General features: G+C 70.1%; 52 protein-coding genes and 1 pseudogene (2 of these 53 running past the window's edge). 22 read left to right on the top strand and 31 right to left on the bottom strand.

The window, feature by feature from the left end; genetic code table 11:
- The 3 genes in view from ACZ6Z4_RS07680 to ACZ6Z4_RS07670 are tightly spaced (each overlapping or abutting the next) and all read right to left on the bottom strand, a layout consistent with a single transcriptional unit that may run on beyond the window.
- Positions 1 to 1882, bottom strand: the 5' portion of a protein-coding gene (locus ACZ6Z4_RS07680) for a beta-galactosidase (RefSeq protein WP_465559388.1). It extends 41 nt beyond the left edge of the window; 1882 of the gene's 1923 nt are visible here — the first part of the coding sequence; its start codon is at positions 1880 to 1882; its stop codon lies beyond the left edge, outside the window.
- Positions 1875 to 4079 (bottom strand): alpha-xylosidase, encoded by a 2205-nt coding sequence (gene yicI / locus ACZ6Z4_RS07675; protein WP_465559382.1) that lies wholly within the window; start codon positions 4077 to 4079, stop codon positions 1875 to 1877. Before yicI ends, ACZ6Z4_RS07680 begins: the two co-directional genes overlap by 8 nt.
- A complete protein-coding gene (locus ACZ6Z4_RS07670; RefSeq protein ID WP_465559379.1) occupies positions 4076 to 5314 on the bottom strand; it encodes a D-arabinono-1,4-lactone oxidase in 1239 nt (412 codons plus the stop codon). The genes yicI and ACZ6Z4_RS07670 overlap by 4 nt, the downstream gene beginning before the upstream one ends.
- Positions 5315 to 5465: 151 nt before the next feature.
- On the opposite strand from ACZ6Z4_RS07670, the gene ACZ6Z4_RS07665 reads away from it, so the two are divergent.
- From ACZ6Z4_RS07665 to ACZ6Z4_RS07655, 3 genes are read left to right on the top strand one after another with little or no spacing between them, the layout of a single operon-like run.
- A complete protein-coding gene (locus tag ACZ6Z4_RS07665; protein ID WP_465559377.1) occupies positions 5466 to 6320 on the top strand; it encodes a phosphatase PAP2 family protein in 855 nt (284 codons plus the stop codon).
- Positions 6320 to 7318, top strand: a complete 999-nt coding sequence (locus tag ACZ6Z4_RS07660; RefSeq protein WP_465559375.1) for a YdcF family protein — start codon at positions 6320 to 6322, stop codon at positions 7316 to 7318. Before ACZ6Z4_RS07665 ends, ACZ6Z4_RS07660 begins: the two co-directional genes overlap by 1 nt.
- An 18-nt stretch (positions 7319 to 7336) precedes the next feature.
- The gene (locus tag ACZ6Z4_RS07655) at positions 7337 to 8098 is read left to right on the top strand and encodes a hypothetical protein (protein ID WP_465559372.1); all 762 of its coding nucleotides are present in this window, start codon (positions 7337 to 7339) and stop codon (positions 8096 to 8098) included.
- Here ACZ6Z4_RS07655 and ACZ6Z4_RS07650 read toward each other — a convergent pair.
- Together ACZ6Z4_RS07650 and ACZ6Z4_RS07645 are read right to left on the bottom strand one after the other, a co-directional pair.
- On the bottom strand, positions 8091 to 8852 hold the full coding sequence (locus tag ACZ6Z4_RS07650; protein WP_465559369.1) for a sulfite exporter TauE/SafE family protein: 762 nt from the start codon (positions 8850 to 8852) through the stop codon (positions 8091 to 8093). The two genes, ACZ6Z4_RS07655 and ACZ6Z4_RS07650, sit on opposite strands and share 8 nt — an antisense overlap.
- Complete coding sequence (locus tag ACZ6Z4_RS07645) at positions 8849 to 9553, bottom strand: FadR/GntR family transcriptional regulator (protein WP_465559366.1); 705 nt, start codon at positions 9551 to 9553, stop codon at positions 8849 to 8851. Before ACZ6Z4_RS07645 ends, ACZ6Z4_RS07650 begins: the two co-directional genes overlap by 4 nt.
- Before the next feature lie 93 nt (positions 9554 to 9646).
- On the opposite strand from ACZ6Z4_RS07645, the gene ACZ6Z4_RS07640 reads away from it, so the two are divergent.
- Genes ACZ6Z4_RS07640 through ACZ6Z4_RS07630 form a run of 3 tightly spaced genes read left to right on the top strand, consistent with a single transcriptional unit; the run spans position 9647 to position 13570 of the window.
- Positions 9647 to 10966 (top strand): SLC13 family permease, encoded by a 1320-nt coding sequence (locus ACZ6Z4_RS07640; RefSeq protein WP_465559364.1) that lies wholly within the window; start codon positions 9647 to 9649, stop codon positions 10964 to 10966.
- A 4-nt stretch (positions 10967 to 10970) separates the two neighbouring features.
- Positions 10971 to 12116 carry a CaiB/BaiF CoA transferase family protein gene (locus ACZ6Z4_RS07635; protein ID WP_465559362.1) on the top strand — a complete coding sequence of 382 codons (1146 nt, stop codon included), beginning with the start codon at positions 10971 to 10973 and terminating at the stop codon, positions 12114 to 12116.
- On the top strand, positions 12113 to 13570 hold the full coding sequence (locus ACZ6Z4_RS07630) for a carboxyl transferase domain-containing protein (protein ID WP_465559360.1): 1458 nt from the start codon (positions 12113 to 12115) through the stop codon (positions 13568 to 13570). The genes ACZ6Z4_RS07635 and ACZ6Z4_RS07630 overlap by 4 nt, the downstream gene beginning before the upstream one ends.
- A 15-nt stretch (positions 13571 to 13585) precedes the next feature.
- Here the strand turns inward: ACZ6Z4_RS07630 and ACZ6Z4_RS07625 are convergent, their stop codons facing one another.
- Positions 13586 to 14389, bottom strand: coding sequence for a helix-turn-helix transcriptional regulator (locus ACZ6Z4_RS07625; protein ID WP_465559357.1), 804 nt, complete (start codon positions 14387 to 14389; stop codon positions 13586 to 13588).
- A gap of 102 nt (positions 14390 to 14491) precedes the next feature.
- Between ACZ6Z4_RS07625 and ACZ6Z4_RS07620 the strand changes: the two genes are divergently transcribed.
- On the top strand, positions 14492 to 15061 hold the full coding sequence (locus tag ACZ6Z4_RS07620) for a CGNR zinc finger domain-containing protein (protein WP_465559354.1): 570 nt from the start codon (positions 14492 to 14494) through the stop codon (positions 15059 to 15061).
- On the opposite strand, the gene ACZ6Z4_RS07615 is transcribed toward ACZ6Z4_RS07620, so the two are convergent.
- The 4 genes from ACZ6Z4_RS07615 to ACZ6Z4_RS07600 all read right to left on the bottom strand — a co-directional run bounded on the left by ACZ6Z4_RS07615 (position 15058) and on the right by ACZ6Z4_RS07600 (position 19257).
- Positions 15058 to 16983, bottom strand: a complete 1926-nt coding sequence (locus tag ACZ6Z4_RS07615) for a protein-arginine deiminase family protein (RefSeq protein ID WP_465559351.1) — start codon at positions 16981 to 16983, stop codon at positions 15058 to 15060. The genes ACZ6Z4_RS07620 and ACZ6Z4_RS07615 overlap by 4 nt on opposite strands.
- 77 nt (positions 16984 to 17060) lie before the next feature.
- Positions 17061 to 18008, bottom strand: a complete 948-nt coding sequence (locus ACZ6Z4_RS07610; protein WP_465559348.1) for a ring-cleaving dioxygenase — start codon at positions 18006 to 18008, stop codon at positions 17061 to 17063.
- 14 nt (positions 18009 to 18022) lie between these two features.
- Complete coding sequence (locus ACZ6Z4_RS07605) at positions 18023 to 18520, bottom strand: copper resistance CopC family protein (RefSeq protein WP_465559345.1); 498 nt, start codon at positions 18518 to 18520, stop codon at positions 18023 to 18025.
- The gene (locus ACZ6Z4_RS07600; protein WP_465559342.1) at positions 18517 to 19257 is read right to left on the bottom strand and encodes an SDR family oxidoreductase; all 741 of its coding nucleotides are present in this window, start codon (positions 19255 to 19257) and stop codon (positions 18517 to 18519) included. The genes ACZ6Z4_RS07605 and ACZ6Z4_RS07600 overlap by 4 nt, the downstream gene beginning before the upstream one ends.
- 130 nt (positions 19258 to 19387) lie before the next feature.
- Here ACZ6Z4_RS07600 and ACZ6Z4_RS07595 point away from each other — a divergent pair, with 130 nt between their 5' ends.
- Entirely contained in the window at positions 19388 to 19861 is a 474-nt protein-coding gene (locus tag ACZ6Z4_RS07595; RefSeq protein ID WP_363673039.1) for a hypothetical protein, read from the top strand.
- Positions 19815 to 20390 (top strand): nicotinamidase, encoded by a 576-nt coding sequence (locus tag ACZ6Z4_RS07590; protein ID WP_465559339.1) that lies wholly within the window; start codon positions 19815 to 19817, stop codon positions 20388 to 20390. Before ACZ6Z4_RS07595 ends, ACZ6Z4_RS07590 begins: the two co-directional genes overlap by 47 nt.
- On the opposite strand, the gene ACZ6Z4_RS07585 is transcribed toward ACZ6Z4_RS07590, so the two are convergent.
- The 6 genes from ACZ6Z4_RS07585 to ACZ6Z4_RS07560 form a co-directional block, all read right to left on the bottom strand.
- Positions 20383 to 21918, bottom strand: a complete 1536-nt coding sequence (locus tag ACZ6Z4_RS07585) for an AbgT family transporter (protein ID WP_465559336.1) — start codon at positions 21916 to 21918, stop codon at positions 20383 to 20385. The genes ACZ6Z4_RS07590 and ACZ6Z4_RS07585 overlap by 8 nt on opposite strands.
- Position 21919: 1 nt before the next feature.
- Complete coding sequence (locus ACZ6Z4_RS07580; RefSeq protein ID WP_465559333.1) at positions 21920 to 22891, bottom strand: CE1 family esterase; 972 nt, start codon at positions 22889 to 22891, stop codon at positions 21920 to 21922.
- 125 nt (positions 22892 to 23016) lie between these two features.
- On the bottom strand, positions 23017 to 23781 hold the full coding sequence (locus ACZ6Z4_RS07575; protein WP_465559329.1) for a creatininase family protein: 765 nt from the start codon (positions 23779 to 23781) through the stop codon (positions 23017 to 23019).
- Positions 23778 to 24470, bottom strand: a complete 693-nt coding sequence (locus ACZ6Z4_RS07570) for a FadR/GntR family transcriptional regulator (protein ID WP_465559326.1) — start codon at positions 24468 to 24470, stop codon at positions 23778 to 23780. The genes ACZ6Z4_RS07575 and ACZ6Z4_RS07570 overlap by 4 nt, the downstream gene beginning before the upstream one ends.
- 52 nt (positions 24471 to 24522) lie before the next feature.
- On the bottom strand, positions 24523 to 25050 hold the full coding sequence (locus ACZ6Z4_RS07565) for a hypothetical protein (RefSeq protein ID WP_465559323.1): 528 nt from the start codon (positions 25048 to 25050) through the stop codon (positions 24523 to 24525).
- On the bottom strand, positions 25047 to 25544 hold the full coding sequence (locus ACZ6Z4_RS07560; protein WP_465559320.1) for a SigE family RNA polymerase sigma factor: 498 nt from the start codon (positions 25542 to 25544) through the stop codon (positions 25047 to 25049). Before ACZ6Z4_RS07560 ends, ACZ6Z4_RS07565 begins: the two co-directional genes overlap by 4 nt.
- A 154-nt stretch (positions 25545 to 25698) precedes the next feature.
- Between ACZ6Z4_RS07560 and ACZ6Z4_RS07555 the strand changes: the two genes are divergently transcribed.
- Complete coding sequence (locus ACZ6Z4_RS07555; RefSeq protein WP_465559317.1) at positions 25699 to 27192, top strand: M1 family metallopeptidase; 1494 nt, start codon at positions 25699 to 25701, stop codon at positions 27190 to 27192.
- Positions 27189 to 27416 (top strand): PLD nuclease N-terminal domain-containing protein, encoded by a 228-nt coding sequence (locus ACZ6Z4_RS07550; protein WP_465559314.1) that lies wholly within the window; start codon positions 27189 to 27191, stop codon positions 27414 to 27416. The genes ACZ6Z4_RS07555 and ACZ6Z4_RS07550 overlap by 4 nt, the downstream gene beginning before the upstream one ends.
- On the opposite strand, the gene ACZ6Z4_RS07545 is transcribed toward ACZ6Z4_RS07550, so the two are convergent.
- Entirely contained in the window at positions 27407 to 29263 is a 1857-nt protein-coding gene (locus ACZ6Z4_RS07545; RefSeq protein ID WP_465559311.1) for a bifunctional metallophosphatase/5'-nucleotidase, read from the bottom strand. The two genes, ACZ6Z4_RS07550 and ACZ6Z4_RS07545, sit on opposite strands and share 10 nt — an antisense overlap.
- Positions 29264 to 29366: 103 nt before the next feature.
- On the opposite strand from ACZ6Z4_RS07545, the gene ACZ6Z4_RS07540 reads away from it, so the two are divergent.
- Positions 29367 to 30146: a polysaccharide deacetylase family protein gene (locus ACZ6Z4_RS07540; RefSeq protein ID WP_465559306.1), complete on the top strand. Its 780-nt coding sequence runs from the start codon at positions 29367 to 29369 to the stop codon at positions 30144 to 30146.
- 4 nt (positions 30147 to 30150) lie between these two features.
- Here ACZ6Z4_RS07540 and ACZ6Z4_RS07535 read toward each other — a convergent pair whose 3' ends face one another.
- Positions 30151 to 30777 carry a hypothetical protein gene (locus ACZ6Z4_RS07535; protein WP_465559303.1) on the bottom strand — a complete coding sequence of 209 codons (627 nt, stop codon included), beginning with the start codon at positions 30775 to 30777 and terminating at the stop codon, positions 30151 to 30153.
- 126 nt (positions 30778 to 30903) lie between these two features.
- Between ACZ6Z4_RS07535 and ACZ6Z4_RS07530 the strand changes: the two genes are divergently transcribed.
- Positions 30904 to 31398 (top strand): SigE family RNA polymerase sigma factor, encoded by a 495-nt coding sequence (locus ACZ6Z4_RS07530; RefSeq protein ID WP_465559300.1) that lies wholly within the window; start codon positions 30904 to 30906, stop codon positions 31396 to 31398.
- Positions 31395 to 32222, top strand: coding sequence for a hypothetical protein (locus ACZ6Z4_RS07525; RefSeq protein ID WP_465559298.1), 828 nt, complete (start codon positions 31395 to 31397; stop codon positions 32220 to 32222). The genes ACZ6Z4_RS07530 and ACZ6Z4_RS07525 overlap by 4 nt, the downstream gene beginning before the upstream one ends.
- A 360-nt stretch (positions 32223 to 32582) precedes the next feature.
- Here the strand turns inward: ACZ6Z4_RS07525 and ACZ6Z4_RS07520 are convergent, their stop codons facing one another.
- Positions 32583 to 33773 (bottom strand): homogentisate 1,2-dioxygenase, encoded by a 1191-nt coding sequence (locus tag ACZ6Z4_RS07520; protein WP_465560609.1) that lies wholly within the window; start codon positions 33771 to 33773, stop codon positions 32583 to 32585.
- A 73-nt stretch (positions 33774 to 33846) separates the two neighbouring features.
- On the opposite strand from ACZ6Z4_RS07520, the gene ACZ6Z4_RS07515 reads away from it, so the two are divergent.
- The 3 genes from ACZ6Z4_RS07515 (at position 33847) to ACZ6Z4_RS07505 (ending at position 39779) form a co-directional block, all read left to right on the top strand.
- Complete coding sequence (locus ACZ6Z4_RS07515; RefSeq protein ID WP_465559295.1) at positions 33847 to 34704, top strand: hypothetical protein; 858 nt, start codon at positions 33847 to 33849, stop codon at positions 34702 to 34704.
- Positions 34701 to 35906, top strand: coding sequence for a fumarylacetoacetase (gene fahA, locus ACZ6Z4_RS07510; RefSeq protein ID WP_465559292.1), 1206 nt, complete (start codon positions 34701 to 34703; stop codon positions 35904 to 35906). The genes ACZ6Z4_RS07515 and fahA overlap by 4 nt, the downstream gene beginning before the upstream one ends.
- Positions 35907 to 36002: 96 nt before the next feature.
- Positions 36003 to 39779, top strand: a complete 3777-nt coding sequence (locus tag ACZ6Z4_RS07505) for an endo-alpha-N-acetylgalactosaminidase family protein (RefSeq protein WP_465559289.1) — start codon at positions 36003 to 36005, stop codon at positions 39777 to 39779.
- Between the two features lie 54 nt (positions 39780 to 39833).
- On the opposite strand, the gene ACZ6Z4_RS07500 is transcribed toward ACZ6Z4_RS07505, so the two are convergent.
- The 7 genes from ACZ6Z4_RS07500 to hppD form a co-directional block, all read right to left on the bottom strand.
- Positions 39834 to 40256, bottom strand: a complete 423-nt coding sequence (locus tag ACZ6Z4_RS07500) for a hypothetical protein (RefSeq protein ID WP_465559286.1) — start codon at positions 40254 to 40256, stop codon at positions 39834 to 39836.
- A gap of 83 nt (positions 40257 to 40339) precedes the next feature.
- A complete protein-coding gene (locus tag ACZ6Z4_RS07495) occupies positions 40340 to 41608 on the bottom strand; it encodes a HAMP domain-containing sensor histidine kinase (protein ID WP_363673083.1) in 1269 nt (422 codons plus the stop codon).
- Between the two features lie 37 nt (positions 41609 to 41645).
- Positions 41646 to 42344: a two-component system response regulator CseB gene (gene cseB, locus ACZ6Z4_RS07490; protein ID WP_363673085.1), complete on the bottom strand. Its 699-nt coding sequence runs from the start codon at positions 42342 to 42344 to the stop codon at positions 41646 to 41648.
- Positions 42345 to 42349: 5 nt separating this feature from the next.
- Positions 42350 to 42961, bottom strand: a complete 612-nt coding sequence (locus ACZ6Z4_RS07485; RefSeq protein ID WP_465559281.1) for a hypothetical protein — start codon at positions 42959 to 42961, stop codon at positions 42350 to 42352.
- Positions 42962 to 43115: 154 nt separating this feature from the next.
- Complete coding sequence (locus ACZ6Z4_RS07480; protein ID WP_465559278.1) at positions 43116 to 44492, bottom strand: FAD-binding oxidoreductase; 1377 nt, start codon at positions 44490 to 44492, stop codon at positions 43116 to 43118.
- Positions 44493 to 44553: 61 nt separating this feature from the next.
- The gene (locus ACZ6Z4_RS07475; RefSeq protein WP_363673091.1) at positions 44554 to 45024 is read right to left on the bottom strand and encodes a hypothetical protein; all 471 of its coding nucleotides are present in this window, start codon (positions 45022 to 45024) and stop codon (positions 44554 to 44556) included.
- A 179-nt stretch (positions 45025 to 45203) separates the two neighbouring features.
- Entirely contained in the window at positions 45204 to 46406 is a 1203-nt protein-coding gene (hppD, locus tag ACZ6Z4_RS07470) for a 4-hydroxyphenylpyruvate dioxygenase (RefSeq protein ID WP_465559274.1), read from the bottom strand.
- A gap of 155 nt (positions 46407 to 46561) precedes the next feature.
- On the opposite strand from hppD, the gene ACZ6Z4_RS07465 reads away from it, so the two are divergent.
- Positions 46562 to 47032, top strand: a complete 471-nt coding sequence (locus tag ACZ6Z4_RS07465) for an Lrp/AsnC family transcriptional regulator (RefSeq protein WP_363673095.1) — start codon at positions 46562 to 46564, stop codon at positions 47030 to 47032.
- Between the two features lie 69 nt (positions 47033 to 47101).
- On the opposite strand, the gene ACZ6Z4_RS07460 is transcribed toward ACZ6Z4_RS07465, so the two are convergent.
- Positions 47102 to 47746 (bottom strand): IclR family transcriptional regulator, encoded by a 645-nt coding sequence (locus ACZ6Z4_RS07460; protein WP_133977902.1) that lies wholly within the window; start codon positions 47744 to 47746, stop codon positions 47102 to 47104.
- Positions 47747 to 47801: 55 nt separating this feature from the next.
- On the opposite strand from ACZ6Z4_RS07460, the gene ACZ6Z4_RS07455 reads away from it, so the two are divergent.
- Positions 47802 to 48551: a hypothetical protein gene (locus ACZ6Z4_RS07455; RefSeq protein WP_465559269.1), complete on the top strand. Its 750-nt coding sequence runs from the start codon at positions 47802 to 47804 to the stop codon at positions 48549 to 48551.
- On the opposite strand, the gene ACZ6Z4_RS07450 is transcribed toward ACZ6Z4_RS07455, so the two are convergent.
- Entirely contained in the window at positions 48552 to 49787 is a 1236-nt protein-coding gene (locus ACZ6Z4_RS07450; RefSeq protein WP_465559266.1) for an MFS transporter, read from the bottom strand.
- 93 nt (positions 49788 to 49880) lie between these two features.
- Between ACZ6Z4_RS07450 and ACZ6Z4_RS07445 the strand changes: the two genes are divergently transcribed.
- Positions 49881 to 50069: a hypothetical protein gene (locus ACZ6Z4_RS07445; RefSeq protein WP_465559262.1), complete on the top strand. Its 189-nt coding sequence runs from the start codon at positions 49881 to 49883 to the stop codon at positions 50067 to 50069.
- A 105-nt stretch (positions 50070 to 50174) separates the two neighbouring features.
- Here the strand turns inward: ACZ6Z4_RS07445 and ACZ6Z4_RS07440 are convergent, their stop codons facing one another.
- Positions 50175 to 50903, bottom strand: a complete 729-nt coding sequence (locus ACZ6Z4_RS07440) for an SDR family NAD(P)-dependent oxidoreductase (RefSeq protein ID WP_465559259.1) — start codon at positions 50901 to 50903, stop codon at positions 50175 to 50177.
- A 1281-nt stretch (positions 50904 to 52184) separates the two neighbouring features.
- Here ACZ6Z4_RS07440 and ACZ6Z4_RS07435 point away from each other — a divergent pair.
- Positions 52185 to 52589, top strand: a pseudogene (locus ACZ6Z4_RS07435) (helix-turn-helix domain-containing protein); the annotation flags it as partial.
- A 75-nt stretch (positions 52590 to 52664) separates the two neighbouring features.
- On the top strand, positions 52665 to 53195 hold the full coding sequence (locus ACZ6Z4_RS07430) for an MmyB family transcriptional regulator (protein ID WP_465560607.1): 531 nt from the start codon (positions 52665 to 52667) through the stop codon (positions 53193 to 53195).
- 363 nt (positions 53196 to 53558) lie between these two features.
- On the opposite strand, the gene ACZ6Z4_RS07425 is transcribed toward ACZ6Z4_RS07430, so the two are convergent.
- Positions 53559 to 55361, bottom strand: a complete 1803-nt coding sequence (locus ACZ6Z4_RS07425; RefSeq protein ID WP_465559256.1) for a DEAD/DEAH box helicase — start codon at positions 55359 to 55361, stop codon at positions 53559 to 53561.
- 51 nt (positions 55362 to 55412) lie between these two features.
- Positions 55413 to 55728 carry the 3' portion of a Uma2 family endonuclease gene (locus ACZ6Z4_RS07420; RefSeq protein ID WP_465559253.1) on the bottom strand. The gene runs 269 nt beyond the window's last position, so 316 of the gene's 585 nt are visible here — the last part of the coding sequence; its start codon lies beyond the right edge, outside the window; its stop codon occupies positions 55413 to 55415.

Here is a 55728-nt window from a genome sequence, read left to right as displayed (position 1 = left end):
TGCTCCCGGCAACTTCCTGACCGGTGACCAGATCGAACCCGTCAGCCGGTACGGCGACCTCGGTGTCGCCGTGGTTGATCAGGAACGTGAAGGCCGCCGAGGGTGTGCTGCGGGCAGTGCGCACGAGCTCGACGCCCTCGGGCAGGTCCGGCCGCTGGACCCCGGCCTCGCGCAGCGGCTCGGTCAGGTAGTCGTCGAGCGGCGTCGAGACGTACCAGGCGATCCCGGCGCCGTACTGGTTCCGGGTGACGGCAGGAGAACCGGCGAGGACACCGCTGGCGTAGTGGTCGACAGCCTCGGCGCCGGCCAACTCCAGGTGTTCGCTCCACGCCCGGCCGCGGCGGCCCGACTCGAGCAGCACCTCGTCGACCGGGTGGAACTCTTCCACCCGGATCCCGAGCAGGTCGCGAAACGCCCCCGGATACCCGCCGAGCCGTACCTGCGCGTTCTCGTCGACAATCCCGCTCAAGCACGTCACGACGACATGCCCACCGGCCTCGACGTACCGGATGATCGGCGAGGGATCAGCCACCAGGTACAGGCTCGGCACGACGACCAGCTTGTACTGCGAGAGATCCGCGTCAGGTCCCGGCAGGTCCACCGCGCCCGTCCACAGCTGCCGGTGCGCCGCCTGCACCGCGGCGAGGTAGTCGACCTCCGACGACGGCAGATGCGTCGCCTGCATCGCCCACCACGACTCGACGTCCCACAGGATCGCGACCTCGGCCGTGACCGCGCTCCCGGACACTTCCTCCAGCCGAGGCAACAGTGCTCCCAGCGATGCCACCTCCCGGAAGCGCCGAGTCTCAGGCCCCGCATGCGGCACCAGCGCCGAGTGCCACATCTCCGAGCCACCCCGCGAAGCCCGCCACTGGAAGAACAACGCCCCCACCGACCCCCGCGCCACATGCGAGAGACTGTGCCGCGTCATCCGCCCCGGCTCCTTCGTGTGCCAGCGCTTGCCCTCGTTCAGCCCGCCGCCCGCCTGCTCCATCAGCAGCCACGGCTTCCCGGCCGCCCACGACCGCGCCAGATCCGCGCCGAGCGCCGTCTGCTCCTCCGCGCCGATCCCCGCCACCGTCGGATAGTGGTCGATGGCAACCAAGTCCACCTCCGCAGCCCAGCGCGCGTGATCGACCGGCACCCAGGCCCCGAAGACGAAATTCGTTGTCACCGGCAACGTCGACGACTCGCGCAGCAGGTCGCGCTGCTCGCAGTACGCCGCCAGCAGCTCGTCCGACCAGAACCGCCGGAAGTCCAGCGCCTGCGTCGGGTTCACCAGGTACTGCGTCGCCCGCGGCGGCTCGATCTCCTCCCAGCTCCCGTACCCCTGCCCCCAGAACGCCGTCGTCCACGCCGCGTTCAGCGCGTCGAGGTCGCCGTAGCGCTCGCGCAACCACCGGCGAAACGCCGCCGCCGCATGAGAGCAGTAGCAAACCGTCCCGTACTCGTTGTGCACGTGCCACATCGCCAGCGCCGGGTGCCCGGCGTACCGCTCCCCCAGCGCCCGCGCGATGCCCGCCGCAGCCTCCCGGTACGCCGGTGCGCAGGCGCAGTACGTGTCGCGACTCCCGTGCGTCAGCCGTACGCCGTCCGCCCGGACCGGCAGCGCGTCCGGGTGCGCGAGGCTGAACCATGGCGGCGGCGAGGCCGTCGGCGTCGCCAGGTCGACCTGGATCCCGTTGCTGTGCAGGAGATCCAGCACCTCGTCCAGCCAGCCGAACTCGTACCGCCCCGGCGACGGCTCCAGGCTCGACCAGGCGAACACGCCGACCGTCACCAGGTTGACCCCGGCCTCGCGCATCAGCGCGACGTCCTCGGCCCACACCTCGCGCGGCCACTGCTCGGGGTTGTAGTCGCCGCCGTACCAGAGCTCAGGCACGAACGACCTCGAAGCGCTCGCAGACTCCCTCGACGACCCGACCGGAAGCCACCCCGTCGGCGAAGCCCAGCTCGATCACCGCACCTCCCGGCAGCCGAACAGTCGCCACCTGCCCGTCACCAGGCGCGAACCAGCGCAGGGTCACGTCCTCGGACCAGTCGTACTCCGGCCGGTCGTCGAAAGCCCCGAACGGCACCACCGCGCCGCCGCGCACGAACAGCGGCAACGCATCGAACCCGTACGTCCTGGTCACCCACCGCGGCCCTTCTACCCGCTCCCCGTCGAGCAAGCTGGTCCAAGACCCTTCAGGCAGGTAGAACCGCACCTCACCCGCGGCGCTCATCACCGGCGCGACCAGCAGATCGGGCCCGAGCATGTACTGCCGCTCGAGGTACGCGACCGCCGGATCGTCCGGGAACTCCAGCAGCATCGGCCGCATCATCGGCGTACCGGCGGTGTGCGCTTCCTCGGCCGCGTTCATCAGGTACGGCATCAGCGACAGCTTCAGCTTCGTGAAGCGACGCAACACCTCGACCGCCTCCTCGTCGAACGCCCACGGCACCCGGTACGAGCCCGAGCCGTGCAGGCGCGAGTGCGACGACAGCAGCCCGAACGGCAACCAGCGCTTGAACACCGCCGGGTCCGGCGTCCCCTCGAAACCGCCGATGTCGTGACTCCAGTAGCCGAAACCGGACGCGGCCAGCGACAGCCCACCGCGCAGCGACTCCGCCATCGCCTCGAACGTCGACTCGCAGTCGCCACCCCAGTGCACCGGGAACTGCTGCCCGCCCGCGGTCGCCGACCGCGCGAACAGGACGGCGTCGCCCTCGCCGCGCTCGTCCCGCAGCAGCTCGAAGACCGCCGCGTTGTAGAGCTGCGGGTAGTAGTTGTGCATCCGCGCCGGGTCCGAGCCGTCGGACCAGACCACGTCGTCGACCGGGATCCGCTCGCCGAAGTCGGTCTTGAAGCAGTCCACGCCGACGTCGAGCAGCGCCTGCAGCTTGCTCCGGAACCAGGCCGTCGCGTCCGGGTTGGTGAAGTCGACGATGCCCATCCCGGCCTGCCACAGGTCGGTCTGCCAGACCGAGCCGTCGGTGCGCTTCAGCAGGTACCCGAGCTCGCGGCCCTCGTCGAACAGCACCGAGCGCTGCGCGATGTACGGGTTGATCCACAGGCTGATCCGCAGCCCGCGCGCCTTCAGCCGGGCCAGCATCCCGGCCGGGTCGGGGAACGCCGCCGGGTCCCAGACGAAGTCGCACCAGTGGAACTGGCGCATCCAGAAGCAGTCGAAGTGGAACACGCTCAGCGGGAGATCGCGCTCGGCCATCCCGTCGACGAAGCTCGTCACGGTCGGTTCGTCGTACGACGTGGTGAAGGAGGTCGACAACCACAGCCCCATCGACCAGGCCGGCACCTGCGCGGGCCGACCGGTCAGCGCGGTGTAGCGGTCGAGCACGGCCTTCGGCGTCGGCCCGTCCACGACGTAGTAGTTCAGCTCCTGGCCGGCCACGCTGAACTGGTTGCGCGAGACGACCTCGGAGCCGATCTCGAACGACACCTCCGCCGGGGTGTCCACCAGTACGCCGTACCCGGCGCTGCTCAGGTAGAACGGCACGTTCTTGTACGCCTGCTCGCTGGACGTACCGCCGTCGGCGTTCCAGATGTCGACGCTCTGCCCGTTCTTCACCAGCGGCCCGAACCGCTCGCCCAGCCCGTACACGGTCTCGCCGACGCCGAGCAGCAGCTGCTCGTGCACGAAGCTGCGGCCGTCGGCGTCGGTGATCAGCGCGAGGCCGGCCTCGGAGGAGGTGACCAGCTTCCCGTCGCGCTCGAACCGCGCGCTCCACGGCCCTTGCAGCGCGACCACGGCGGTCAGCCCGCCGCTGCTGAACCGCGCGGTCTCGGTGTCGACCTCGACCTTCACCGCGTGCTCGTCGCCCCGGTTCAGCTGGTACGCCGGACGCGCGGCGACCCCGCCGCGGTGATGGCTGACGTGCACCCCGATCACGCCCGGCGCAGGCGAGTCGAAGGTGATCGTGAAGACCGGCTGGTTCAGCGTGTCGCCGCGCCGCTCGATCCGCTTCGCCGGGGCGAAGACGGTCAGCGACCGGTCGCCCGCCTCGACACTCTCGACCTCCGCCGGGCGCAGCCGGCTGAATCCTGGGCGCAGCTGCCAGTGCCCGTCGGTGAACTTCATCCGCGGGCGCCCGGCAGGTAGGTGTTCAGGTAGTCGTTGCGGAACTTGCCGCCCGCGTCGTACCGAGCGGCGAGCTCGATGAAGTCCGGGACCTTGGGGTAGCAGGTGCGCAGCGTCGCGGCGTCGGCTGCGAACACCTTGCCCCAGTGCGGGCGCGCGCCGAGCGGCAGCAGCGCCGCCTCCAGCGCCTCGACGACCGGGCGGACCGCGGCCTCGTCCTGGACCCAGGTGAAGTGGAAGGCGACCGTGTCCCGGCCCTGGCTCGGGCTCAGCCAGAGCGTGTCGGCCGCGATCGTCCGGACCTCGGAGACCTGGATGACCGCCGCCATGTCGTTGCCCAGGGCCCGCAACTGCTCGATCGCGGCGGGTGCCTGGGAGCGCTCGACGAAGTACTCCGACTGCAGCTCCTCGCCGTTCGACGGCGTGAACTCGAGCCGGAAGTGCGGCAGCCGCGTGTTCCACGGCCCCGGTACGCCGCCCTGCTCGGTCGCGAACCCGGCCGGCATCGTCTTGATCGGGTGCCGCGCGCCGTCCGCGAGCCGCGCGCCCAGCCACTCCGGGTCGAGCGCGATCTGCTTCGCCTTGCGCCAGACCATCACCTCGGGGTCCACCCAGTCGGTGAACGCGCTGACGCTGTACGCGCTGCCGAACACCTCGTCGAACGACGTCCCGAGCCGGTCGACCGGCAGCCCGTCGTACACGACCTGGCTCAACTCGTACGACGGCTCGACGGCGAGCGTGAGATGCGTCGTCACGCCGAGCGCCCCGAGCGCGATCACCGCGCCCTCGAAGTCGGCGTCGCCCCGGTCAAGCGCCACCAGCGAGCCGTCGGCGCTGACGAACTCGATCCGGGTCACGGCCGACGCGAGCGTCCCGTTGGTGTCGCCCGACCCGTGCGTCCCGGTCGAGCATGCGCCGGCGACCGAGATGTGCGGCAGCGACCCGAGGTTGTGCAGGGCGAGCCCGTCGGCCTGCAGCGCGGCCGTCACCTCGCCGTACCGGAGACCGCCGGCGACGCGGACACTCTGCCGGTCGGCCGCGATCTCGACCGTCTTCGGCAGCTCCAGGACCGAGACCAGCGTGTCCGCGGTGTCCGCGATCCGGTTGAACGAGTGGCCGGTGCCGAGCACCCGCACCCGCTCGCTGCCGCCGACCAGGTCCTGCAGCTCCGGCACCGATCCCGGCTGCCGCAACCGCTCGGCCGCGAAGGTGACGTTGCCTGCCCAGTTCTTCATCCGGTTCCTCTCGCCGCGATCCACCCCGAGCCTTCCACACCGTTTCCTGGCAAGTTTCGGCCACCTGCGGCGAGCCAGCACCCGGAGACCCGGACCGTCCATGGTTTGATACGACCGCTCGCATCCCCCGGTGATCAAGGAGACACGAAGCGTGGCACCGTCTCGGCGCTGGCTGCTGATCGCGGGGGCCTCAGCGGTGACCCTGGTCGCGACGTACGTGCTCGCGGTCCGGACGAAAGCCGGGCAGGAGCTGGAGAACGCGGTACTGCGCGGCGCCGACGACAGCGCCAACCGGACCGAGTTCGTTGCCGCGAACAACGCGCTGGACGAGATCACCGTGTACTCGCTGCTCGGTGCCTGTCTGGTGATCGGGCTGGTCGGGCTGCTGCGCCGCCGGACCGACCTCGCGGTCGCCGCGGTCGGCGTGATCGTCGCCGGGCAGGTGGTCACCCAGGGGCTGAAGCGGTTCCTGCTGGTCCGCCCCGAGCTGGTCGACGTCACCGGCGACTTCAAGGGCAACAGCCTGCCGAGCGGGCACACCACGATCGCGATGACCGTGCTGTTCGCGGCGCTGCTGGTGATCCCGTACCGGTGGCGCGGGGTCGCGATGTTCCTGACGCTGAGCTGGGCGACCGGCATCGGCGCCTACACCTTGGCTGCGAAGTGGCACCGGCTGTCGGACACGATCGCCGCCGACGCGATCGCGCTCGGGCTCGCGTGCCTGGCGTCGTGGTGGCTCGCGCGCCGGGGCGCTGTCCATCCGTACGAGGGCAAGCGGTACGTCGGACGAGTGGTGTTCGTCGTGGTCATCTGCCTCTACACCGCCGGCTGGCTCGCGCTCGGCGGGATCCTGTGGGGCGTGCCGCTGGTCGGCGAGGGCTTGCAGCAGGCGATCCACGAGAGCGAGTGGCCGCTGTACCTGGGCGCGACTGTCCTGGCGTCGGCCGCGTCTGCGGCTAGTGCTCTGATCTTCTGGGCAAGCTGGCGCCGGTTGGAAGTCCGCTGATGATCTTCGGCTTCGGCATCGCGGCGTTCTGGTTCGTGCTGTTCGTGATCAGCTTCCTGCGCGACCGGCGGGTGCTGCGCAACGGGATCTACCTGGTGATGACAGTCTTCTTCGCCGGCATCGGGACCGTCTTCGCGCTCGAGTCGGTGAACGAGACCGCCGCGCGCTGGCTGGTCCTGCTGGTGCTGGTGATGATCCCGCTGACGATCTTCGTGCTCGCCGTCGCGCTGATCGGCAACGGCGTCGTGATGCTCCGCCGCGAAGGCCGCCGCCCGGCGAACCTCCTGTCTCTGGCCGCGGGCGTCGGCTTCTTCGCCTTCCTCGGCTTCAGCCTCGTCGTCGCCAAGACCGGCTCCCCGTTCCTCGCCGCCCTCCGCGACGGAGTCGGCGGGATTCTCGGCTACGTCTCGTTCCTTTTCGTCTGCTTCCTGGCCTACGCGTTCGTCTACGCACGGATCCGCTTCTTCCGCCGCCCGGACTTCATCGTCGTCCTCGGCTCCGGCCTCCGCGGCCGCCGCGTCCCGCCGCTGCTCGCCAGCCGCCTCGACAAGGCCCAAACCGTCTGGCAGAAGGAACGCGACCGCGGCCGAGCACCGCTCCTGATCACCTCCGGCGGCCAAGGCCCCGGCGAGGACGTCGCGGAGGCCGTCGCGATGGCCGACTACCTGATCGACCACGGCGTACCAGCAGACGCCGTACTCCGCGAGGACCGCTCCACCACGACGTACCAGAACCTCACCTTCAGCGCCGTGATCATGACGGACCTGAAGCCGAAGTACCGCTGCCTGATCGTCACCAACAACTTCCACGCCCTCCGCGCCGCCTTCACCGCCCGCAAGGCCAAGGTCAACGGCCAGGTCCTCGGCTCCCCCACCGCCCTCTACTTCTGGCCCAGCGCGACGATCCGCGAGTTCATCGCCGTCCTGGTCGACCACAAGATCGCCAACGGCATCATCATCGGCCTGATCCTCCTGAGCGCCTTCGCCCGACTGATCTGAGTTGGCTAGGGTGAACGGGTGAGTCTTACCGCTGGTGGTCCGCGTCGTGACGACTTCTTCAAGGTGCCGGGGAAGGGGGCCGGGGCGCCGGTCAAGCCTGGGGAGAAGGCGCCGGTGGATCGGACGGCCGCGTTGTCCGTGGGGGCGTTTCAGCCGGTGGTGGCGGCGGTGCCGATGCCGAAGCGGTTGTTCGTGCACGAGGGTGAGCGGGTGGCGGCGCTGGCGGCTGGGGGTGATGGGGAGCGGGAGCTGAAGAACGTCGTCGCGGATCTGGATGTTGCGTTGACGACCGCGGTGTTGTTGTTGCGTGGGGTTGAGCATGCGAAGGCTCGCGAGCGCGTTGTCGAGGCGGTGCCGTTGCTGGCTTCCGCGGAGGCCTATCAGCCGTTGGAGGCTGCGGCGGAGTTTCTGGATCTCGACGACGAGGATGTCGCAGAGATTCTCGACGGGTTGACCGAGCGAGGGTTTGCGGGGCCGACCGAGGCGGCGATCGCGGCAGCTGAGGGGCTGCGGGAGCGGGTTCGGCAGGTCGGGCACGAGGAGCTCGACGGGGTGCTGGCTTCGGTACTGCGGGTGGTGGCGCTGGTGTCGGTCGCGGGGGCGGCTGCGCCGCTCGGGGCGTTGGGCGAGGGGGATCCGAAGCTCGCTGAGGTGGCCAAGGCCGGGGTCGTCGGGCTGGCGGCGGTTGCGTTGGAGGAGCTGGCGAACAGCCAGTACGAGCCGGTCGACCTGGCGGAGACCGAGGAACTGCAGAAGAAGCTGACGCCGCCGGTCAGGTGAGCATTGTGACGGCCGCGATGATGCCGGCCAGCACGATCAGGATCCTCAGCAGCGTGGGCGGCAGCACGCGCCCGATGTGCGCGCCCGTGTAGCCGCCGACGATCGAGCCGATCGCCAGCAAACCGACCGCCGTGTAGTCGAGATCCGCGACGAACACGAAGATCAGCCCGGCGACGATGTTCGCCGCCAGCACCGCCAACGTCTTCAGCGCGTTGACGATCCGCAGCTCCAGGTCGAGCCCGAGGCCGAGCACCGCCATCATCATCACGCCCGAGCCGGCCCCGAAGTACCCGCCGTACACGCCGGTCAGCGCCGCGAAGAACGTGGTCAGCGGCGACATCTTCGTGCGCGGCGCCACCTCGTCGGGCTGGCGGGAGCGCAGCCACTTGGAGATCGTCGGCGTCGCCCCGACGATCAGGCAGGTGAACAGGATCAGCCACGGCACGATCGCCTCGAACACCCCCGGCGGCAGCGCCAGCAGCAGCACCGCGCCGCCGATCGACCCGATCGCACACGTCGCGACGACCAGCCAGGTGACCGCAGGCTGCTCCTTCAGCTCCCGCCGATAGCCCAGCGAACCACCAAGCCCAGCAGGGATCAGCCCGACGGTGTTCGAAGCGTTCGCGACCACCGGAGGGATGCCAAGGGCAACCAGCACGGGGAAGCTGACCAGTGACGCCACACCGACGGTCGAGGTCAGCAGACCTGCTCCGAGTCCAGCGGCGATGACAATGAGGTGCTCGGCCCCCGTCACGACTGCTCGCGGATGAGCGCCACGTCGCTGACCAGCATCACGTGCTCGTGCATCGCGGCCGCCGCGGCCAGCGGGTCGCCCGCGATGATCGCGTCGGCGACCTTCCGGTGCCCGGCCAGCGAGTCCTTCGGGCGGCCCGGTTGGGACAGCGACTCGATCCGGGTCTCCCGGATCAGGTCGTGGATCGCCGCCATCATCTGCGCAAGCAGCTCCGACCGCGCCGCCGCGGTGACCGCGCCGTGGAACTGCTCGTCCCCGTCGACCCCGCGCCCGCCGGTCGCGATGTCGCGTTCCATCTCGGTCAGCGCGGCCAGGATCGCGCCCACGTCGGCATCAGTACGCCGTACGGCGGCCAGCGCCGCGAGCTTCGACTCCAGCGCGTCCCGCGCCTCGATGATCTCCGGCAACCGGTCGGCGTGCGCCCGGATCGCCTCGATCACCGGCGCGGTCCGGGCCCGATCGGTCAGCACCGTCCCGTCGCCGTGCCGGACGACGACCACCCCGATCACCTCGAGCGCGACCAGCGCCTGGCTCAGCGTCGCCCGGCTGACCCCCAGCCGGACGGCGAGCTCCCGCTCGGGTGGCAGCCGGTCGCCGGCCTTCAGCCCGTTCTCCGCGATCCACCCGGTGATCTGCTCGGCGACCTGCTCGTAGAGGCGGGTCCGCAGCACGGGACGGGGGAAGCGCGGCGAGTCGTCCATGGGTACCAATGTATTGACAACTGGGTCATTGAGCTATTGGCTAGGCCACTGATCCAACGTGGTGTCCCCCACAAACCTTCTGGAGGCCCGGTCATGGGACCTGAATGGGTGGCAATCCTGGCGCTGGTCGCCTTGTTCGTGATCGGCACCCTGCTGCCGATCAACATGGGTGCGCTCGCCTACGTCGCGGCGTGGCTGGTCGGCATGTTCTCCCTCGACCTGAGCGAGAAGGAGATCCTCGGCGGCGTCAGCGGCGACCTGATCCTGACCCTGATCGGCGTCACCTACCTGTTCGCGATCGCCAAGAACAACGGCACCGTCGACCTGATCGTGCGATCGGCGGTGCGCGCGGTCGGTGGCCGCGTGGCGCTGATCCCGTGGGTGATGTTCGCGGTGACCGCTCTGCTGACCGCGATCGGGGCCGCCAGCCCGGCGGCCTGCGCGATCATCGGCCCGATCGCGCTCGGCTTCGCCGGCAAGTACAAGATCAACCCGCTGATGATGGGCATGTTCGTCGTGCACGGCGCCCAGGGCGGCGGGTTCTCCCCGATCAGCATCTACGGCACCATCACGAACTCGGTGATGGAGGACAACAACCTGCCCTCCAGCGAGATGACGGTCTTCCTGGCCAGCCTCGCGGTCAACCTGGTGATGGCCGCGATCCTGTTCGCGCTGTTCGGCGGCCGCAAGCTGATGGCGCAGCGCGTCGACCCCGACGACGAGGACACCCTGACCGAGGATCTGCATCGCGGCGGCGCGACCGTCCCCGCGCGCGGCCAGGGCACGTCGGCTCCGACCGGTACGCAGGCTCTCGGCGTACGCCGGGACCAGGTGCTGACGCTGGTCGCGTTCGTCGGCGTCGCCGTGGTCGCGCTGGTCTTCGACAAGAACATCGGCTTCGTCGCGATCACCGCCGCGGTGATCCTGGCGATGCTGGCGCCGAAGGAGCACAAGGACGCGGTCAAGCAGATCGCCTGGCCGACCGTCCTGCTGGTCGCCGGGGTCAGCACGTACGCCGCGATCCTGACCGAGGCCGGTTCGCCGGAGTTCGTCGGGAACTGGGCGGCCGGGCTGGGCGCGGTCGCGATCGGCGCGCTGGTGCTCTGCTACGTCGGTGGGGTCGTCTCGGCGTTCGCGTCGTCGACCGCGCTGCTGCCGGTGATCATCCCGATCGCGGTCCCGCTGATCGCGGACGGCGGGATCAACGCGGGCCTGTTCGTGGCCGCGCTCGCGGTCGCGTCGACGATCGTCGACGTCAGCCCGTTCTCCACCAACGGCGCGCTGATGCTGGCGAACAAGCCGGACACGATCACCGAACCCGTGTACTACAAGCAGATCCTGACCTACAGCATGATCGTCGTGCTCGTCGGTCCGCTGCTGGTCTGGGCCGCGCTGGTCCTGCCGGGATGGTGACGTGATGACCGGACCACTGGACGGCGTACTGGTCGTCGACCTGTCGCGGGCTCTCGCCGGTCCGCACGCGACGATGATGCTCGGCGACCTCGGCGCGCGGGTGATCAAGGTCGAGGCGCCCGGCCGCGGCGACGACACCCGCGGCTGGGGACCGCCGTTCGCCGGCGACGAGTCGACGTACTTCCTGTCGGCCAACCGGAACAAGGAGTCGATCGCGCTCGACCTCAAGGACCCGGCCGACCGCGAGGTGCTGCTGCGGCTGATCGACCGGGCCGATGTGCTGGTCGAAAACTTCCGGACCGGGGTGCTGGAGCGGCTCGGGCTGGGGCTGGAGTCCTTGCAGGCCAGGAATCCGCGGCTGGTCGCACTGTCCATCACCGGCTTCGGGCACGATGGGCCGGAGGGCGGTCGGGCGGGGTACGACCAGATCGCGCAGGGCGAGGCCGGGTTGATGTCGCTGACCGGTTCGGGGCCGGAGGATCCACAGCGGGTCGGGGTGCCGATCGGGGATCTGCTGGCCGGGATGTACGGCGCGTACGGCGTACTGGCTGCGTTGCGGGAGCGGGACGTGACCGGCGTCGGGCAGGTCGTACGGACGTCGTTGCTGGCGGCGGTGGTGGGGGTGCATGCGTTCCAGGGGACGCGGTACACGGTCGCCGGGGAGGTTGGAGTTGCTCAGGGCAACCATCATCCGTCGATCGCGCCGTACGGGTTGTTCCACTGCCAGGACGGGTCGGTGCAGATCGCGGTCGGGAGCGAGGGGTTGTGGCAGCGGCTGGTCGCGGCGTTCGGGCTGGACGAGAGCGGGCTGGAGACGAACGCTGCGCGGGTCGCTGATCGCGGGCGGGTGATCGAGGTGGTCGAGGCCGCGTTCGCCGAGTGGCCGGCTGAGCGGTTGCTGGCTCGGTTGGACGAGGTGGGCGTGCCGGCGGGGAAGGTGCGCGGGCTCGACGAGGTGTACGAGTGGGAGCAGACGGTCAGTCAGGGGTTGCTGATCGATGTGGAGCATTCGACGCTCGGGGCGGTGCGGTTGCCGGGGCCGCCGCTGCGGTTCTTCGGGGCGGATGGTGAGGAGAAGACCCGGCAGGACCACGCGGCGCCGCCGACGCTCGATCAGCACGGCGAGGCGATCCGGGGTTGGGTTTCATGAGCGCTCGAGAGCTGATCGACGTCGTGCTGGACTCCGGCTCCTTCGAATCCTGGGACGAGCCGGCTGATCTCAGCGGACATTCCGAGGACTATCGGCAACAGCTTGCGAAGGCGGCTGAGCGGTCTGGTGCCGATGAGTCGGTGCTCACCGGGCGCGGGCTGATGCGGGGACGGCCGGTCGCCGTACTGGTGAGTGAGTTCGCCTTTCTCGCCGGGTCGATCGGCCGGGCCGCGGCTTCCCGGATCACAGCGGCCGTACGGCGGGCGACCGCTGAGGGGTTGCCGATCCTCGCGTCGACGTCCTCGGGTGGGACGCGGATGCAGGAGGGCGCGCCGGCGTTCTTCGAGATGGTGCGGATCTCGCACGCGCTGATGGAGCACAAGAAGGCGGGGCTGCCGTACCTCGTGCACCTGCGGCACCCGACGACCGGCGGGGTGTTCGCGTCCTGGGGCTCGCTCGGTCATGTCACCGTTGCTGAGCCGGGCGCACTGGTCGGCTTCCTCGGGCCGAAGGTCTTCCAGGCCTTGTACGACGAGCCGTTCCCCGCGGACGTGCAGACGGCGGAGAACCTGACCGAGCACGGGGTGATCGACGGTGTGGTGGCATCGGTGGACCTGCCGGTACTGCTGGATCGGACTCTCGGAATCCTTGTCGACCCCGCGACCCCGGCCACCCTCGTCCGTCGGACCTCCGGCTCGGCGCCCTCAGCCAGGGCGGAGGCGGGCGGATGCGGACCCGCTTCGGGCACCGCGAGCCGCGGCGAAGCTGGTCGCACGTGGGAGCCGGGTGCGACCGGGTGGGATGCGGTGCTTGCCACCCGCCAAGCCGATCGCCCCGGCGTACGCGAGTTCCTGCGGTTCGCCTGCAGCGGGACTGTTCGGCTGACCTCGGCGGATGCGAGCGTGCTCGTCGCGTTGACCCGCGTAGACGGACGCCCCTGCGTGCTCGTCGGCCAGGACCGCGAGTCCCACCGGCCCCTCGGCCCAGCGGCCCTCAGATCCGCCCGGCGCGGGATGCGGCTGGCCGAGGAGCTCGGGCTGCCGCTCGTCACGCTGATCGACACCGCGGGTGCCGAGCTCTCGCAAGCCGCCGAGGAAGGCGGGCTGGCCGGCGAGATCGCTCAGTGCATCGCGACGATGAGCACGCTGACCGTCCCGACCGTCTCCGTGCTACTCGGTCAAGGGACCGGCGGCGGCGCGCTGGCGTTGCTGCCGGCAACGACCGTGATCGCCGCCGGCCACGCCTGGCTGGCGCCGCTGCCGCCCGAGGGCGCCAGCGCGATCATGTACGGCGACACGACGCACGCGCCCGACCTCGCCACCGCACAACGCATCGCCGCGACCGACTTGCAGGAGCAGGGCATCGTCCACCACGTCGTCCCCGAACTACCCGGTGACACCCCCGAGACCCTCACCACAGCACTCGCTGCCGAGATCGCCGCCCACCTCCGCTGAGCCGCAGCCGCCGGGCTACTCGTCCGACTTCGTCCGCGCCCACCGCACCCCCGCCGCGAACCTCGTCCTCACCTGCAACGCCTCCAGCAACCGCGCCACCTCGTACCGCACCGACCGCACGCTCAACCCGATCCGCTCCGCGATCTGATCGTCCGTGCACCCCTCGCACAACAGCTCCGCGATCACCTGCTGACGACTCGTCAGCTCCGCCTCAGGCTCGGACAACTCACTCGCCCGCACCGCCGTCTCCCGCACCGCCCGCAGGTACTGCCCGGCGGCGTTGACCGCCTCCAACCCACCGATCAGCATCAAACTCCGCTGCCCGTCCACGATCGGCCCTTCGACCACCACCCGCTCGCCGTCGAAGACCTTCAGCTGGATGGGCCCGTAGGCCAGGTGGTACGGCATCTCTTCGGCCGCGATCAGGAACTCCGTCATCGCGTCCGACCCGCCGGTGGTGTCGAAGAAGCTCGTCATCCGGACGCCGCGCTCGACCAGCGTCTGGTTCAGCTTGTGGCTCGGGGCGAAGCTCTCGACGGTCTGGCACTGCGTCGACGTCACCGCGGTCAGCTCGGAGCACTCCCAGCACAGGTCGTGCAGCCAGTCCCGCAGCCCGAGGTGGTCCGGGCCGAAGACCCGGACCTCGGCGTCCCGCCGCCGCCCGGCCAGCCACTCGTCGCAGTACCGCGCCCGGACCACCTGCAGCCGCAGTGACGCGTCCCACACCTGCTGCCGTACCGGAAAATGCGCGAGCGCACGAACCACAATCCCCACCCCCGTGGCGAGACCGACCTCGACGACCGGCATCCTGTCACGCACCCCGCTCACCCGCCGCCCGCCGAGTGTCGCGGTCCCCCGGCGAACGCCCGCTTGAACACGGCCGCCATTGCATCGTTGCACGTCACCTGCCAGACTGGTGACGTGGAGCATGCCTTTCCCTGCGGGAACACCGCCCTCGACTTCGTCGGCACGCTGAAGGCGCGCCGGAACGCCGTACCGCTGGAGACGCTGACCGCGGCCTCCAGCCTGGCCTCGTGGTACCGCGAGGCCGGTGTCGTCGCGGGCAGCGAGGTGAGCTGCGCGGCCGCCGACATCCCGCAGGCGGTCACCGTCCGCGAGGCGATCTACACCCTCGTCTTCGCCCGCCTCAACGACCTCCCGTACGACGAGCACGCGGCCGCGGTCCTGAACGCGGCCGCGCGCGTACCCGCCGCGGTCCCCCAGCTGGTCGTCGACGGACACCGGATCGAGGCGACCGCCGAGCAGGCTCTGTCCGCCGTCGCGCGGGACGCGATCGCGATTCTCGGCGGCTCCGACGCGGAGCTGCTCAAGGAGTGCGGGCGGCCCGAGTGCACCCAGGTGTACCTGGACCGCTCCCGGGGCGGCCGCCGCGAGTGGTGCGCGATGGAGACCTGCGGCAACAAGATGAAGGCCAAGGCCTACCGGGCGCGCAAGAAGGACCAGACGCGCCCGGTCTCCGTGCGTCCTTAGTTCCACCACCGCGTGCTGAGCGAGTCCCGCAGGGTGTTCGTCGCGCAGTGGATCTCGCCCTCGGAGATGTGCTCGGACTTGAGGTCGTCGGCGTACGTGACCTGGTAGCCGATCCCGGCCAGCGCCTTGCTGATCGCCGACGCGAACACGTCCTTGCCGCCCACGACCGGCCCGTACGGCTTCGGCGCGATGTACTTGCCGGCGTTCAGCATCAGCCCGTTCACCGCCCCCGGGATCTCCGCGACCGCGTCCCGCATCGCGTGCAGCTTGGCGACCGCCGCGTCCTTCTCCGGCCCGTCCTGCATCTGACTGATCTCGGTCTCGAGCATCCCGTAGTCCATCGACTTGGCGGTGAACAGCGACGGCACCCGGACCAGATCCGCGTCGGTCAGCCCGGCCTCGCGCTTCAGCACCTCGACGTTGGCCTGGATCTTCGCCGCCGCCCGCTCGTTCGTCTCCACGAACTGCTTGTCGGCCAGGAACTCGTCAGTGCTCCGCTGGTCGATCCGCAGGTCGTACGGCCACTCCAGCTCCGGCAGCCGGCCGTGCATGATGTCGCCGCCGTGCCCACCAGCCCGTACGCCGCGCAGCAGCTGCAGCCCGGCGGCCGGGTCCGCGATCAGCGCCTTCCATCCGAGCCGGCTCCCCGGCACCGGCACGAACTGCAGGAACTCGTCGACATGCCCGACGGTCAGCCAGGACGTATCGAGCCCGAGCGGGTTCTGCATCCCCTGCGACTTCAGCAGCGTCATCATCTCGCTGGCCGGTCCGGTCTTGCCGTGCTCGAACCCGTCGCCCCCGATCACGATCCGCCCGACGGGGTGCTGCGGCGTCGCGGGGATGGTTTCCAGGTTCCCCATCGAGTCGTAGCTGTCGTTCTCCTCCGGCACCGGCACGTGCTCGACGTGCACGGCCGCGACGTCGGCGCCGGCCAGCTCGGTGAAGATCACCCGCGACCCGACCCGGCGCGAGTCGTTGACCGACCCGAGCAGCACCTTCATCCCCTGCGGCTTCCCACCCGGCCCCGGGATCGACATGTACGCCGGCTCGAACAGGTCCTGCGTCCAGCTGTCACCGCTCTGGTCCAGCCGCTGCAGCCCGGACGGTACGCCGCTCTGCTTCACCACCTTGTCGACCTGATTCCGCCAGGCGGCCCCGACCTTGTCGCCGTCGCCCGCCGTACCGGCGAACACGCGCTGCAGCCGCTGCGTGTTCAGCTGGGTCAGCACCGGCGCCTCCTTCAGCGCGACGGTCGCGCTCGACGAAGACCCGTTGCCCGAGACAACGAGCTTCAGCACCGCCGTGCCGTCCCAGACGGCCCCGTCGCGGACGATGTCGCGCCCCTCGATCCCGAGCTCGACCCCGCGCCGGACCTCGTCGGTGGTCAGGGAATCGGCGATCTCCCAGCCCTTGGCGCGCTTCACGAACACCCGCACCCGGTCGGTCGACACCGTGACCTTGCCCGAGGCACCGGCCGGCGCGCCCGCCCAGGCCGTCGTCCGCACCCGCGCCAGGTCCTTCGCGTCCTGCGCACCGTTCACCACGTCGTCGGCCGCGTCGTTGCAGGCGGCCATCGTCCGGTCCGCCGCGTTCTTCTGCCGCTGGTAGGTCTTCACGAGCTCCTGGTACTCGCGCTCCGCCTTCTCCTTGTCCGGCTCCTTCTCCAGCTCCGCCTTGGCCTTGTAGAAGGCGTCGTCGTACGCCGCCTCCTGCTCGACGGCGGCCTTGGCGACCGTGCGCGCCTTCTCCTGGCAGCGGCCGGCATCGTCGTCCAGGTTGGCGAGGAAGAGCACCGGGCCGGAGGCGCCGGTCTGGTGGAGCCCGGCCAGCGGCTGGCCGGCGGCGGTCGCGGGGAGGACGCTCCCGACCAGGCCGGTGCTCACCGCACCGGCCAGCAGGAGACTGCGACGCAGACGTGACATGCTTCGGATCCTTTGCTCGACGAAGGGTCGACCAAAGGCTCGCGAAGACTTTTCCGGATCCTGTCAGGATCCGGTCCTCAGGCGGTCGGCAGTTCGATCCGGGGCAGGGTGTTCTCGATCTGCTCGCGGTTCGGCTCCAGCCACGGCGGCAACTTCAGCTTGCGGCCGAGCTCGAGCAGCGGCTCGTCGACGGTGAACCCCGGCTGGTCGGTCGCGATCTCGAACAGCACCCCGCCCGGCTCGCGGAAGTAGATCGAGGTGAAGTACTGCCGGTCCAGGATCTCGGTCACCTCGTGCCCGGACTCGACCAGCAGCTCACGCCAGTGCGCCTGCGTCTCGCGATCCGGCGCCCGGAACGCAACGTGGTGCACCGTGCCACCCGCCTGCACGCCCTTGTCACCGGACCCCGCGGCGACGTCGACGACCGTGCCGGGGTTGTCGCCGGTCATCGTGAACCGGGCCCGGCCCCCGCTCTCGTCACCGAGCGTCATCCCGAGCATCCCGCCGAGCAGCTCGGCCGTCGGCTCCAACTCGGCCTCACTGACCGTGATCGCGTGCAGACCGCGGACCGCGTGCTCGGCCGGGATCCCGGCGGCGCCGTCCCAGCCCGACCGGGCATCGCCCTCGGCCGCGACCAGCTCGATCACCAGCCCGTCGGGGTCACGGAACGCGATCACCTCTTCGTCGGTACGCCGTACCGGCGCGTCCGCGTCGACCTTCAGGCCGGCCAGGTGCTGCTGCCACCAGCCGAGGCTCTCCGGCGGGATGCTGAACGCCGTGGCCGTCGCCAGTCCGGTGCCCTGCTTCCCGTCCGGCGCCTCCGGCCAGGGGAAGAACGTCAGCAGCGTCGACGGCAGCCCGGCCTCGTCGCCGTAGTACAGGTGGTAGAGCTCGGGACGGTCGAAGTTGACCGTCTGCTTGACCAGCCGCAGGCCCAGCACCGTGGTGTAGAAGTCGATGTTGCGCTGCGGATCGGTCGCGACCGCCGTGACGTGGTGCAGGCCGTGCGGCTTGATCTCGTTCATGGCCCCAGCATCCCTCACCGGCCGACGCGCCGGTAGGTTCCGGCCAGCGCGGCGGCTGTGATCAGCGTCAACAGCCCGACACCGACGACCGCGGCGTTGCGGAGCTGGACGATCCCGTGCGGGGTGATCACGTCGTCGAACGGGTTGCCGTCGTCCGGCACCACCCCGACGCTGAACCGCAGCACGCCGTCCAGCGGCGTCCCGTCGTCGGTCAGCGCGGTCCAGCGGGCGGCGTACTCGCCGTCCGGCAGCTCCGCGCCGACCTCGCGTTCCAGCAGCACGCCCTCGACGCGGGCCGCGCCGGCCGACCAGTCCTTGCCTGCGGCATCTTCCAGGACGACGGACCCGCGCTCGATCACCGTGCTGAACTCGATCCGGACCGTGGCCGGCGACTCGGCCAGCCGCGATCCAGCTCCCGGCGTCGACCCGGCGACCGCGCCGTGCGCCGACGCCGCCAGAGGGCAGCCCAGCAGCACCGCGACCAGTCCGAGCATCGCCACCCACCTGCTCATCGGTACTTCTTCGCCAGGTACTCCGCGAACGTCTGCTTCCCGAACGACGACGCCGGCGCGAGGTGGACGCCCGCGGTGAACCCCGCCGACATCTTGCCCGGCATCCGGAAAATCACCGCCGGCCGGCGGCTCCCGGTCGCCTCCTTCCACTCCGCGTGCAGCTCCCGGACGGACTCGACCTGCGGCCCACCGATGTCCTCGGCGCGCACCTGCGGCGCCCCCATCGCCAGCTCGGCCATCCGCGCCCCGACCTCCTCGGGCGCGATCGGCTGGAAGCTCCAGGCCGGCGCGAAGATCGCCGGGGAGAACTTCTGCACGCTGAACACCTGGTCGACCAGCGTGTGGAACTGGGTCGCCCGCTGGATCGTCAGCGGTACGCCGGACGCCAGCGCGATCCCCTCCAGCTCCACCTTCTGCCGGTAGAACGCCAGCGGCACCAGGTCGCAGCCGACGATCGAGATCATCACCAGGTGCCCGACCCCGGCCGCCTTCGCCGCCGCGGTCAGGTTGCGCAGCATCGGCAGGTCGCGCTTGTCGTTGCCCGCGGCAAGGTGCACGACGGTGTCGATCCCGGTCAGCGCCCTGGTCAGGCCCTCGCCGGTGACCAGGTCCGCGGCCACCGCCTCGGGACCACCGCTGCGGGTCAGCCCGACCACGTCCGCCCCGCCCGCGCGCAGCGCCGCCGCGGCCGGTCCGCCGACCTGTCCGGTCGATCCCGTCACCAGGAACTTCGTCATCGCGATCCTCTCCTCGCCACCAGTACTGGCGACAAGGACCGGACAGCCCGGCGATTCGTGACACCACCGGTTGTCACGAATCGCGGCGCTGCCCGGTCGTACCCGTACTACTGCCCCCAAAGGAGAGACGATGACCCTCGCCATCCGGCTGCTGGTCGCCTTGCTGTTCCTGGAGGCCCTGGTGGTCGGCGTCTGGAACACGCTGGCGCCGCGGAGCTTCTACACCGACTTCCCGACCGTCGACATCAACCCGCCGTTCAGCGAGCACTTCTCCCGCGACCTGGGCGCGGTGATGCTCGGGCTGGCGATCGTGCTCGGGTTCGCGCTGGTCCGGCCGGTGGCCCATCACCTGATCCCGGCCGCGCTCGCCTACACCGCCTTCGCGATCCCGCACTTCTTCTTCCACGTGACCAACATGGAGAACGCCACGGTCGGCCAGGCGATCCTGCTGACCAGCGGGAACGCGCTGTTCGCCGTACTCGGGCTGCTCGTGCTCCTCCTCACCGCGATCCGCGACCGCGGCTTGTACGGTGGGAGCAGGAGAGAGGAGTCCCGCGATGACACGGGCGCTGATCGTGGTCGACGTGCAGAACGACTTCTGTGAGGGCGGCAGCCTGGCTGTCGCCGGCGGCGCGGACGTCGCGTTCCGGATCGGGCAGCTGCTGCACACGTGGCACGAGGCCGAGCCCCGGGACCGGACCTACGGGTACGTGGTGGCCACCCGCGACCACCACATCGAGCCCGGGGACCACTTCTCCGACCAGCCCGACTTCGTGCACTCCTGGCCCAAGCACTGCGTGGCCGGCACCGACGGCGTCGGCTTCCACCCGAACCTGGACCCGCAGCCGTTCGACGCGATCTTCGACAAGGGCGAGTACGCCGCGGCGTACTCCGGGTTCGAGGGCAAGTCGCACGACGGCGACGGCCTGGCCGCCTGGCTGCGGGACAAGGGCGTCACCGAGGTCGACGTCTGCGGGATCGCCACCGACTACTGCGTCCGCGCGACCGCGCTGGACGCGCACCGCGAGGGCTTCACGACGACGGTGCTGACCGGTCTCACCGCAGGGGTGGCACCGGCCAGCACCGAACACACTCTCGTCGAGCTGCGCGAGGCAGGGATCGCGCTTACCTGACGGGAGCCCCCGGGCCGAGCGGGATGCCGAGCGCCCACCAGGCCAGGAAGAGCAACGTCCAGGCGATCGTCATCGCGACCGCCAGCGGCACCGTGTACGACGCCAGCGTGCCGACCCCGGCGTCCTTGCGGTAGCGCTGCAGGAAGCCGAGCGCCATCACGAAGTACGGGCTCATCGGCGTGATCGCCGTGGATCCGGAGTCCGCGATCCGGAACAGCGCCTGGGTGGTCTCGGCCGGGACGTTCAGCAGCAGCATCATCGGCACCAGGATCGGCGCGGTCAGCGACCACATCGCCGAACCGCTGGTGACCAGGATGTTGATCAGCGTCAGCAGCACCAGGATGCCGAGGAAGATCACCACCGTCGGGGCGCCGATGTCGCCCAGCCAGCGCGCCGACTCCGCGGACAGCAGGTCACCGATCTTGCTCCAGCTGAAGTAGGCCAGGAACTGGGCGATCGCGAAGAACAGCACCAGCACCGGTGCCATCTGCTTGATCCCCTCGGCCATCAGCTTCGGCACGTCACCGGCCTGCTTGATCGCGCCCACCGTGACGCCGTACGCAATGCCGACCAGGCCGAACAGGACCGCGACCACCATCGCGATGCCGTCCAGGAACGGCGACTCCACGATGCTGCCGTTCTCCCCACGCAGCGGTGAGCTGTGCGGCGCGAGCGCAGCGACGATCGCGACGACGGCCAGCCCGAACACGATCCCGGCCCGGCGCAGGCCGGTCCGCTCGCGGTCCGACAGGGTCAGCGCGTCGGGGTCGTCGCCCGGTGCGTCCGGGTCGGCGTCCAGGTCGTTGCGCTTGCTCAGCACCAGCCGGACCACCAGCGTGATCACCAGCGAGAGCAGCACCGAGGAGGCGATGTTGAAGAACCAGTTCGACAGCGGGGAGATCGAGGCGTCCGGGTCGACCGTCTTGGCCGCCGCCTCGGTGATGCCGGCGAAGATCGCGTCGTTCGGGGTCGGGATCGGACTGGCGTCGTACCCGGAGGCGATCGCGGTGTAGGCCACCACGATGCCGAGGATCGGCGACCGGCCGACGGCCCGGAAGGCCAGCCCGCCGAGCGGGACCAGGATGATGTACGCCGCCGCCGAGGCGACGTGCGCCATGGTGCCGGCGAAGGCCACCGCGAACACCACCATCGAGGTCGGCACCCGCGACACGCTGACCTTCATCAGCGACTGCAGGAAGCCGGTCCGCTCGGCCAGCGCCACGCCCATGATGACCACCACGATGGTCGCCATCGGCGGGAACTCGGCGAAGTTCGAGATCGCCGTCGAGACCGCCATCTGCAGGCCGTCGCCGGACAGCAGGTTCTGCACCGCGACGGTCTTGCCGTCCTTCGGCGAGACCACCGACACGTCCAGCATCGACAGGATCCAGCTCACCACCGCGAGGATCGCGGACAGGATCCAGAACAGCCAGAACGGGTGCGGCAGCGCGTTGCCTGCCTTCTCGATCACCGCCATCGCCCGCACCAGGCGGGGCAGCTCCTTGGTCTGGTCGGTCGCCGTGCTCATCTCAGCTCCTCAGCTTGTGCGCGCGGAAGAACGAACCGATCAGCTCGTGCGCCTCGAAGGTCTGGCTGACGTAGCCCGGACCGGACGCGGCGTCCGAACCCGGCCAGCTGTGCCCGCCGTCGGTCACGGCGACGTGCACGACGTCGGCGTCGCAGCGCTTGTACGTCGCGGTCAGGACGTCGTCGCCCTTGGTGCTCAGCTGCGGCTCCGGGTCGCAGCCGTTGCGGACCGCCCAGTCGCGGGTCCAGGTCTGCACGCTCGGCAGGTCGCGGGAGCCGTCGCCGCCGTACGGGATGGTGGTGTCGCCGGTGCCGTGGATGTCCAGGACCGGGATCGGGCGGCTCGGGTGGCAGCGCTTGCCCTCGATGTAGAAGGCTCCGGCCACCGGCGCGATCGCCGCGAACCGGTCGGCCATCTGGCAGGCCAGGATCCCGGTGAACCCGGCGCCGTTGGACTTGCCGGTCGCGTAGACCGCGTCCTTGTCCACGCAGTACGTCGCCTCCAGGCTGTCCAGCAGGTCGGCGGTGAACTTCACGTCGTCGACGCCGGCCTTGGAGTACGGCGCGCCCTGCCAGGCCTGCTTGTCCTCGTCACCGAGCACACCGTTGGGGTAGGCAACGATCGCGTCGAGCTTGGACAGGTCGGAGAAGGCTTCGGTGAACTCACCGGTCTTGCCGCGGCCGTGGTAGACCACGATCAGCTGCTGCGCCTTCCGCGCGTCGTACTTGGCGGGCAGGTGCAGCCGGTAGGTGCGCTCGATGCCGCCGCTGACCAGCGTGTAGTCGGCGCCGGTACCGGGCTGCTGCGTCGTTTGCTTGAAGCAACCAGTACTGCGGTCGGCGGTGGCGTCCTGCTGGCGGTTGCTGCTTTCGGCCGCCGGGGCGGCAGTGGCCGAGAGGAGCGGCGAACTGGCCGCGGCGGTCACCAGGCCGGCCGTGACCAGGCCGGCGAGGGCAAGGCGATGGAGTTTCATCAGGGGTTGCCTCCTTGGGCAGGTGGCCTGCGGGCGGGCAGGCTCACGCCTGGAACGCATCGGGCGTACCAGTGAGGTGTGGACTTGCTGGGCCGGTCGCAGCAGGGTCTGGACCGGAGCGGGGGTCAGGCCGAGAGGAGCTCGTCGGCGAAGGCGGCGATCCGGTCGGCGGCCGTCTCGACGAGGAGCCGGCCTTGCTCAGCGGTGGCGCGCCGGGGGTCTCCCAGGACGCCGCGCTTGTGGTACACGTCGAACCCGACCGACATCCGTGGTCCCTGCTTGGTCCGGGACAGGCGGGCCGGGGTGCTCAGTTCGTCGAAGGTCAGCGCGCCGGGCTCGAGCTGCTCGGCGTGCACCAGGTCGGGTGCCAGATAGAGCATCTGCGCGGTCTCCGCCTCACCGGCGTGACCGTGCACCTCGCTGACGTCGGTGATCAGGTCGGACACGATCTCGGTCAGCGGCGTCCAGGCGAAGGTCAGGTCGCTGCGCACGTACTCCTGGGCCAGCACCGACAGCGCGGCGTTGTTGCCGCCGTGCCCGGTGACCACCAGGAACCGCCGCCAGCCGTGCTGGTAGAGGCTGTCCACCAACTCCCGGACGACGGCCGCGAAGGTTGCCGGGGACAACGTCATGGTCCCGGCGAAGGCCATGTGGTGCGGCGAGACGCCGTACGTCAACGGAGGTGCGACCACAGCGCGCCCAGCCAGCCGCTCGGCGACCAGATCGGCCACGCCGACCGCGCGCACGGTGTCGGTCGACATCGCCATCCCGCCACCGTGCTGCTCCTGCGCACCGACCGGGATGATCACCAGCGGCGCGGTCCGGACAGCGTCCTTGGCGGCGTCGGTGGTCATCTCGGCGAGACGGAAGATCCCTGTGGGCCAGTTCATGAGATCTCCGGGAAGTCGGCGGCGGTGACCGCTCGGCGAATGTTGTCGAGGTGCTCGCGGGTGAGCCGTTCGGCTTCGGCGGCGTCCTGGGCGCGGACGGCGTCCAGGATCGCGCGGTGCTCCTCGTGGTCTCGGTTGCGGTTGTCGTACAGCTGCCGGATCTGCTGCTGCTCGCGGACCCGGACCTTGAGCAGCGAGCCGACGACCTCCTCGAGCAGCGGGTTGCCGGAGGCGGCGGCCAGCTCTACGTGGAAGTTCAGCGCGAACGCCGGACCACCGGGGGGGACCAGGGCATTGGTCACCGCGGCTTCCAGGCGTTTGAGGTTCTCCTCGCCGCGGGACAGCGCGGACTGGTGGGCGACGGCCGGCTCGATCACCAGGCGGGCGCCGATCAGCTGCAGCACGGACTGCTTGGTGATCGGCGGCCGGTGCGGGTTGGCCAGGACGACGTTGTTGATCGTCGGGCCGACGTACGTCCCGGAACCGTGCCGGAACTCGACCGCACCGGTCGCCTCCAGCTTGCGCAGCGCCTCCCGGATGGTCGGCGTGGTCAGCTCGAACCGCTTCGCCAGCTCCCGGGCGGACGGGATCGCGTCCCCGGGCCCGAGGTCCTGGTCCCGGATGATGCCCAGGATCGCCTCGGTCAGGCGATCGGACAGGCTCGGGGTCTCCGCGGCTGAGTAAGTCACAAAGTGACTAAATCACTTAGCCTTTCGACCCGTCAAGAGGTCGTGCGCGGTTTCAGCGCGGGGTGTCGGTGGGCGTCACGTAGGGCTCGCTCATCGAGGGCCTGGTCGGTGTCGCGTCGGGGTCGCTCATCGGCGGCCTGGTCGGCGTCGCATCCGGGTCACTCATCGGCGGCCTGGTGGGCGTCGCATCCGGGTCACTCATCGGCGGCCTGGTGGGCGTCGCGTCGGGGTCGCTCATCGGTGGCCTGGTCGGGGTGGCGAGCGGCTCGTTCATCGGGAGCCTGGTCGGGGTCGCCGGGGGTGGGTAGGACGGGGTGTTGGTCGGTGTCGGCTTCACCTTCACCTGGTCCGACACAGGCGGGGTCGCGCCGCCGGTGGCGGCGGTGACCACCGACACGGTTGCCCCGGTCGCCGCCACGGCGCAGACCACACCGCCCAGGACCCGGCGTACCGTCCTCCGCCGGAGCCGGCGGCTTCCTCCTTCGACCACCGCGTCCAGCGGCAGTTGTCTGGGCGTGTCGCCCTGTTCACGGCGAAACAGTGATCGCATCTGGTCCTCGAGCTCCTTCTCGTCGGTCATTCGGTCACTCCCACACAGTGAAGATCCATCGATCGCCGCAGCGCCTTGATCCCGGCCGCGGTGTGCGCCTTGACGGTTCCTTGCGCGCACCCCATCACCGCCGCCGTCTCGGCGACGCTCAGGTCCTCCGCGAAGCGCAGGATCAGCGCCGCCCGCTGGCGCCGCGGCAGCGCAGCCAGCGCCCGGACCAGATCGATCCGGTCGTCGAGCGGCGCACCGCCCGGTTGCACCACGGCCGGCGCGACGTCCTCGCTGGTCCGTTCCCGGCGCCGCCAGGCCCGCCGGGTCTCGCTGAGGTAGACGTTGAGAATCATCTTGCGGACGTAGGCGTCCGGCGCCCCGACGCCGGCCACCTTCGGCCACACGACGTACAGCTTCTCCAGGCTCTGCTGGACGATGTCCTCGGCGAACTGCCGATCACCGCTCAGCAGGTGGGCGGTGCGTAACCACTGACTCTGCCGGGCCACGACGAACTCGGCGAAGTCCTCACGCATCTTGTGGGGCATACCTGGATAGACGCCCGCGGCCGCCGGTTCGGTTTAGTCGCGGACCGCGACCATCGACCTCGACCGGCTACGACTTCCGTAGGGGATCGTTCCACCCGCGCGGATGACGCGGAGCCGACGCTCCGGCTGACAGAGTGAACTCATGTTCACCCCTCACCGCATCACGGCGTTGCTGGCGGCAACCATCGGGCTGAGCCTGACGGCCACGACAGCAGTCGCCGCCTCTCCCGAAGCCCACGGCGCTCCGGGCGCCCACAGCATCGGCGACCGGCTCTTCCCCACCCTCGGCAACGGCGGCTACGACGTCCAGGACTACGACCTGAGCCTGCGCTACCAGCCCGACCGGACCACGATGGCCGCCTCCGTGACCATCCGCGCTCGCGCGACCCAGGCCCTCTCGTCGTTCAGCCTCGACTCCGTCGCCCAGCAGATCAAGGCGGTCCGCGTCGACGGCCGCACGGTCGCGTTCCGCCTCGACCCCGTGAACGAGAAGCTGATCATCACCGCCGCCGTCCCACGCGGCGCGTACTTCGCGGTGAAGATCGACTACGTCGCCGACCGCTCGAAGAACCCGGCACCGCCCGGCACCAATCTCCCGCCCGGCGTCGACTGGCCGATCGAGGCCTGGGTGAACACCCCCGACGGCTTCGCGACGATGGGTCAGCCGAACCGCGCCCACCAGTTCTTCCCGTCGAACGACCACCCGAGCGACAAGGCCCGCTACACCGTCCGCCTGACCACGCCGAGCGATCGGACCGCGCTGTCGGCGGGCCGCCTGCTGGCGTCGTACCAGCACGGCGGCGAGACCACCTGGGTCTACCGGACCGACCACCCGATCAAGCCCGACGTGCTGCCGCTCGCCGTCGGCCGCTTCCGCGAGATCAAGCAAATCGGGCCGCACGGGCTGCCCGTCCGCAGCTACGTCGCGCTGGCGAAGGCTCCCGACGGCAAGGACTACTCCGCCGCGATGGAACTGACCGCCCGCGAGACCCCCGCGCAGCTGGCGTGGCTCGAGAAGCAGATCGGCCGGCCGTTCCCGTACGAGAAGTACGGCGTCCTCGGCCTGATGAGCGGCTACAACGGCGTCGCCCTGGAGACCGCGACGCTGTCGACGTTCGGCGCGGGCCTGTCGCTACCGCCCAAGGACGAGGCACCGACCCTCGTGCACGAGATGGCCCACCAGTACTTCGGCGACTCCGTTGCCATCCGCAACTGGGACGACATGTGGCTGAGCGAGGGCCACGCGCGGTACTACGAACGCAAGTACGCCGCCGCCCGCGGCTTCATCGACTTCGGCGCCGAGCTGCGCAGTCTCTACGAAGCCGACCAGAAGACCCGCACCTCGGCCGGTCCGGCCGGGCGGCTGAAGAACTCGGGGTCGGTGCTGTTCGACACCGACGTACCGGGTCAGCTGGTGCTCGTCGGGCTGAACACGCTGGTCGGTGACGCTACCTTCCGCCGGATCGAGCAGACCTTCTACGACCGCTACCGCGACGGCGTCGCCACGACCGCCGACTACGTCGCGGTCGCCAACCAGGTGTCCGGCCGCGACCTCACGGCGTACTTCGACGCCTGGCTCTACTCCCCGACCACGCCGGCGATGCCCGGCCACCCGGATTGGAAGTCCCCGAAATGACCAGCTTCGCCCTGTCCGACGACACCCTCGGCGTCCTCGGCGGCGCGGGGATCATCGCGATCATCGCGGCGTACGCACTGCTCGTGCTCGGCGCACTGTGGAGCTCGCTGACCGCGCCGCAGGGCGGCGGGATGAAGATCGTCTGGCTGGTCTTCATCATCGCCGCCCCGTTCGTCGGCAGCGTGCTCTGGTTCCTGTTCGGCAAGCGCAGCGCCTACGCCTGAACGACGATCGGCGCGCCGTTCGAGACCAGCGCCCAGTCCGTCGTCGCGAACACCGCCGGGTCGACCGAGCCCGTCGCGGTCACGTAGTCGATCATCAGCTGGCGGATCTCGACCTGCTGGTTGTACAGCACCGGCGCCTTCGACACGTGCGGGAAGTTGCCGCCGCCCGACTGGCGGTAGTTGTTGACGGCAACGACGAACTCCTGGTCCGCGGCCACCGGCGTACCGTCGTACGACAGGCCGGTGATCCGCGAGCCGGCCGGCTTCGCGATGTCGATCCGGTAGACCAGCGGCTTGGTGAGCCCGCCGAGGATGTCGTAGTTGTAGTCCGGCGTGCCGGTCGGCGCGGTCGGGGTCGGCGCGTTCGTCACCTGGTCGGGCGTGAACGGCCCGGTGCCGCTGACCTGCTTGAAGTACTGCGCGCTGAACTCCAGGTACTCCTGCACCTGCGCGCCGGTCATCTTCACCGCGAGCAGCGTGTTGTCGAAGATGTACAGCCCGGCGACGTCGCGCACCGACACGTCCCCGGCCGGGATCGACGCCGCGCGGTTGAACGGCGCCGCGATCGCGAGCACCGGCAGCGCGGCCTCCGGCGTACCTGCGATCGCCTTGCTGACCGCGTCGGCCTGGACGAAGTTCACGAAGTCGAGCGCGGCGGTGTCCTCCCAGGGCGCCGTCGCGGCCGACATCGCCGTCGTACAGGTGCCGATCTTGGAGTTCACGTACTCGACGACCTGGTCGTGGTCCTTCTGCAGCAGCCGGACCACCTTCGGGTCGGCCGCGACGGTGTTCGCGTTCAGCACCTGGCTGTGCCGCGCGACGACCTTCCACCGGCCGCGCTGCTGCTGCAGGTCGAGGTCGATCTGCGCCAGCCGCATGCCCCACTTCAGCGGCTCGACCAGCACGACCTGCTCACCGGTCTGCTTGTTGGTGACGAACCGCTCGGCGATCTCCTGGTGCGCGTGCCCGACCAGGACGGCGTCGATGCCCGGCACCTGCTCGGCCATCGGCCCGGCCGCGTTCTCCGGGACCGGCAGCGCGTCGCCGTACGACGAACTGAGGTCGATGCCGCTGTGCGCGGACACGATCACGACGTCGGCGCCCGCGCGGCGCACCCGCGGCACCCAGTACTCGGCCAGCTCGACGATGCCGCCGAACTTGATCTTGTTCTCGACCGTCGCCTTGTCCCAGATCGCGATGCCGGGGTTAGTCAGGCCGAGGATGCCGACCGTGATCGGCCGGCCGGCGCCCGGCACGTGCACCCGCTTCAGCACGTACGGCGGGAAGACCGGCAGCCCGGTCGTCCAGTCCTGCGCGTTCGCGCCGAGCAGCGGGAACCGCAGCTGGCGCTGGAACTTGCGCAGGATGTCGAGGCCGTAGTTGAACTCGTGGTTCCCGAGCGCGGCGGCGTCGTACCCGATCGCGTTCATCGCGGCGGCCATCGGGTGCACGTGCCCGCCGGTGATCGGCTCGATCTTGGCGTAGTAGTACGCCAGCGGCGTGCCCTGGATGGTGTCACCGGCGTCGAGCAGCAGCGGGGCCGGGCGGCGCCGGTCCTTCGCGATCTCGGCGCGGGCCGCCTTGACCAGCGTGGAGATCTTGGCCAGACCGATGTCGTTGTGCGCGGAGTCGTCGTACTCGGCGTTCTTGAAGTAGTCCCAGTTGAAGACGTTGCCGTGCAGGTCGGTCGTGCCGAGCACGCTCAGCCGCACGGTCTGGTGGCCGTGCCCGTGGTTCTCACCGGCGTACGCCGGTGCCGCCTGGTACCCCGCAGCCACCAGTGCGGTCGCCGCCGCGCCCGAGATCATCGTGCGCCTGCCCATCGTCCGGTCACCGTTGTCCGTCATCTCTCCGCCTCACGCGTCGTTGGTCACAACGCCCGCCACGATACGGGCGACACGCGCCGTGATGACCCCCGGATGGCCCGGGGACTGCGAGAGGATGCCGCTCATGCCCGTGCCGCCGCCCGGCAAGTTGCTGCTCGCCGCTGCCGTTCTCCTCGGGGCCGCCCTCGCCCAGGCCGCCCAGCCCTCCGACCACCCGGCCACCGTCGCCGCGCCGCCGCTGCGGACCGTCGCCGCGCACGGGCCGCTCGCCGTACAACTGCCGGTCACCACCCGCAAGAAGTCACCGCCGGTCACCCGGACGACCCAACGCACCGCCACGAAACCCCCGGCGACCTGGAACCTGTCCGGCGGCAAGGTGCTGTACCTGACCTTCGACGACGGCCCGCAGCCCGTCTACACGCCGAAGGTCCTCGCGGTCCTGGCCAAGCACCGCGCGAAGGCGACGTTCTTCGTCCTCGGCCGCGAGGCCGCCGCGCACCCCGCGCTGGTCGAGACCACCCGCCGGGCCGGCCACCGGATCGGCAACCACACCTGGGACCACCCGATGCTCACCAAGCTCTCCCCCGCGCGGCTGCGGCAGGAGATCTCGACCGGCGTGAAGTCGAAGTGCTTCCGGCCGCCGTTCCGCGACACCAACGCGCACGTCGCGGCGGTGGCGTCGTCGTACGGGCAGCACCAGGTGCTCTGGGACGTCGACACCCGCGACTGGGAGAAGCCCGGCGTGGCTCGCATCGAACGGGCCTTGATCCGCGGCGCGCGGCCCGGCGCGATCTTCCTGATGCACGACGGCGGCGGCAACCGCTCGCAGACCGTCGCGGCGCTCGACCAGGCGCTCACCAAGCTCGCCGCGCAGGGCTACGCGTTCCACTCGCTGCCCTGCTAGCTGGCTACTTGAGGATGGCGGTCTTGCCGCCGGAGAAGTGCTGCAGCGCCTGGTCGATCAGGTGCACCGGCTGGTCGAGCGCGTTCACCGGGAACATCCCGGTCGGCCGCAGCAGCGGGTGCGGCTTCACCACGACCCGGACCGCGGGCTGATCCAGCCCGCGGACCCCGGCGGTCGTCGCGCCGACACCCCGCTGCAGGCGCAGCTCCAGCACGTACTGCCCGAAGATCTTCACCTGCTGGAACCCGCGGACCGACTCCCACGGCAGCAGTACGGCGTACGAGCCGCCCTCGCAGGCCAGCTCCAGCGCCTTCGGCGACATCCGCATCGCGACCGGCTGCAACTCGTTGGTCGCGAACCACCGCTCCCGCTCCTTCACCAGCCGCAACGCCAGCACCGCACTCGCGACCAACGGCGCCATGCTCGCGATCAGGAGCAGCATGAACGGCCACATCCCCGACCCCTGGAACGCCACCAGCGCGTACACCGCGACACCGATGCCCACGGCCCCGATCCCGCCGGTCACCCAGGCTCCACGCCGCAGCCCGTCCCGCACCCGCGCGCGCCGCGTCTCCACGGCTCCCCGATCGATGCCGACCACGAACGTCTGCACCGGAACCTGCTCGCTCATCCCCCTACCCTCCCAGGCCACCGGCCCACTCGCGCGCCGACACCTCTGCGACCGGTACCGGCCGCGGATGCAACCAAACGCACCCCGCCGGCGTGACTATCCAGGAGACCAACGATCGGAGCCCAGATGAGTGACCGTGACGCCGCCTTCGAGGCGTACTTCGCGGCCCGTTCCGACGCCCTGCGCGGTACGGCGTACCTGCTCTGCGGCGACTGGCACCGCGCCGAGGACCTGGTGCAGCAGACCTTCACCAAGATCTACCTGGTCTGGCGCCGGATCCAGCGGCACGAGGCGATGGACAACTACACCCGCCAGACGCTGATCCGGACGTTCCTGTCCGAGCGCCGCCGGGGCTGGTTCCGCCTCGAGTCGGTCGACGCCACGCCGTACGAGCGCCCAGCGCCGACGATCGACCGGCCCGAGGAGCGACTCGTGCTGCTGGAGGCGCTGGTCAAGGTCCCGCCGCGGCAACGCGCCGTACTGGTCCTGCGGTACTGGGAAGACCAGTCCGTCGAGCAGACCGCCACCCTGCTCGACTGCTCCACCGGAACCGTCAAGAGCCAGGCCGCCCGCGGCCTCGCCACCCTGCGCAGCCTGCTGGAAGAGGAGAAGGTCCGATGAAGGAAGACGAGCTCCACGAGGCCCTGCACGACGTGCTCGTCCGCAGCACACCACCGCCGTCGATGGACCCTGGGTCTGCCCTCGAGCAGGCTCGCCGAGCGCGCAAGCGCCGTACGGCGGCCTGGGCCACAGCCGCCGCCGTCACCCTGGTCGCGGGCGGGGTCGCGGGCCCTGTCCTGCTCACCAACCACACCTCGGCGGACCAGATGGTCGTCGGCGGCCCCAGCGCAACCGTCCAGCCGAAGTCCACCATCCCGCCGACCACCCGCAAGTCCAACGACCCCTGGCCCGAAGGCCAGTCCGACCGCACCGCCACCACCGGCCCCCGCGCCGACCGCTCGGTCACCCTGATGAACGACCTCAGCTCCTTGGTCCCGCGGGCCTTCACCACCCCGGACCTCGAGTACCCCGGCGGCCGCGCGATGCGCTGGCCCCAGACCCAGTACGCGTCGAACAACGGCGAACAGGACTACTGGGAGTACCGAGCCCTCATCCCCGTCCAACAGGCCAACCGCGTAGGCACACTCCTGGCCCAGTCGACCACCCCCGACGGCAAACCCGCCACCGCACCGTGCAAGCTCGTCCAACGCGCCGACTCGGGCACCTGCACGGTCGTCGACCTCAACGGCCAGAAAGTCGGCGTCCTCACCACGAAGTCCGGCGACCAGTGGGCCGCCTACCGCCACCCGGACGGCACGGTCGTCCACGTCTCCCAGTCGCGAAAGTCCGACAACCCGAAGTACCCGGCGCTGACCTCACCGATCTTCACAACCGAGCAACTGGCGGAACTGGCAACGTCGGAGAAACTCAAGATCGGCGAGTGAGGGTCCGGCCTACTTGGATCACTCCTCATGACCGACTGGGCCCAACTCCACCACCTCTTCGGCGGCACCACCTGCCTATCGTGCGGCAGCCCGTTCGAGATCGCCGACGCGCTGGCCTGAGGCCGACACCCACCACTGACCAAGCAGCACCCGGCGCCTGTCTCCACGCTCAGCCAGCCCGCTGGATCTGCTTGTCGCGGGGGTTGGTCAGTGGTGGGCGTCGCATCGCGGATCCGCGGACGCCCACCACCCACTAACCACCGCGGCGAGCGCGACTTCACGCTCAGCAAGCGCGCCGAACCGCTCGTCGCGGGGGGTTGGACGGTGGTGCACGTCCGCCCTCATTCGGGCCTGCGTGGGTCAGAGGCGGCGGCCGGACCAGGTCCAGGCGTAGACGCCGTCGTCGGCTGCGCGGCCGGCTTCGCCGAGTTCCAAGGGGCGGAAGGTGTCGACCATGACGGCCAGTTCTTCGAAGGATTCGGCGCCCAACGACGCTTCGATGGCGGACGGTTGGGGGCCGTGGGCGTAGCCGCCGGGGTGGAGGGAGATGGAGCCGAGGCCGATGCCGGAGCCCTTGCGGGCTTCGTAGTCGCCGCCGCAGTAGAACATGACTTCGTCGGAGTCGACGTTCGAGTGGTAGTAGGGGACGGGGACGGACAGCGGGTGGTAGTCGACCTTGCGGGGGACGAAGTTGCAGATGACGAAGTTGTGGCCTTCGAAGACCTGGTGGACCGGTGGCGGCTGGTGGATGCGGCCGGTGATGGGTTCGAAGTCGCTGACGTTGAAGGTGTACGGGTAGAGGCAGCCGTCCCAGCCGACGACGTCGAAGGGGTGGGTGGCGTAGGTCATCCGGGAGCCGACGATGCCGGAGGGGCCGTTGCCTCGGTGTTTGACCAGGACCTCGACGTCCGTGCCCTCGACGGTCCAGACCGCGGAGGGCGTGACGAGGTCGCGTTCGCAGTACGGCGCGTGCTCGAGGAACTGGCCGTACCTCGACAGGTAGCGCTTGGGCGGGGCGATGTGGCTGTTGGCCTCGATGCAGTAAGCGTGCACACCGTCAGGACCGGGCAGCCAGCGGTGCGTCGTCGCGCGCGGGATCAGCACGTAGTCGCCTTCGCGGGCCTCGAGCACCCCGAAGACGGTCTCGACCGTCGCGGAGCCCTTCTCGACGTACACGCACTCGTCGCCGATGGCGTTGCGGTAGTACGGCGAGGGCTCGGCCGCGACGGCGTACGAGATCCGGACGTCGCCGTTGCCGAGGACGAGGCGGCGGTGCTCGACGACGTTCGAACCGGCCGCCGACGGGAAGAGGTCGTGCAGCTTGAGGTGCCGCGGCGTGAGCGGGTGGTTGGCGACGGTCGCGAGGTCGGGGAGGTCCCAGACCTGGCTGTCGACGATCGCGGACGGGACGCCGGCGTGGTAGAGCAGCGACGAGTCGGACGAGAAGCCTTCCTCGCCCATCAGCTCCTCGTAGTACAGGCCGCCGTCCGGCTTGCGGAACTGGGTGTGCCGCTTCGGCGGGACCTGCCCGACCTGCCGGTAGTGCGCCATGATCATCCCATCCAGAGTACGTTTATCGGACGCATGTGTCCGCTCACCGAAAGCATCCGTTAGGCTCGGGGCCATGTCAACCGTCCCCGCGCTGTTCCGGCACCTGGTCGACGACGCCTCGATGTTCCCGCCGGGGAACCTGCCACTGCCCGACGCCGTGCCCGCGCACCGGGCGCACCAAAGCGCCGGGTACGCCGGTCTGGTCGGCACCTTCGTCACCTCCGACGAGGACCTGATGAAGGTCGCCGAAGCAGCAAGAGCAGGCGAAACTCCCCTGAAAGTGAGCGTCGTCATCACCGGCGGCGCCGGCGGCATCGAGCCCGCGGTCCGGTACGGCGACCGCTCCCCCGACCTCACCGTCCAGGCGATCGAGGTCCGCCTCCGCGACGAGGACGACCTGTCCCGCAACGCGCTGCGCGTCGTTCGCGCCTGCGACGACTGTCTCGACGACGAGAACGCGTTCGTCGAGATCGGCCTGGACGGCGCCTGGGAGCGCGCGCTCGACGTCGTCGCCGACGCCGGGTACGCCGCCAAGCTCCGCACCGGCGGCCTCGACGCGGCACTGTTCCCGACCTCGGGCCAGGTCGCCGCGTTCATCACCGCCTGCCTCGACCGCGAGGTCGCGTTCAAGTGCACCGCGGGCCTGCACAACGCCGTCCGGCACACCGCGGCCGACACCGGTTTCGAGCACCACGGCTTCCTCAACGTGCTGCTCGCCACCCGGGCCTCGCTCGACGGCGCCGGCTTCGACGACCTGCAGGCGCTGCTCGACGAGCGCGACGGCAGCAAGCTCGCCACTCAGGCCCAGGCCCTGACCGACCAGCAGGCCGACAGCGCCCGCCGCTGGTTCACGTCGTACGGGTCCTGCAGCATCACCGAGCCGTACGACGACCTGAAGACGCTCGGACTCATCGCCCCGGAGGCACTGTGACCTGGATCGACCTGCCCACTGGTACGCCGTTCGGCGCGGACAACCTGCCGCTCGGGGTGTTCCGGCTCGGCGACGAGGAGCCGCGGATCGGCGCCGCGATCGGCGACCACCTGATCGACCTGGCGCCGGTCGCGTCGGCGCAGATGCTGGACGGTTCGCAGCTGTTCAACCAGCCGACGCTGAACGCGTTCCTCGCGCTCGGCCGCCCGGCCTGGACGGCGACCCGCGAGTGGCTGCTCGACCTGCTCCGCAACGAGAACAACCGCGACGCCGTCGAGCCGCACCTGATCCCGCGCGACACGGTCACGATGCTGCTCCCGTTCGAGGTCGCCGACTACGTCGACTTCTACGCCTCGGAGATGCACGCGACCAACCTCGGCCGCCTGTTCCGCCCCGATTCCGAACCCCTGTTGCCGAACTGGAAGCACCTCCCGGTCGGCTACCACGGCCGGGGCGGCACGGTCGTTGCCAGCGGCACCGACATCGTCCGCCCCTCGGGACAGCGCAAACCACCGACCGAGACGGTGCCGTCGTACGGGCCGTCGCAGCGACTCGACATCGAGGTCGAGCTCGGCTTCGTCGTCGGTACGCCGTCCGCGCTCGGTGAGGCGGTCGCCGTCGACGCGTTCGAGGAGCACGTGTACGGCGTGGTGCTGGTCAACGACTGGTCGGCGCGCGACCTGCAGGCGTGGGAGTACGTGCCGCTCGGGCCGTTCCTCGGCAAGTCGTTCGCGACGTCGATCTCGCCGTGGGTGGTGTCACTGGAGGCGCTCAAGGACGCGGCCGTTCCGCTCACGAAGCAGGACCCGCCGGTGCTGCCGTACCTGGCGAGCGAGCGGCTCACGAACCCGGACATCACCTTCGAGGTGCGCTGGAACGGGCAACTGGTCAGCAGCCCGCCGTACCGGGGGATGTACTGGTCGCCGGCGCAGATGCTCGCGCACCTCTCGGTCAACGGCGCGTCGGTGCGGACCGGCGATCTGTTCGCGTCGGGGACGGTCAGCGGGCCGGAGAAGGACCAGCGCGGGTCGTTCATCGAGCTGAGCTGGGGTGGGCGGGAGCCGATCCTGGTGAACGGCGAGGAGCGGACGTTCCTGCAGGACGGTGACGAGGTGACGATCACGGGCTGGGCGACGGCCGCGGACGGGCGCTGGATCGGGCTCGGCGAGGTCTCCGGGCGGATCGCTCCTGCGCGAAACTGAACAAAAGCTGTTCATAGCTGTTCGTTTCTATTGACTACTGCTCGATCTTGAGCACAGAATCCTCGACGACCCGCCCGTCGTCCGAGGAGTGCGCTCGTGATTCCCATTCGTCCCGCGGCCGCTACCGCCGCTCTCGCGCTGACCGCGGCGCTGCTGGCGGCGCCGTCCGCCGGCGCCGTCAGCTCACCTTCCGTGCAACCAACCGGTCGGTTGCTTCTCTCGTCGCCCGAGCTGACCGTGACCGTCGCCGATGACTTCCCACGTGTCGTCCAGTACGCCGACAACGCCACCGGGCGCACGCTCGGCGGCCAGCCGGACGCGATCTCGACGATCGCCATCAACGGCACGCCCCGCAAAGCCCACCTGAGCAGGCCGCCGACCGTCAGCAGCAACAAAGCGACCTACCAGCTGACTTTCGACGACCTCCCCGGCGTCGAGCTCGACGCGAGCCTCGCCCTCTCCGGCCGCGTCACCACCTTCGCCATCGACGCGGTCCACGACACCGCCACCACCCGCGTCGGCACCATCGACATCCCCGACCACGACCTCGTCTCGGTCGCGAGCACCGAACCCGGCGCGACCACCGCGTTCACCACCCTCGACCCCGACTCCACCCGCACTGCCGACAAGATCACCCCGGTCACCGCCGCCACGCCCGCCGAGGCCGCCCCCACCGGAGCGTCGTACGCCTTCGTGAACACCAGCGGTCTGGCCGCCGGGATCGAGTCCAACTCGACGTACGACAAGCCGTCGGGCGCGACCTCCGACGACGGTGCCCGGTTCTGGCACCGCGCGCGCAAGAGCGCCGACGGCAGCACCCGTGTCGGTGTCTGGAGCGGTCAGTGGACCTACCGCGCCGACACCTCGCCGTACACCGAGCCGCTGCCCTGGGCCAAGGTCGTCGTCACCCCGGACGCGAACAAGGACCGGACCGTCGACTGGCAGGACGGCGCCCTCGCCTTCCGCGCGATCATGACCGAGCCGAAGGGCGGCGACCTGGTCAAGGACCGGGTGGTCACCCACATCCCGTTCAACTTCGCCAGCCAGGCCACGCACCCGTTCCTGCGCACCCTCGACGACGTGAAGCGGATCTCGCTGGCCACCGACGGCCTCGGCCAGCTGGCGCTGCTCAAGGGCTACGGCTCGGAGGGCCACGACTCGGCGCACCCGGACTACGGCGGCAACTACAACACCCGCGCCGGCGGCCTGGCCGACCTGAACACGCTGCTGAAGAAGGGCAAGGGCTGGAACGCCGCGTTCGGCGTCCACGTCAACGCGACCGAGTCGTACCCCGAGGCGAACGCGTTCAGCGAGGACCTGGTCGACAAGTCCAGCAAGGGCTGGAACTGGCTGAACCAGAGCTACTACATCAAGCAGCGCCCGGATCTTGCCTCCGGCAACATCGTGAAGCGGTTCCAGCAGCTCCGCGACGAGACCGACCAGAACCTGCAGGAGCTGTACATCGACGTCTACTACCAGTCCGGCTGGCTGGCCGACGGCCTGACCCGGCAGCTCGCCGGGCAGGGCTGGCAGATCGCCACCGAGTGGGCCGACCGGCACGAGCGCACCTCGCTGTGGTCGCACTGGGCCAACGACCTCGACTACGGCGGCGCGACGAACAAGGGCCTGAACAGCCAGATCATCCGGTTCGTCCGCAACCACGAGAAGGACGTCTGGAACGCCGACCCGATCCTCGGCCAGAGCTCGCTGGTCGAGTTCGAGGGCTGGACCGGTGAGAACGACTGGAACAAGTTCTACGCCAACATCTGGCAGCACAACCTGCCGGCCAAGTTCCTGCAGCAGCAGAAGATCACCGACTGGAACGCAGCCGACATCCGCTTCACCGGCAACGTCCGCGGCGCGGTCGAGAACGGCAAGCGCGCCCTGTACGTCGGTGACGCCAAGGTCCTCGACGGCGACAAGTACCTGCTCCCCTGGGACGGCAGCAAGAAGCTCTACCACTACAACCCCGGCGGCGGCCTGACCGCTTGGCGCGTCCCGGCCGCACTGGCGAGCACCACCAAGTTCACCGTCTACAAGCTGACCGACACCGGTCGCGTGAAGGTCACCACGGCGCCGGTCCGCAAGGGCGTGGTCACTCTCGACGCCGTCGCCGGCCAGCCGTACGTCCTGTACCCCGACAAGGCGCCGCAGCAGCCCGCCGCGAACTGGGGTGAGGGCAGCCACCTCAAGGACCCCGGTTTCAACGCCGGCGACCTGAAGGCCTGGAGCCCGACCGGCTACGCCAAGATCGACGCCCTCAGCAACGGTCAGCACGTCGCCGTACTCGGTCCCGAGCCGACCGCGCTCAAGCAGCGGATCACCGGCCTGACCCGCGGCAAGACCTACAGCGCCTCCGCCTGGGTCGAGGTCGAGCCCGGCAAGTCACGCCGTACGACGATCAGCGCGGGCGGGGTCAGCAACACGATCACCCGCTCGACCGCGCAGAACCAGGTCGCCTCGGACGACAAGAGCGGCGCCTACTACCAGCGCGTCCGCGTCGTCTTCGATGCCACCGGCAACAGCACGGACCTGACCGTCGCCGCGGCCGCCGGCTCGGCCAGAGTCCGGGTCGACGACGTCCGGGTCGTGGAGACCGAGCGCCCGGCCGCCGGGCTGGTCGACGACTTCGAGAACGTCGACCAGGGCTGGGGACCGTTCGTGAAGGGTGACGCGGGCGGCACGACCGACCCGCGGACGGTGCTCGCCCGCAAGCACGCGCCGTACACGCAGGCCGGCTGGAACGGCAAGCTCGTCGACGACGTGCTCGACGGCGAGTGGTCGCTGAAGTCGCACGAGGAGAACGAGGGCGTGGTCTACCGGACGACGCCCGCGACGGTGCCGTTCACGCCCGGCCACAAGTACAAGGTGAGCTTCGACTACGCGAGCGGTCAGGCCGGGCAGTACACCTGGGTGCAGGGCGTCGACCGGCCGGCGTCGGTCGAGGTGAAGTCGACTCCGATCGGCGCGCAGCGGACGAAGGCGACCTTCGATCAGGAGTTCGTGGCCGGCTGTGGCGGCGACTACTGGGTCGGCCTGCGCAAGCTGTCCAGCGGCGGCGACCAGGCGGACTTCGTGATGGACGACTTCGCCGTCCAAGATCTCGGCAAGTCGTCCGAGGCCGCCGACTGCACGTCGCTGGCGATCAGCGGCGTCAACGGCCTGGTCTCCGGCGAGGCCAACAACGTCACCGCGACCTTCACCAACAACGACACGGTCGCCGCGCAGAACATCACCCTGGCCCTGCAGGCCCCTGAGGGCTGGACCGTCGAGGCGACCACCCCGGCGACCCACGCATCGGTTGCCGCCGGCACCGAGGTGAGCACGACGTTCGCGGTCACCCCACCCGCCGGTACGCCGGAGGGCGAGTACCCGCTGACCGCGACCGGCGGCCGCGCGACCACCGCCGCGGAGGCGACCCTGCTCCCGCCGGGCATCGTCCCGCAGTCGCGGATCAAGGTCGCCGACGTCTCCAGCGAGGACGTCGCCACCGGCGGCCCGGCCGTCGACGCGCTCGACGGCAACCCGTCCACGCTGTGGCACTCGGCCTGGTCCGAGGTCCCCACCCCGGCGACGTTCCCGCACCACATCACGCTCGACCTCGGCTCGTCGTACGCGGTGGACGGCTTCAGCTACCTGCCGCGGCAGAGCGGGACCAACGGGATGTTCAAGGGCTACGAGCTGTACGTCAGCACCGACGGCCAGAACTGGGGTCCGCCGGTGAAGACCGGTGAGTTCCCGAACAGCACGGCGCTCCAGAAGCTGGAGTTCCCGGCCGAGGAAGGCCGGTACGTGAAGTTCGTCGGCACCAGCTCGCTCAACGGCGCGGTCTTCGGCTCCGCCGCCGAGCTGAACGTCTACGGCACCCACTAGTACGACGACAGCGGCACCACCTCTCCCCCGAGAGGTGGTGCCGCTGTTCGTGAATCACTTGGTGACGTTGACGCTCACCGCGGCGCTGGCGGCCTTCGCGGTGACCACGCGGAACTTGTTCACGCCGACGCGGCCGCTCTGCACCCACACCGAGTAGGTGGCCTTCGAGGTCACCTTGGTGGTGGCCGGGAAGTTGACCCACTTGCCGTTCTCCAGCCGCTGGACCTGGACCGCGGTGTTGGCGGCGATGCCGGTGGTCTTGCCGGTGAAGGAGACCTTGGCCCACGCCTTCGCGGTGGTCTTGTCGGACTTGATGCTGATCGTCGGCGCGGCGGCGACCGTCGACGAGACGTGGGCGCCGGCGCCGGTCTCCGCGGCCTGGGCCTGAACGGTGCTCAGGGCAACAGCTCCACCGGCAACGGTGAGGCCGGCCAGCACGGCGACGGAACGACGGACGAGCTGAGAACGAACGCGCATGATCTTCTGGTTTCCCCTCGTATGGAACGGGTTCCGGTGAACCCGACACCACAGGAGACGCCGGCCCCGCGGCAGAAGTTGTGTTAAGAATCCGTCTCAGGTGTCGGCGGCAGCACCAGCCGGGCCAGCGCGCCGCCGGTCGGCGCCGCCCCGAAGGTCAGCTCCGCACCGAGCACCTTGGCGTGCCCGGCGGCGATGGTCAGCCCGAGGCCGTGCCCGGCACCGCGCTCGGCCATCCCGGACCGGAACCGACGGGGGCCCTCGGCAATCAGTTCCTCGGGGTACCCGGTGCCGTGGTCGACCACCTCGACGGTCCGGCCGTGCACGGTCACCTCGATCGGCGGCCGGCCGTGCCGCAGACCGTTCACGATCAGGTTGGCCAGGATCCGCTCGACCCGGCGCGAGTCGGTCGAGACCGTCGCCTCCGGCCCGTCCAGCCGTACGACGACACTGTCCGGCGCGATCGCCTGTTGCATCCGCAGCCGACCGACCGCGGACGCGACGAACGCGCCGAGGCCGATGTGCTCCAGATCGGCCTGCTCGACCCCGGAGTCGAACCGCGCGATCTCCAGCAGGTCCTCGACCAGCCCGCGCAGCACCTTGGCCCGGTCCCGGACCAGCTCGCTCGGCCGGCTCGGCGGGAGCAGCTCGGCCGCCGTCAGCAGCCCGGTGACCGGCGTACGGAGGTCGTGCGCGACGTCGGCGGTGAACCGGCGCTCGGCCTCCAGCTGTCCGCGCAGCGAGCTGGCCATCGAGTCGATCGCCGTCGCGAGCGCGCGCACCTCGTCCTTGTTCCGGCTGCTGACCTTGCCGTCGCGTTTGCTGATCGTCTCGACCGCCGACGCGTCCAGCTCACCACCGGCGATCCGCCGCGCCGTACCGGCCACGGCGACGATCCGTTTCGACAGGCTGCCGGCCGCGACCACGCTGACCAGCGCGACCATCGCCACGGTGCCCATCCCACCGATGATGAGGGCGCGCCGGAGCGCGCGCATCGAGGCGTCCTCGTTGTCGTAGTCCTGGACGATCGACAGCACCTTGCCGCCCTTGACGCCGACCGCGGCCCACATCTTCGGATTCGGCGATCCGGTCTTGAAGGTGGCCCGCTTGCCCTCGCGGACCGCCTCCAGCAGCTGCGCCGGGACCGCCGGATCGTCCAGCTGCGACCCGAGCACCTCGACCTCGTTGAGGTTGTAGGTGTCCGCGGCCGCCTTGATCCGCTCGTCGGCCAGCCCGCGCGTGCGGTCCAGCCGCGACGACTCGGCCTGCGTGTAGACCGCCACGCAGAGCACCAGGATCGCCAGCGAGGAGACCAGCAGGAAGATCAGGCCGAGCTTGCTCCGCAACCCCACGGGATTCCTCCGTCCTCGAGGTCAGGTGCGGAGGATGTCACGCCCGGAGCTTGTAACCGAATCCTCTGACGGTCTCGATGCGGTCGGCGCCGATCTTCGTGCGCAGCCGCTGCAGGTGGACGTCGACCAGACGGCCGTCGCCACCCCACTCGTAGTCCCAGACCCGCTGCAGCAGCGTGCTGCGGCTGAGCACCACGCCCGGGTTGTTCGCGAACTCGATCAGCAGCTTGAGCTCGGTCGGCGTCAGCTGGACGGTGCTGCCGCCCCGGCGTACCTCCAGGGCCTCGCGGTCCAGCTCCAGGTCGCCGAAGGACTCGACGCCGGCTCCGGTCGACGGGCTGGGCCGCTCCGGGTCGACGACCGCGCGCCGCATCACCGCACGCAGCCGGGCCACCAGGACCTGGGTGTCGAACGGCTTGGTCACGTAGTCGTCCGCGCCCGCCTCCAGCCCCAGTACGACGTCCAGCGCGTCGCCGCGCGCGGACACCATCACGATCGGGACCAGGCTGGTCTCGCGGATCCGGCGGCACACGGAGATGCCGTCCAGGCCGGGCAGCATGATGTCCAGCATCACGGCGTCCGGATGGATCTTCTCGAAGCTCTCGATCGCCTCCAGGCCGTCCTCGGCCGTGGTGACGTCGTAGCCGTGCCGCTCGAGGGTCAACTGGGTCGCCTCACGGATCACCGCGTCGTCCTCGACCATCAGGATGCGCGCTGCCGGTTCTTCCGGTACCACTGAGTTCAGTCTCCCTTTTGGTCCTGCGAGCTCTCCAACAACATCTGCCGACCATTCCAACGGTAGACCTGCAGCCGGGTTACAGACGGGCAGCAAACTCGGTCGGTGGTCGCGAAGACTCCGGACTCCACGACGAGGTCGCCGCTCCGGCTGGCACTGATCTTGACCTGATCGGCCCGCAGACCCCAAATCCGGCGCGGACCGGTCGGTTCGGCGGCCATCAGGACGGCGCCGTACCGGAAGTCCTGGTCCAGGTGGATGTAGACGACGAGCTGCGGGTACTCCGCCTTGGTGACGTTCACCGTGGGGCCGCGGCTCATGCAGCGCTCCACCACGGTGCAGCGGACCAGGAGGGTGCGGAAGTAGGGTTCCAGCTTCTTGTCGGCCAGCAGCTTCAGCCGGACCTGGCCGAGGCTGACCGTCACCGGCGGCGTCTTGCGCGCGTCCGGTGACTGCGGGCCGTACCCGTTCGTGGTCTTGGCCGACGGCGCGGGCGACGACGTACTGGGCGCGGGCTCGGCGCCCTCGACACGCAGGCCGGTACCGTTCGCGCAGCCGGCGCTCAGCACCAGGGCGACCACTGCCAGCGCACCCGGCAGCATCTGCCTAGTTCGCATGGGTCGCCTCCTGATTAGCCTCACCGACTGATTTCCCCCGTGATTCCGACAGCTAACTTCCATAGTGCGGCCCCGACGTCACAACCGGTGGCCACAATCGTCCAGCGGCCTCGGCAGTTCCGTTGCGGTTGAGTCACAAAAGGTGAAACAACTCTCAGCTCAGCACCACCTTGCCCGGATTCAGCAAGTTCTGCGGGTCCAGCGCGGCCTTGATCGCGCGGTGCACGTCGAGTGCCACCGGGCCGATCTCCTGGGCCAGCCAGTCCCGCTTCAGCACTCCGACGCCGTGCTCCCCGGTGATCGTTCCGCCGAGCTCCAGGCCGATCTCCATGATCTTGTCGAACGCCGCCTGCGCGCGCCGGGCCTGCTCGGGATCCTGGGCATCGAAGACGACGGTCGGGTGCATGTTGCCGTCGCCGGCATGACCGAGTACGCCGACGGTGATGTCCAGGTCCTTGGCGCACTGCTCGGTCGCCTCGATGAAGTCGGCCAGCCGCGACCGCGGCACGCAGACGTCGTCGATCATCGTCGTCCCGAGCTCGTCGAGCGCCAGCAGCGCGGCCCGGCGGGCCTCCAGCAGCAGGTCGCCCTCGGCCTCGTCGTCGGCCTCGATGCACTCCAGCGCGCCGTTCTCGCGGCACAACTTCGCCACCGTCGCGATGTCGGCCGCACCCGCGGCCCCGCCGGCGTCGGACTGCGCGATCAGCATCGCGGCGGCGTCCTCGGGCAGGTCCATCCGCTTGTAGGCGTTCACCGCGCGGATCGTGGTCCGGTCCATGATCTCCAGCAGGCTCAGCGAGACCCCGGACCGGATGATCTCCAGGATCGCCTCACCGGCCGCGCGGCCGGAGCCGAACAGCGCCGCCATCGTCCGCGGCTTGGCCGTCTGCGGGCGCAGCGCCAGGGTCGCCTCGGTGATGATGCCGAGCGTCCCCTCGCTGCCCACGATCAGCTTGGTCAGGTCGTACCCGGCCACACCCTTGACGGTCTTGCGGCCGGTCCGCAGGATCTCGCCGTTCGCGAGCACGACCTCGAGCGCGAGCACGTAGTCCGTGGTCACGCCGTACTTCACGCAGCACAGGCCGCCGGAGTTGGTCGACAAGTTTCCGCCGATCGAGCAGAACTCCCAGCTGGACGGGTCCGGCGGGTAGAACAGCCCCTGCTCGGCGACGGCACGGGACAGTACGGCGTTGTAGACGCCGGGCTGCGTCACGACGTACCGGTCCACGGGCTCGATCTGGAGGACCTTGTCCATCTTCTCCAGCGAGATCACCACCGACCCGTCCAGCGCGTTCGCGGCACCGGACAGCCCGGACCGGGCGCCCTGCGGGACCACGGGCACGCCGAACTCGGCCGCGGCGCGCACCGCGGCCTGAACGTGCGCTGTCTCCCGGGCCAGGACGACCGCCGCCGGCATCCCGGCCGGGCAGAACATCGCCCGGTCGTACCGGTAACTCTCCATCCGGTCCGGATCGGTGACCAGAGCCTCGGGAGGCAGAACCTGACGCAACCGCTCGACGACCTCACTCATGACACCGAGCCTAGTGTCCGGTTGGTGCCGTGGCAGGTCGTGGCCTTGCGGTTGTGTCGGGTCAGCGCGTACGCGCGGTCCGGTTCTCCGAGATCTTGTCCCAGCCGCTGCCGAAGTTCCGGTACTCGCGGGCGATCGCCGTGAACGTCGTGCTGGTGTCCCCGGACTTCACCTTCGGAGTGCGGCAGGTGCGCTGGCCGGCCACGACGGCGCCGGTACCGCCGCCGCTGTCGCAGGTCAGCGTGCGGCCGTTGTTGGTCCCGCCGGTCTGCACCAGGATCGCGGTGGTCATCGCGTACTTCGGCAGCTTGGCGTCCATCGAGACCTCGGCCCAGTACTGCGAGCAGTTGTCCCGCATCAGCTTGATGTCGCCCCAGCCCGGCGGCTTGCCGTCGCGGAAGATCTGCGCGGACGAGATCGGTCGTGCACCCGGACAGTTGGCCAGTTCGACGGCCTGAGCTGGTGAGGCCAGAGCGATTGCGCCCGCTCCGGCCAGGCCCGCGGTGCTGAGCAGAATGCCCAGTGTCTTCATCGGAAACCCTTCCTGGACGTGCGCCCCGACGCCCGTCCACTGGGCAGCGTACGCGAACCGCCCCTGACCTGACAGTCAATCCGGTAATCGGACGTTGAACCGTCGGTGTCAGGGGCGGTACCCACCGTGGCCGTCGGCGTGTCGCCGCCGGCCACGGTCAGGGGTCGCCACGGCGGCGGTCAGAGGTTGCCGCGGCGTTCCTGCTCGCGCTCGATCGCCTCGAACAGCGCCTTGAAGTTGCCCTTGCCGAAGCCCAGCGAGCCGTGCCGCTCGATCAGCTCGTAGAACACCGTCGGCCGGTCGCCGAGCGGCTTCATGAAGATCTGCAGCAGGTAGCCGTCCTCGTCACGGTCGACCAGGATCTTGCGCGACTGCAGCTCCTCGATCGGCACCCTGACGTGGCCGATCCGCTCCCGCAGCTCCGGGTCCTCGTAGTACGAGTCCGGCGTGGCCAGGAACTCGACGCCGTTGGCCCGCATGATGTCGACGGTGCGCAGGATGTCGTTGGTGGCCAGCGCGATGTGCTGGGCGCCGGCACCGTCGTAGAACTCCAGGAACTCGTCGATCTGCGACTTCTTCTTCGCGATCGCGGGCTCGTTCAGCGGGAACTTGACCCGGTGGTTGCCGTTGGCCACCACCTTGGACATCAGCGCGGAGTAGTCGGTGGCGATGTCGTCGCCGACGAACTCCGCCATGTTCACGAAGCCCATCACCTTGTTGTAGAACGTCACCCACTCGTCCATCAGACCGAGCTCGACGTTGCCGACGACGTGGTCGATGGCCTGGAACAGCCGCTTCGGGTGCCCCTCCGGCCGCTGCACCTGGGTCTGCGCCGCGACGAAACCGGGCAGGTACGGGCCGTCGTAGCGGCTGCGGTCGATCAGCGTGTGCCGGGTGTCGCCGTACGCCGCGATCGCGGCGCGGCGGATGGTGCCGTGCTCGTCGGTGACGTCGTTCGGCTCCTCCAGCACCGTCGCACCCTGCTCGCGGGCGTGCTCGATGCACTTGTCCACGTCCGGCACCTCGAGCGCGATGTCGGAGACGCCGTCGCCGTGCTTGCGGTGGTGGTCGTTCAGCGGGCTGTCCGGCGTGACGCCGCCGGTGATCACGAAGCGGCCCGACCCGGCCTTCAGCACGAAGGCCTTGTGGTCCTTGGTGCCGTGCTCGGGGCCGGTGTACGCGACCAGGTCCATCCCGAAGGCGAGCTGGTAGTACTTCGCGGTCTGGGTGGCGTTGCCGACCACGAAGACGACGGCGTCCATCGCGGTCACCGGGAACGGGTCGCTGCTCTCGTCGTACGGGACCAGGCCGACGAGCTGCTTGAGCTGATCGAGGTCCAGATCGGCGTCGAGTTCGGCGGGGGTCAGGTCGGTGCTGGTCATCGCGGGTCCTCCCGGTCGGTGGCTAGCTTGGCTGGGAGCCTGGCTGGTGGGCGACAGGTTGCGCAACAGAACTCGTTTTGACTGATCAGCTTGTGCAGTATTCTCGGGCTGTTGTTGGACTATTTGGTCACCCTGACCACTGCTTGGAGGCAGCCATGTCGGTCGACGCACTGGACGCCCGGATCCTGGACCTGTTCGCCGCCGAGCCGCGGGTCGGCGTGCTCGAGGCCTCGCGCCGGCTCGGCGTCGCGCGCGGCACGATCCAGGCCCGCCTCGACCGCCTGCAGCGCGACGGCGTCGTCCGCGGCTGGGGCCCCGACATCGACACCGCGGCGATCGGCTACCCGGTGACCGCGTTCGCCACCCTCCAGATCGAGCAGGGCTCCGGCCACACCACGGTCGCCGCAGCCCTGGCCGCGATCCCGGAGGTGCTGGAGGTGCACACCATCACCGGCGCCGAGGATCTGTGGTGCCGCATCGTCGCCCGGTCGAACGCGGATCTCCAGCGGGTGATCGACCAGGTCGTCATCGTGCACGGCATCCAGCGGGCGTCGACGGTGATCGCGCTGGCCGAGCAGATACCCCACCGAGTCCTGCCGCTCCTGAGAGCAGCCACCTCGAAGTAGCCGGACTCGAAGTCGCCGGCACCTACTACAAGTAGTCGGCCCGCTCCGCCCGCCAGACCATCAGGTGGTTCAGGCGAGACGCTTGGCGACTTCCACAGCAGCCCGCGCGACCCGCGGACCCACGAAATCGCGATCCAGCTTCCCCAGCACCACCACGCCGATGCTCGCCTCCACCCCAGGCACCCCCAGCACCGGCGACGACACCCCCTGAGCCCCCGCCTGCAGCTCACCCGCGGTGATCACGAACGGCCGCCCCGCCGGATCCGGCTTCCGCCGGCCCGCCAGGATCGCCTTCCCCGCCGCGCCCTGGTCGAGGGCGTGCCGGGAACCCATCCGGTACGACACGTGGAAGTCGGTCCAGCTCGGCTCGATCACCGCGATCGCGAGCGCCTCCTCGCCGTCGGCGACGGTCAGGTGCGCGGTCGCGCCGGTGTCCTCGGCGAGCGAGCGCAGTACGGGCAGAGCGGCATCGCGCAGCGTCGGCTGGACCCGGCGGCTGTAGTGCAGCACCGCGAGACCGAGCCGGGCGCGGCCCTCGCTGTCCCGGCGTACCAGCCGGTGCAGCTCCAGCGTGTTGACCAGCCGGTAGACGACCGTCCGGCTGACCCCGAGCGACGCCGCCAGCTCGGTGATCGACAGCCCGTCCGGGGCGTCCGCCAGCAGCTCGAGGACCGTGAGTCCCCGATCGAGCGTCTGGGACGTCTCTGCCGGCACAACCGAAGGGTATCCGTTTTTCGGGCGCGGACCGATGGCGCCGTATCTTGCTGCCGTGCGAAATTACTGGTCTCTGCTCCCGGCCATCGCCGTCGCGGTCGTGCTGATCCTGCTGTACGCCGTCCCGACGCTGATCAACCCGCAGTGGACGACCACCGTGCTCGGGCTGTTCAAGCAGCACCCCGAGGACGCCGAACCGGCCGGGCGCCGGCTGACCCCGAAGCGGATCCAGTCCCGCCGGATGCTGGCCGGGCTGCTGGTCGTGCTCGCGCTCGGGCTGGTCGGGTTCAACATCTCGCTCAACCGTGAGGCGAACGGCTGCTTCCAGGCGGCCACCGCCTGGGGCGCGGTCGACATCCCGCCGGCCGGCAACCAGAAGCGCAGGAGCGACGACCCCTGCGTGAACATGATCTACGGCACGTTCATCGGCGACGGCGCCGGCGCGGTCACCGAGCCGAAACCGCAGGCGGTCGCGGCGTACCAGCTGATGGGCGACAAGAAGCCGAAGTACCTGAAGTGGATCCAGAACAAGCCGGACTACGACGAGGGCGACCTGCTGATCGGGGTCGTCCAGGACTGCGCGCTGGACCTGAAGGTCGAGCAGGGCGAGGACGCGATCACCGCCGTCGTCGACGCGGCCCAGCCGTGCCCGCCGGACAGCTCGATCTCGCTGACCGCGATCAAGCTGAAGGAACCGCTCGGCGACCGCAAGCTGGTCACCGTCGGCGGTCAGGAGCTGCAGCGGATCAACCCGGACATGGACTCCTGGCCGACGGTCCTGAAGAAGCTCGTCACCGGCGGCTGATCAGCGCAGCGCGCGGACGTCGGCGTCGTACTCGCGGAACGGGCGGTTGTAGGCGAGCAGGATCAGCAGCCCGACGATGCAGGCGCAGGCGCCGCCGGCCAGCGCGATCGTCGGCGTCGTCAGGTCGGCCGTCGTACCGGCGACGAAGTCCCCGAGCCGCGGGCCGCCCGCGACCACCACGATGAACACCCCCTGCAGCCGCCCGCGCATCGCGTCCGGCGCCGCCGACTGCAGCACCGTGTTCCGGTACGCCGAACTGACCATGTCGGCCATCCCCGACATCGCCAGCAGCGCCACCCCGAGCCAGATCGTCCGCGCGAACCCGAACAGCCCGACGGCGACGGCGTACGCCGTGATCGCGACCACGATCGCGATCCCCTGCCGCCGGACCCGGCTCACCCAGCCCGAGAACAGCACCCCGAGCAGCGCGCCGATCGCCGGCGCCGTCTGCAGCAGCCCGACCGTCTTCACGCCGCCCGCGAAGAACGACCCGGCGACCGCCGGGAACAGCGCCCGCGGCTGCGCGAACGTCATCGCCAGGATGTCGGCCACGAACGTCGCCAGCAGCGCCGGGGCGGCGCGCAGGAACGTGAAACCTTCGAGCACCGACCGGATCCCGGCCCTCCGGACCTCGCCGGTCGGCGGCACCGGCGGCAGCCGGAACAGCGCGTACAGCGCCGCGGTGAACGTGATCACGTCGACCAGGTACGCCGCCGCGAACCCGTGCCACGCGATCACCGTCGCGCCGAGCAGCGGCCCGGCGGTGAAGCCGAGGTTGAACGCCGCCTGGCTGAGCGTGTTCGCCGCCGGGAGCAGCTCGGGCCGGACCAGCCGCGGGATGATCGCCGACCGCGCCGGGTTGTTCACCGCGAAGCACGCCGACTGCACCGCGACCACGGCGTACAGGACGCCGACCTGCTCCCACTCCAGCACCGACTGCACGACCAGCACCATCGACAGCAGCCAGAGCCCGGCCGAGCTGACCAGCGCCAGCGTGCGCCGGTCGATCGCGTCGGCCATCGCGCCGCCGTACAGGCCGAAGACGATCAGCGGGACGAGCGCGAAGAGCCCGACCAGCCCGACCGCGAACGTCGACCCGGTCAGCGCGTAGACCTGGATCGACACCGTCACCGCGGTCATCTGCTGCCCGAGCTGCGAGACCGTCGAGCCGAGCCACAACCGCCGGAAGTCCGGCGACTCCTTCAACGGTCGGACATCGGTCAGCAGACGAGGCACATAGGTAACCTATGTCATCCGTTGACGACCCTTACGACAGGACCGCCAGTCGGTTGCGGGCACCGTGCGGCGGGTTGCTGCGTCTAGTCCCGTATGACGAACCAGCCGCAGGCCCCCACGCTCACGTGCCCGCTGTGCCAGTGCCCACAGTTTCAGCAGGAGGAGGCCCGCAGCGACTCCCGGTGGGGGTTCACCTCACACCGGATGACGCTCCTGATCTGCCAGAACTGCCGGTACGTGCTGCACTTCTACGACAAGAACTCGGTCTTCGACTTCGACTGAGCGCCGGGGCTGCCTCACTGGGCGACCGTCGGACGAGCCCCGGGCACGTCGTACGGCTGCTGCCTCACCGGCCGTCCGTCGTACGAGCGTCGGTCGAGCTCGTGCTCACCAGGGCAGCCGGCCGGACTCGTCGTGCAGCTCACCGGTCGGCCCACCCGCCGGTAGCGTCGCGAGCCGTACGGCGACCGCCGCACCCTGAGCCGGCGTACGGGCCGCGTCCCAGCCGCCCATGTCGGTCGCGCAGTTGCCGGGGTCGGCGGCGTTCACCAGGATCCCCTCGCCGCGCAGCTCGTTGGCGAGCATCACGGTCAGCATGTTCACCGCGATCTTCGACGAGTTGTACCCCGCAGTCAGCACGGTCGACATCCGCGACTCCGGATCCCCGACCCGCGCCAGCGACGACAACTCGGTCGACATGTTCACGATCCGCGCCGCCTCCGCCCGCCGCAACAACGGCAACATCGCCTGCGTAGTCGCAACCAGCCCCACCACGTTCGTCTCGAACCCGTCCCGCAACGTCTCCGCCGAGATCGCACTCACCGCATCGTCCCCCTCGGCAATCACCGCCGCGTTGTTCACCAACACGTCGAGCCGCCCGTACTTCTCCCCGATCCACTCCGCCGCCGCCTGCGCCGAAGCCGGATCGGTCACCTCGATCCGCACCGCCGCCGCATCGACCCCGTCCCCCACAAGCTCCTTCACCACCGCGTCGGCACGCCCGAGGTCCCGCCCACCAACCACCACACTCCACCCAAGCGCCCCGAACTGCCGAGCGATCTCCCGCCCGATTCCCTTGGTCGCGCCGGTCACCAGTACAACGTTCTGCTGAGTCATGGTGTCTAGATTCGGCGGCATCTCCGGGCGGCAGCAGAGCGAGCTGCTCCCAGGGACGCGGGGTCCTCCCCAGGCTGCTCGAGGTCGCAGGCCCACCCGCGCCGGCCCGGGGGCCCGGTTGCCTCCACCCCGCCCACCCGGCCCGGCAGACTCGTCTCCGTCCGACCCGCCCGTTCCGTCGATGGTCCGGTCCGGCTGCGCAGGCCCAGCGCTCTGGGCGCCGTACGGGGAGAGCCCCGAGAACACTTGCGCACGGTGCGCGAGGCGTGAGCGCAGGACGTGCACACGCGCCGCGGGCGCAGGACCTGAGTGCGGGCACGAGTGTGAGCGCGGGCGTCGGGTTCGCGCACTGCATGGGGCGCGAGCGCGGGGTCTATTCCAGGCTGCCCGAGGTCGCAGGCCCACCCGCCCCGGCCAGGACCCGCCCCGCCTCCACCCAGCCCACCCGGATCCGCCGAGCGGGCTCGACTCCGCCCGACCCACCCGCTTCGTCGATGATCCGGTTGCGCGGGCCCAGCGCTCTGGATGCCGTACGGGGAGAGCCCCGGCGACACACTCGCGTGCGGCGCGCGGGCACGGAGGCGAGGCAGGGGCGTGAGCGCTGGCCGCATGCGCAGAACGCCGAGTGTTAGCGCCAGGCGCGGGGTGCAAGCGCGGGCGTGGGGTGCGCGGCGTGTAGAGCGCGAGCGGCGGGCGCAGGCGTGAGCGTGGAACACGAGCGCAGGGCGCGAGCCGGCCGCGGGACGCCGAGTGTGAGTGCAAGGCGCCGAGCGCGGGGCTGAACGCGGGACCGCGAGCGCAGAACGTGAGCAGCCGCGGGCGCACGGCGTCGAGTGTGGGCGCGGGGCGCGGAGGCAAGCTCCGGGGCGAGCACGGGACGCGGGCGCGGAGCGCAAGCGCAGGACGTGAGAGCGCGCCTCCAAGCACGAGGCTCGGGCGTTAGCGCGGGTGCGGGGGTGTGCGGCGCGCAGAGCGCGGGGCGGCGCAGGCGTGAGCGCGGCCGCCGAGTGCGAGCGCGAGGCGCCGGGCGCGGGGATTAAGCGCGGGTGCGCGGCGCGCAGAGCGCGGGGCGGCGGGCGCAGGCGTGAGCGCGGGGTACGAGCGCAGGGCGTGAGCGCTGGTCGCGGGGTGCCGAGTGTGAGCGCGAGGCGCCGGGCGTGAGCGCGGGGTGCGGGGTGCGGGTGTTAGGAGCGCGGGGCGGCGGGCGCAGGAGTGAGCGCGGACTGCGGGCGTGAGCGCAGGGCATGGCGCCGGGCCCGGGGGCGCGCCTGACTTCGCCCAGTGCGCCGGGCTCCGTCCGGGCCGGTCCGACCCGCGCAGATCGACCGGTGGGCTCGGCTGGTTCGGGGTTCCGGTCGTCGTAGGAGAGCGCCCCGGGATGCTCCGCGCGGTGGGAGGGATTGGGCGTCCCTGGTTTGGTTCGGGGCTACCTGGGATTCTGGGAACGTGGACAGGCAGCAGTTGGCGGAGTTTCTTCGGATTCGGCGGGAAGGGCTTCGGCCTGAGGATGCTGGGTTGCCGGCTGGGGTTCGGCGGCGGACGCCGGGGTTGCGGCGGGAGGAGGTTGCGGCGCTGGCGACGATGTCGACGGATTACTACACGCGGCTCGAGCAGGCTCGTGGGCCGCATCCTTCGCGGCCGGTGCTGACTGGGCTGGCTCGGGCGCTTCGGCTGTCTACTGCTGAGCGGGATCATCTTTTTCGGCTTGCTGGGGAGGAGCCGGGGCCGCCGCCTGGGCCGCCCCGGGAGGTGCGGGGCGGGGTGCTGCGGATGCTGGCGCGGCTTGATGTGCCTGGGATGGTGCTCGACGCTAAGTACGACGTACTGGCTTGGAATCCGCTTGCTGCTGCGCTGATCACTGATTTCTCTGCGCTGCCGGAGGCTAAGCGCAATTTGCTGCGGCTTCGGTTTCTTGATCGGGCTCGGCAGGCTGAACTGTTCGGCGAGCAGGCGACTGCTGAGTTCGCGCGGGAAGCTGCTGCTGATCTGCGGGCGGCGACCGGCAAGTATCCGGATGATCCGTCGATCCGCGCGCTCGTCGCTGATCTGCTGAGCGGGAGTGAGGAGTTCGCGCGGATCTGGGCGTTGCATGAGGTGGGCACTCAGCAGTCGTTGTGTCAGACGCTTCATCATCCGGTGGTTGGGCGGATTGATGTGGTGGCTGAGGTGCTTGTTGTTCCGGAGCGGGATCAGCGGATTGTTCTGTACGCCGCTGAGCCGGGGTCGGCGTCGGAGCAGGCGTTGCGGTTGCTTGATGTGGTGGGGATTCAGTCGTTGAGTGCGCGGGGGTAGGGGCGGGCGGCGGGGGCTGGGGTTGTTTGTCGGGTGACCGGCGGGGGCTGAGGTTGCTTGTCGGCTGAGCGGCTGGGGCTGAGGTTGCCTGTCGGGTGACCGGCTGGGGCTGACGCACGTAGGGCGGGTGCGGGTGGTTCGGGCCTCGCGGCGCCGGCTGCGGGTTTGCGGTCGGGTGCGGGTAGGTGCCACCTGTGTACTTCTTGCCTACTTCCGACGGCCTACTAGCTACAGGCGCGCTGTTCGGGCAAGAAGTCAGCAGCCGTCACCTTGGGGTCGGCCACTGCCCTACACACCTTTGGCTTCGGTGGTGGGCCACTGTGGCTGAGGTTGCATTTGGCTGACTGGCTGGGTCCTCGCCGGTCAGGCTCGGCGTTGGGTGGCCCAGTCTCGGATTAGTTCTATGCGGTCTTTGAGTTGGGTCGACGACGCGTGGGCCGCTGCTGGGCCGCCTAGTTTGCGGCGGAGGTCGTTGTGGATGACGCCGTGGGGTTGGCCGGTGCGGTGGTGCCAGGCGGCGACGAGGCCGTTGAGTTCTCGGCGGAGGAGGGCTACCTGTTCGTGGGTGGCCAGCTCGACGGGGGTGGGGTCTTCGGTGGTGGTGCTGGTGCCTCGTTGGGAGCGTTTTTGCTGGGCGATGGATTTCGCCTGGCGCTTCTTGAGGAGCTCGCGGACCTGGTCGGGTTCCAGGAGGCCGGGGAGGCCCAGGAAGTCCATTTCCTCGTCGGAGGCCAGGTCGCCGCCGGTGCCGTAGTCGCCGCCGTCGAAGACGACGCGGTCGAAGCTGGCGTCGGAGCCTAAGGCCTCGAACTTGGCGTCGAGGTCGTCGCTGGCGCCTTCGGCCTGGTTGGCCTGCTTGATGAGGTCGTCCTCGAGGGCGAAGATGTCGCCGTCCTCGTTCGAGTTCTTGCGGCCTAGGACATGGTCGCGTTCGACCTCCATTTCGGCGGCGAAGCCTAGGAGGCGGGTGACTGACGGGACGAAGACCGATGCTGTCTCGCCGCGTTTGCGGGCTCGGACGAAGCGGCCTACTGCTTGGGCGAAGAAGAGTGGGGTCGAGGTGGGGGTCGCGTAGACGCCTACCGCGAGGCGTGGGACGTCTACGCCTTCGCTGACCATGCGGACCGCGACCATCCAGCGGGACTCGTCGCCGGAGAACTTCGCGATCTTCTTGCTGGCTGCTTTTTCGTCGGACAGGACGACGGTCGGGGCCTCGCCGGTCAACTCGCGGAGGACCTTGGCGTACGCGCGGGCGGTGTTCTGGTCGCCGGAGATGACCAGGCCGCCGGCGTCCGGCATGTGGCGGCGGACCTCGGTCAGCCGCTTGTCGGCCGCGGCCAGTACGGCGGGCATCCACTCGCCGGTCGGGTCCAGCGCGGTCCGCAGCGCCTGGGCGGTGAGGTCCTTCGTCAGCGGCTCGCCGAGGCGGGCCGCGACCTCGTCGCCGGCCTTGGTGCGCCAGCGCATCTCGCCGGAGTACGACATGAAGATGACCGGGCGGACGACGTGGTCGCGCAGGGCGTGACCGTAGCCGTAGGTGTAGTCGGCCTTGCTGCGGGCCGCGCCGTCGTGGCCGTACTCGTAGGTGACGAACGGGATCGGGTTGTCGTCGCTGCGGAACGGCGTACCGGTCAGGGCGAGGCGCCGGGTCGCGGGCTCGAAGGCCTCCTTGACGCCGTCGCCCCAGCTCAGCGCGTCACCGCCGTGGTGCACCTCGTCGAGGATCACCAGCGTGCGGAAGCGCTCGGTGCGGACGCGGAAGGCCAGCGGGTTCACCGCGACCCCGGCGTAGGTCACCGCGACGCCCTGGAAGTCCTTGTTGGTCCGGCCCTTGCCGCCGGCGAAGGTCGGGTCGATCGCGATCCCGGCCCGGTCGGCCGCCTCGGCCCACTGGACCTTCAGGTGCTCGGTCGGGGTCACCACGGTGACCCGGTCGATCACCCGCCGGTGCAGCAGCTCGGCGGCGACGGTCAGCGCGAACGTCGTCTTGCCGGCGCCCGGCGTCGCGACCGCGAGGAAGTCCCGCGGCTGCTGGTCCATGTAGAGCTGCAGCGCCTCCGCCTGCCAGGCGCGCAGCTTGCTGGCGGTACCCCAGGCTGCCCGGTCCGGGTAGGCCGGAGGAAGCACGGCTGGTGGTGCTGGCACGTGCGAATCCACGGACGGCATACTCCCCCGATACTCGACTGTCGGCCGTGCAGGAACGTTACCCGACAACGCTCAGACAATCAGATCGGCGGGCACCACCTCGACGTCGTACGGGCTGGTCAGCCGCGCGATCTCGTCCCCGGAGACCTTCGCGACCTGCGCATATGCCCCGTCCTGCATCTCCCAGACGATCAGGGTCGGCGTGTCGGGGTCGACCACCCAGTAGGACGGGCAGCCGGCGGCTTCGTACCGGGAGAACTTCAGCATGAGGTCGATCCGGCGGGTGCTCGGTGAGAGGACCTCCACCGCGAGCAGCGGCGCCTTCGGCAGGTCCCGTTCGGTGAAGTCGTCCCTGGCCGCGACGAGGATGTCGGGCTGCACGAGGGTG

This window comes from Kribbella sp. NPDC104740, assembly GCF_055583505.1.
The sequence above is the reverse complement of the archived record's forward strand: the minus strand, read 5'-3'. Positions and strand labels throughout refer to the sequence as shown.

Coding starts and splice junctions, on each gene's coding strand:
- ACZ6Z4_RS07600 (WP_465559342.1), bottom strand. CDS start 19,257: ATGACGAAGTTCCTGGTGACGGGATCGACCGGACAGGTCGGCGGACCG.
- ACZ6Z4_RS07540 (WP_465559306.1), top strand. CDS start 29,367: ATGCCCGTGCCGCCGCCCGGCAAGTTGCTGCTCGCCGCTGCCGTTCTC.
- yicI (WP_465559382.1), bottom strand. CDS start 4,079: ATGAAGTTCACCGACGGGCACTGGCAGCTGCGCCCAGGATTCAGCCGG.
- ACZ6Z4_RS07465 (WP_363673095.1), top strand. CDS start 46,562: ATGTCGGTCGACGCACTGGACGCCCGGATCCTGGACCTGTTCGCCGCC.
- ACZ6Z4_RS07525 (WP_465559298.1), top strand. CDS start 31,395: ATGAAGGAAGACGAGCTCCACGAGGCCCTGCACGACGTGCTCGTCCGC.
- ACZ6Z4_RS07580 (WP_465559333.1), bottom strand. CDS start 22,891: ATGAAACTCCATCGCCTTGCCCTCGCCGGCCTGGTCACGGCCGGCCTG.
- ACZ6Z4_RS07535 (WP_465559303.1), bottom strand. CDS start 30,777: ATGAGCGAGCAGGTTCCGGTGCAGACGTTCGTGGTCGGCATCGATCGG.
- ACZ6Z4_RS07475 (WP_363673091.1), bottom strand. CDS start 45,024: ATGAAGACACTGGGCATTCTGCTCAGCACCGCGGGCCTGGCCGGAGCG.
- ACZ6Z4_RS07425 (WP_465559256.1), bottom strand. CDS start 55,361: ATGCCGTCCGTGGATTCGCACGTGCCAGCACCACCAGCCGTGCTTCCT.
- ACZ6Z4_RS07555 (WP_465559317.1), top strand. CDS start 25,699: ATGTTCACCCCTCACCGCATCACGGCGTTGCTGGCGGCAACCATCGGG.
- ACZ6Z4_RS07445 (WP_465559262.1), top strand. CDS start 49,881: ATGACGAACCAGCCGCAGGCCCCCACGCTCACGTGCCCGCTGTGCCAG.
- ACZ6Z4_RS07520 (WP_465560609.1), bottom strand. CDS start 33,773: ATGGCGCACTACCGGCAGGTCGGGCAGGTCCCGCCGAAGCGGCACACC.
- ACZ6Z4_RS07545 (WP_465559311.1), bottom strand. CDS start 29,263: ATGACGGACAACGGTGACCGGACGATGGGCAGGCGCACGATGATCTCG.
- ACZ6Z4_RS07595 (WP_363673039.1), top strand. CDS start 19,388: ATGACCCTCGCCATCCGGCTGCTGGTCGCCTTGCTGTTCCTGGAGGCC.
- ACZ6Z4_RS07550 (WP_465559314.1), top strand. CDS start 27,189: ATGACCAGCTTCGCCCTGTCCGACGACACCCTCGGCGTCCTCGGCGGC.
- ACZ6Z4_RS07575 (WP_465559329.1), bottom strand. CDS start 23,781: ATGAACTGGCCCACAGGGATCTTCCGTCTCGCCGAGATGACCACCGAC.
- ACZ6Z4_RS07530 (WP_465559300.1), top strand. CDS start 30,904: ATGAGTGACCGTGACGCCGCCTTCGAGGCGTACTTCGCGGCCCGTTCC.
- ACZ6Z4_RS07645 (WP_465559366.1), bottom strand. CDS start 9,553: ATGGACGACTCGCCGCGCTTCCCCCGTCCCGTGCTGCGGACCCGCCTC.
- ACZ6Z4_RS07630 (WP_465559360.1), top strand. CDS start 12,113: ATGAGCGCTCGAGAGCTGATCGACGTCGTGCTGGACTCCGGCTCCTTC.
- ACZ6Z4_RS07660 (WP_465559375.1), top strand. CDS start 6,320: ATGATCTTCGGCTTCGGCATCGCGGCGTTCTGGTTCGTGCTGTTCGTG.
- ACZ6Z4_RS07605 (WP_465559345.1), bottom strand. CDS start 18,520: ATGAGCAGGTGGGTGGCGATGCTCGGACTGGTCGCGGTGCTGCTGGGC.
- ACZ6Z4_RS07635 (WP_465559362.1), top strand. CDS start 10,971: ATGACCGGACCACTGGACGGCGTACTGGTCGTCGACCTGTCGCGGGCT.
- ACZ6Z4_RS07480 (WP_465559278.1), bottom strand. CDS start 44,492: ATGAGTGAGGTCGTCGAGCGGTTGCGTCAGGTTCTGCCTCCCGAGGCT.
- ACZ6Z4_RS07670 (WP_465559379.1), bottom strand. CDS start 5,314: ATGAAGAACTGGGCAGGCAACGTCACCTTCGCGGCCGAGCGGTTGCGG.
- ACZ6Z4_RS07560 (WP_465559320.1), bottom strand. CDS start 25,544: ATGCGTGAGGACTTCGCCGAGTTCGTCGTGGCCCGGCAGAGTCAGTGG.
- ACZ6Z4_RS07485 (WP_465559281.1), bottom strand. CDS start 42,961: ATGCGAACTAGGCAGATGCTGCCGGGTGCGCTGGCAGTGGTCGCCCTG.
- ACZ6Z4_RS07640 (WP_465559364.1), top strand. CDS start 9,647: ATGGGACCTGAATGGGTGGCAATCCTGGCGCTGGTCGCCTTGTTCGTG.
- ACZ6Z4_RS07585 (WP_465559336.1), bottom strand. CDS start 21,918: ATGAGCACGGCGACCGACCAGACCAAGGAGCTGCCCCGCCTGGTGCGG.
- ACZ6Z4_RS07610 (WP_465559348.1), bottom strand. CDS start 18,008: ATGAACGAGATCAAGCCGCACGGCCTGCACCACGTCACGGCGGTCGCG.
- ACZ6Z4_RS07590 (WP_465559339.1), top strand. CDS start 19,815: ATGACACGGGCGCTGATCGTGGTCGACGTGCAGAACGACTTCTGTGAG.
- ACZ6Z4_RS07565 (WP_465559323.1), bottom strand. CDS start 25,050: ATGACCGACGAGAAGGAGCTCGAGGACCAGATGCGATCACTGTTTCGC.
- hppD (WP_465559274.1), bottom strand. CDS start 46,406: ATGACCAGCACCGACCTGACCCCCGCCGAACTCGACGCCGATCTGGAC.
- ACZ6Z4_RS07440 (WP_465559259.1), bottom strand. CDS start 50,903: ATGACTCAGCAGAACGTTGTACTGGTGACCGGCGCGACCAAGGGAATC.
- ACZ6Z4_RS07615 (WP_465559351.1), bottom strand. CDS start 16,983: ATGTCACGTCTGCGTCGCAGTCTCCTGCTGGCCGGTGCGGTGAGCACC.
- ACZ6Z4_RS07500 (WP_465559286.1), bottom strand. CDS start 40,256: ATGCGCGTTCGTTCTCAGCTCGTCCGTCGTTCCGTCGCCGTGCTGGCC.
- ACZ6Z4_RS07515 (WP_465559295.1), top strand. CDS start 33,847: ATGTCAACCGTCCCCGCGCTGTTCCGGCACCTGGTCGACGACGCCTCG.